This is a genomic window from Sphingobacterium sp. UBA3519 (assembly GCF_002377215.1).
In the GTDB taxonomy this organism is placed as follows: Bacteria; Bacteroidota; Bacteroidia; order Sphingobacteriales; family Sphingobacteriaceae; genus Sphingobacterium; species Sphingobacterium multivorum.
Map to the genome: position 1 here is coordinate 1 of NZ_DFPI01000027.1, position 57,671 is coordinate 57,671.

General features: G+C 39.9%; 47 protein-coding genes (1 of these 47 running past the window's edge). 36 read left to right on the forward strand and 11 right to left on the reverse strand.

Annotation, left to right across the window (positions count from 1 at the left end; all coding sequences use genetic code 11):
- Positions 1-180 precede the first annotated feature (180 nt).
- Both B3297_RS18760 and B3297_RS18765 read left to right on the forward strand, forming a co-directional pair.
- The gene (locus B3297_RS18760; protein WP_244294464.1) at positions 181-1,053 is read left to right on the forward strand and encodes a phosphotransferase; all 873 of its coding nucleotides are present in this window, start codon (positions 181-183) and stop codon (positions 1,051-1,053) included.
- 164 nt (positions 1,054-1,217) lie between these two features.
- Positions 1,218-1,853: a carbonic anhydrase family protein gene (locus B3297_RS18765; RefSeq protein ID WP_070565856.1), complete on the forward strand. Its 636-nt coding sequence runs from the start codon at positions 1,218-1,220 to the stop codon at positions 1,851-1,853.
- 293 nt (positions 1,854-2,146) lie between these two features.
- On the opposite strand, the gene B3297_RS18770 is transcribed toward B3297_RS18765, so the two are convergent.
- The 3 genes from B3297_RS18770 to prfB form a co-directional block, all read right to left on the reverse strand.
- Positions 2,147-3,448 carry a nucleotide sugar dehydrogenase gene (locus B3297_RS18770; protein ID WP_286779246.1) on the reverse strand — a complete coding sequence of 434 codons (1,302 nt, stop codon included), beginning with the start codon at positions 3,446-3,448 and terminating at the stop codon, positions 2,147-2,149.
- Positions 3,449-3,482: 34 nt separating this feature from the next.
- Entirely contained in the window at positions 3,483-4,928 is a 1,446-nt protein-coding gene (locus B3297_RS18775; protein ID WP_201303443.1) for a glycosyltransferase, read from the reverse strand.
- A gap of 454 nt (positions 4,929-5,382) precedes the next feature.
- Positions 5,383-6,466, reverse strand: a protein-coding gene (prfB, locus tag B3297_RS18780; RefSeq protein WP_286779247.1) for a peptide chain release factor 2 whose coding sequence is annotated in 2 segments (ribosomal slippage) — positions 5,383-6,405 and positions 6,407-6,466 — 1,083 coding nt in all. Because the reading frame shifts where the segments join, the coding sequence is not laid out codon by codon here.
- 218 nt (positions 6,467-6,684) lie between these two features.
- Here prfB and pgi point away from each other — a divergent pair.
- A complete protein-coding gene (gene pgi, locus B3297_RS18785; RefSeq protein ID WP_070565858.1) occupies positions 6,685-8,355 on the forward strand; it encodes a glucose-6-phosphate isomerase in 1,671 nt (556 codons plus the stop codon).
- 83 nt (positions 8,356-8,438) lie between these two features.
- On the opposite strand, the gene B3297_RS18790 is transcribed toward pgi, so the two are convergent.
- Both B3297_RS18790 and B3297_RS18795 read right to left on the reverse strand, forming a co-directional pair.
- Complete coding sequence (locus B3297_RS18790; RefSeq protein ID WP_286779248.1) at positions 8,439-10,355, reverse strand: heavy metal translocating P-type ATPase; 1,917 nt, start codon at positions 10,353-10,355, stop codon at positions 8,439-8,441.
- A 212-nt stretch (positions 10,356-10,567) separates the two neighbouring features.
- Positions 10,568-10,909, reverse strand: a complete 342-nt coding sequence (locus B3297_RS18795; RefSeq protein WP_046672635.1) for a phage holin family protein — start codon at positions 10,907-10,909, stop codon at positions 10,568-10,570.
- Between the two features lie 395 nt (positions 10,910-11,304).
- Here B3297_RS18795 and B3297_RS18800 point away from each other — a divergent pair, with 395 nt between their 5' ends.
- The 9 genes from B3297_RS18800 (at position 11,305) to B3297_RS18840 (ending at position 25,778) form a co-directional block, all read left to right on the forward strand.
- Positions 11,305-11,730, forward strand: coding sequence for a DUF2147 domain-containing protein (locus B3297_RS18800; protein WP_070565860.1), 426 nt, complete (start codon positions 11,305-11,307; stop codon positions 11,728-11,730).
- 154 nt (positions 11,731-11,884) lie between these two features.
- Positions 11,885-13,132 (forward strand): ABC transporter permease, encoded by a 1,248-nt coding sequence (locus B3297_RS18805; RefSeq protein ID WP_286779249.1) that lies wholly within the window; start codon positions 11,885-11,887, stop codon positions 13,130-13,132.
- 340 nt (positions 13,133-13,472) lie between these two features.
- The gene (gene kbl, locus B3297_RS18810; protein WP_286779250.1) at positions 13,473-14,663 is read left to right on the forward strand and encodes a glycine C-acetyltransferase; all 1,191 of its coding nucleotides are present in this window, start codon (positions 13,473-13,475) and stop codon (positions 14,661-14,663) included.
- 78 nt (positions 14,664-14,741) lie between these two features.
- On the forward strand, positions 14,742-16,547 hold the full coding sequence (gene typA / locus B3297_RS18815; RefSeq protein WP_046673762.1) for a translational GTPase TypA: 1,806 nt from the start codon (positions 14,742-14,744) through the stop codon (positions 16,545-16,547).
- Positions 16,548-16,860: 313 nt separating this feature from the next.
- A complete protein-coding gene (gene uvrA / locus B3297_RS18820; RefSeq protein WP_286779251.1) occupies positions 16,861-19,662 on the forward strand; it encodes an excinuclease ABC subunit UvrA in 2,802 nt (933 codons plus the stop codon).
- Positions 19,663-19,802: 140 nt separating this feature from the next.
- Positions 19,803-21,446 carry an alkaline phosphatase PafA gene (pafA, locus tag B3297_RS18825; RefSeq protein ID WP_286779252.1) on the forward strand — a complete coding sequence of 548 codons (1,644 nt, stop codon included), beginning with the start codon at positions 19,803-19,805 and terminating at the stop codon, positions 21,444-21,446.
- Between the two features lie 89 nt (positions 21,447-21,535).
- Complete coding sequence (locus tag B3297_RS18830) at positions 21,536-21,976, forward strand: RrF2 family transcriptional regulator (RefSeq protein WP_046673766.1); 441 nt, start codon at positions 21,536-21,538, stop codon at positions 21,974-21,976.
- A gap of 218 nt (positions 21,977-22,194) precedes the next feature.
- Complete coding sequence (locus B3297_RS18835; protein WP_286779253.1) at positions 22,195-24,987, forward strand: outer membrane beta-barrel protein; 2,793 nt, start codon at positions 22,195-22,197, stop codon at positions 24,985-24,987.
- Positions 24,984-25,778 (forward strand): GLPGLI family protein, encoded by a 795-nt coding sequence (locus B3297_RS18840; protein ID WP_286779254.1) that lies wholly within the window; start codon positions 24,984-24,986, stop codon positions 25,776-25,778. Before B3297_RS18835 ends, B3297_RS18840 begins: the two co-directional genes overlap by 4 nt.
- A gap of 94 nt (positions 25,779-25,872) precedes the next feature.
- On the opposite strand, the gene metG is transcribed toward B3297_RS18840, so the two are convergent.
- On the reverse strand, positions 25,873-27,942 hold the full coding sequence (gene metG / locus B3297_RS18845; RefSeq protein WP_286779255.1) for a methionine--tRNA ligase: 2,070 nt from the start codon (positions 27,940-27,942) through the stop codon (positions 25,873-25,875).
- Positions 27,943-28,352: 410 nt separating this feature from the next.
- On the opposite strand from metG, the gene B3297_RS18850 reads away from it, so the two are divergent.
- A complete protein-coding gene (locus B3297_RS18850) occupies positions 28,353-29,255 on the forward strand; it encodes a S66 peptidase family protein (protein WP_286779256.1) in 903 nt (300 codons plus the stop codon).
- A 41-nt stretch (positions 29,256-29,296) separates the two neighbouring features.
- On the opposite strand, the gene B3297_RS18855 is transcribed toward B3297_RS18850, so the two are convergent.
- Positions 29,297-30,127 carry a universal stress protein gene (locus B3297_RS18855; RefSeq protein ID WP_286779257.1) on the reverse strand — a complete coding sequence of 277 codons (831 nt, stop codon included), beginning with the start codon at positions 30,125-30,127 and terminating at the stop codon, positions 29,297-29,299.
- 236 nt (positions 30,128-30,363) lie between these two features.
- Here B3297_RS18855 and B3297_RS18860 point away from each other — a divergent pair, with 236 nt between their 5' ends.
- Complete coding sequence (locus B3297_RS18860; protein WP_046673771.1) at positions 30,364-30,771, forward strand: DoxX family protein; 408 nt, start codon at positions 30,364-30,366, stop codon at positions 30,769-30,771.
- An 89-nt stretch (positions 30,772-30,860) separates the two neighbouring features.
- On the opposite strand, the gene B3297_RS18865 is transcribed toward B3297_RS18860, so the two are convergent.
- From B3297_RS18865 to B3297_RS18875, 3 genes are all read right to left on the reverse strand, one after another.
- Entirely contained in the window at positions 30,861-31,691 is an 831-nt protein-coding gene (locus B3297_RS18865; RefSeq protein ID WP_286779258.1) for a universal stress protein, read from the reverse strand.
- Between the two features lie 256 nt (positions 31,692-31,947).
- Entirely contained in the window at positions 31,948-34,074 is a 2,127-nt protein-coding gene (locus tag B3297_RS18870; protein WP_286779259.1) for a carboxy terminal-processing peptidase, read from the reverse strand.
- A 207-nt stretch (positions 34,075-34,281) separates the two neighbouring features.
- Complete coding sequence (locus B3297_RS18875) at positions 34,282-35,385, reverse strand: tetratricopeptide repeat protein (protein WP_286779260.1); 1,104 nt, start codon at positions 35,383-35,385, stop codon at positions 34,282-34,284.
- Positions 35,386-35,700: 315 nt separating this feature from the next.
- Between B3297_RS18875 and B3297_RS18880 the strand changes: the two genes are divergently transcribed.
- The 22 genes from B3297_RS18880 (at position 35,701) to B3297_RS18985 (ending at position 57,309) form a co-directional block, all read left to right on the forward strand.
- Complete coding sequence (locus tag B3297_RS18880) at positions 35,701-36,981, forward strand: replication-associated recombination protein A (protein ID WP_286779261.1); 1,281 nt, start codon at positions 35,701-35,703, stop codon at positions 36,979-36,981.
- Between the two features lie 189 nt (positions 36,982-37,170).
- Positions 37,171-38,670: a S41 family peptidase gene (locus B3297_RS18885; RefSeq protein WP_286779262.1), complete on the forward strand. Its 1,500-nt coding sequence runs from the start codon at positions 37,171-37,173 to the stop codon at positions 38,668-38,670.
- 385 nt (positions 38,671-39,055) lie between these two features.
- Positions 39,056-40,438, forward strand: coding sequence for a nucleotide sugar dehydrogenase (locus B3297_RS18890; RefSeq protein WP_115045929.1), 1,383 nt, complete (start codon positions 39,056-39,058; stop codon positions 40,436-40,438).
- An 80-nt stretch (positions 40,439-40,518) separates the two neighbouring features.
- The gene (locus B3297_RS18895; RefSeq protein WP_115045928.1) at positions 40,519-41,037 is read left to right on the forward strand and encodes a 3'-5' exonuclease; all 519 of its coding nucleotides are present in this window, start codon (positions 40,519-40,521) and stop codon (positions 41,035-41,037) included.
- A 43-nt stretch (positions 41,038-41,080) separates the two neighbouring features.
- Positions 41,081-41,551 (forward strand): adenylyltransferase/cytidyltransferase family protein, encoded by a 471-nt coding sequence (locus tag B3297_RS18900; RefSeq protein ID WP_286767956.1) that lies wholly within the window; start codon positions 41,081-41,083, stop codon positions 41,549-41,551.
- An 81-nt stretch (positions 41,552-41,632) separates the two neighbouring features.
- Positions 41,633-42,055, forward strand: coding sequence for an adenylyltransferase/cytidyltransferase family protein (locus B3297_RS18905; RefSeq protein WP_115045925.1), 423 nt, complete (start codon positions 41,633-41,635; stop codon positions 42,053-42,055).
- A 1-nt stretch (position 42,056) separates the two neighbouring features.
- The gene (locus tag B3297_RS18910; protein WP_286767957.1) at positions 42,057-43,055 is read left to right on the forward strand and encodes a mannose-1-phosphate guanylyltransferase; all 999 of its coding nucleotides are present in this window, start codon (positions 42,057-42,059) and stop codon (positions 43,053-43,055) included.
- Positions 43,056-43,248: 193 nt separating this feature from the next.
- Positions 43,249-43,767 (forward strand): winged helix-turn-helix domain-containing protein, encoded by a 519-nt coding sequence (locus tag B3297_RS18915; RefSeq protein WP_286779263.1) that lies wholly within the window; start codon positions 43,249-43,251, stop codon positions 43,765-43,767.
- Positions 43,768-43,782: 15 nt separating this feature from the next.
- Positions 43,783-44,832: a dTDP-glucose 4,6-dehydratase gene (gene rfbB / locus B3297_RS18920; protein ID WP_286779264.1), complete on the forward strand. Its 1,050-nt coding sequence runs from the start codon at positions 43,783-43,785 to the stop codon at positions 44,830-44,832.
- Positions 44,833-44,840: 8 nt separating this feature from the next.
- On the forward strand, positions 44,841-45,389 hold the full coding sequence (gene rfbC / locus B3297_RS18925; RefSeq protein ID WP_286779265.1) for a dTDP-4-dehydrorhamnose 3,5-epimerase: 549 nt from the start codon (positions 44,841-44,843) through the stop codon (positions 45,387-45,389).
- Positions 45,386-46,234 (forward strand): dTDP-4-dehydrorhamnose reductase, encoded by an 849-nt coding sequence (gene rfbD, locus B3297_RS18930; RefSeq protein ID WP_286779266.1) that lies wholly within the window; start codon positions 45,386-45,388, stop codon positions 46,232-46,234. Before rfbC ends, rfbD begins: the two co-directional genes overlap by 4 nt.
- A gap of 13 nt (positions 46,235-46,247) precedes the next feature.
- The gene (gene rfbA, locus B3297_RS18935; protein ID WP_286779267.1) at positions 46,248-47,108 is read left to right on the forward strand and encodes a glucose-1-phosphate thymidylyltransferase RfbA; all 861 of its coding nucleotides are present in this window, start codon (positions 46,248-46,250) and stop codon (positions 47,106-47,108) included.
- Positions 47,109-47,121: 13 nt separating this feature from the next.
- Entirely contained in the window at positions 47,122-48,681 is a 1,560-nt protein-coding gene (locus tag B3297_RS18940) for a lipopolysaccharide biosynthesis protein (protein ID WP_286779268.1), read from the forward strand.
- 1 nt (position 48,682) lies between these two features.
- Entirely contained in the window at positions 48,683-49,897 is a 1,215-nt protein-coding gene (locus tag B3297_RS18945) for an EpsG family protein (RefSeq protein WP_286779269.1), read from the forward strand.
- A gap of 3 nt (positions 49,898-49,900) precedes the next feature.
- Complete coding sequence (locus B3297_RS18950) at positions 49,901-50,779, forward strand: glycosyltransferase family 2 protein (RefSeq protein ID WP_286779270.1); 879 nt, start codon at positions 49,901-49,903, stop codon at positions 50,777-50,779.
- Positions 50,767-51,816 carry a glycosyltransferase family 4 protein gene (locus B3297_RS18955; protein ID WP_286779271.1) on the forward strand — a complete coding sequence of 350 codons (1,050 nt, stop codon included), beginning with the start codon at positions 50,767-50,769 and terminating at the stop codon, positions 51,814-51,816. The genes B3297_RS18950 and B3297_RS18955 overlap by 13 nt, the downstream gene beginning before the upstream one ends.
- 2 nt (positions 51,817-51,818) lie before the next feature.
- Positions 51,819-52,889, forward strand: coding sequence for a glycosyltransferase (locus B3297_RS18960; protein ID WP_286779272.1), 1,071 nt, complete (start codon positions 51,819-51,821; stop codon positions 52,887-52,889).
- Between the two features lie 12 nt (positions 52,890-52,901).
- Entirely contained in the window at positions 52,902-53,687 is a 786-nt protein-coding gene (locus tag B3297_RS18965) for a glycosyltransferase family 2 protein (protein WP_286779273.1), read from the forward strand.
- A complete protein-coding gene (locus B3297_RS18970; RefSeq protein WP_286779274.1) occupies positions 53,684-54,238 on the forward strand; it encodes an acyltransferase in 555 nt (184 codons plus the stop codon). Before B3297_RS18965 ends, B3297_RS18970 begins: the two co-directional genes overlap by 4 nt.
- A gap of 2 nt (positions 54,239-54,240) precedes the next feature.
- On the forward strand, positions 54,241-55,374 hold the full coding sequence (locus B3297_RS18975) for an NAD-dependent epimerase/dehydratase family protein (RefSeq protein WP_112375455.1): 1,134 nt from the start codon (positions 54,241-54,243) through the stop codon (positions 55,372-55,374).
- 98 nt (positions 55,375-55,472) lie between these two features.
- A complete protein-coding gene (locus B3297_RS18980) occupies positions 55,473-56,414 on the forward strand; it encodes a hypothetical protein (protein ID WP_286779275.1) in 942 nt (313 codons plus the stop codon).
- 1 nt (position 56,415) lies between these two features.
- Positions 56,416-57,309, forward strand: coding sequence for an NAD-dependent epimerase/dehydratase family protein (locus B3297_RS18985; RefSeq protein ID WP_286779276.1), 894 nt, complete (start codon positions 56,416-56,418; stop codon positions 57,307-57,309).
- A gap of 21 nt (positions 57,310-57,330) precedes the next feature.
- Here the strand turns inward: B3297_RS18985 and B3297_RS18990 are convergent, their stop codons facing one another.
- Positions 57,331-57,671, reverse strand: the end of a protein-coding gene (locus B3297_RS18990; RefSeq protein ID WP_286779277.1) for a DUF4838 domain-containing protein. The gene runs 1,474 nt beyond the window's last position; the window shows 341 of its 1,815 coding nt (coding positions 1,475-1,815); its start codon lies off the right edge, out of view; its stop codon occupies positions 57,331-57,333.

A 57,671-nucleotide genomic window follows, 5' to 3' on the forward strand; every position in this document is an offset into this window, starting at 1 on the left:
AATTTGAGACAGCTTCTTTTTTATCTTTGAGTATCTACAAAACCAATACGAACTTCCAGAAAAAAAATGACAACATTTCCTGTTATAGCTTCTACTCTTTCTGCCAAACAATTAGGCGATTTTGTGATAAATAGATATGGCCTAGACGACAAATACCAATGTTCCTTATTCAGAACAGGAATGAACCATACGTATTTTCTTTCCAACAGCGAAACGAAATACGTTTTGCGCATTTATAGTCATAATTGGCGGTCAAAATCCGAAATTATTGAAGAACTTGAACTTTTGAAATCATTGAAGAAGAATAATTTAAGCGTTTCTTTTCCAATTGAAGATAAAGACGGAGGGTTCATTCAAGAAATAAATGCGCCTGAAGGAATCAGATACGTTGTACTTTTTTCCTTTGCTCAAGGGGAGAAAATTCGATTTATGGACATCGAAACGTGCTTTCGGATAGGTTCTCTAATGGCAAATATCCATAACCATACCGAAAACAAGAACATTAACCGTGTGTCTTACAATAAGAAGTCGCTTATAGAATTACCTTATGCGTATTTACAACAATTCTTCTCAGACAAGTTGCCAGAAATGGAACTCATCAAGGAGTTTGGCAGAAATTTTCAAAATTCAGATTTTGATCATACGAAAACCGGAATTATACATATGGATATCTGGTATGATAATATGGCTGTTACAGACGAGCATGAGATTACCATTTTTGACTTTGACTTTTGTGGAAATGGCTGGCAAATTTTAGACGTTGGATATTTCTGCAAACAGCTGTTTTTCATAGAATCAGATAAAGAGCAGTATGAATTAAAAATCCAAAGTTTCCTGCGTGGATACCAAAGTAATAGACCTTTATCTGAAAAAGAGCTCAGGTTAATACCGAAAGCTGGCGCTGCTATTTTTATTTTTTATCTTGGCGTACAGGCGCAAAGATTTGATTGGTCCAATATATTTTTGACAGAAAACTATCTTAAAATGTTTGTCGGAAGAATTAAAGCTTGGATGGACTATTACGAAAAGAAAGAAGTCACTGTGGTTAAATAAGGCAAGATTAAGGAATATTAATTCGGTTTTACGTTGAAGGCTGGAAAACAACTCTTGCATAAGGGTTGGGTGAAACTATAAACCAATTACAGGTATTTTGTCTTGTTGGTAATTAAAATGTAACGTATTAATTTTACCTTTACTATTCCAAATAATATAATTTTATGAAGGCACATACGTACGAAACACAATCAACAATTACCCCACAAAAGGCATTGGACTTCCTGAAAGAAGGAAACCAGCGCTTTGTTAATAACCTGAAAGCTAACCGCGATCTTCTCGAACAGGTGAACGCCACACGTGAAGGGCAGTGGCCATTCGCCGTGGTGCTAAGCTGCATCGATAGCCGTACTTCAGCTGAGCTTATATTTGATCAGGGACTGGGTGATATCTTCAGTATCCGGATTGCCGGAAATTTTGTCAATCAGGATATTTTGGGATCGATGGAGTTTGGTTGCAATGTGGCCGGTTCTAAACTTGTTGTCGTTTTGGGGCATACCAAATGTGGGGCATTAAAAGGAGGATTGGATGCGGCGCAGATCGAGGGTATGGGAATGGATAACCTAAATCATTTGATTAATCATTTCGACCCGATCATCAATGAAGTGATCGAGCAGGGGGAAGAACGTTCTTCTAAAAATAGTGTACTGCTTGAAAAACTAAATCAACAGAATATTAAACATGCAATCCGTGACATTCGCAAACAGAGTTCAACGCTCCGGAAATTGGAAGAAGAGGGTAAAATTAAAATTGTCGGAGCGAACTATGACGTCGAAACTGGTAGCGTAAGTTGGCTATAAGCCGAAAGAACGTGTACACTGTTTAAGCATAAAAAGCATGACGGTCATTTGCTTGAATCCATGCGAATAGTTCGGTGTCATCTAGCTGTTTCATGATTACCGCAATTTGTGTAACATCCCTAGTTTAATTAGGTTAAATTATAATTGTGGTGTTGAGTTAATATTAAAAACAGAAATATAGTAATGTTTTTTTATCAAACGATTGCACAAAATGCCAGATACTAAAAATCCTGATCTGCTTAAATTTTTGACAAGTAGATCAGGATTTGAAAAAAGACAATTAGAACGGATCTTTATAAGCGGGCATCTACAAATTTTCTGTCGAGTATGCCCTTGATATCAAAAACAACGGATGGGTTCTTTTTTAAATTATTGAGATCTAAATGTAAGAACTCTCGGTGTCCCACAGCCAGAATAACACTGTCATAATCTGCAGATTCGGGAAGATCCGATAATAGTTTTAAATTAAAATGTGATTTCACTTCATCTCTATTGACCCATGGATCATAAATGTCGACTTTTAGACCAAATTCTTGAAGATCCTGAATCATATCTATAACTTTACTATTTCTCATATCAGGACAGTTTTCTTTGAAGGTGATGCCCAATACTAACGCTTTTGCCCCTTCAAATTTGATGTTTTTCTGAATCATCAATTTCACCACTTTTGATGCGATGAAGGAGGCGATCTGATCATTTACTTCTCTTCCAGATAAAATAACATGTGGGTGATAACCTAGTTGAGTTGCTTTTTGAGCGAGGTAGTAGGGGTCTACAGAAATACAATGACCGCCCACTAGTCCTGGTTTAAAACGTAGAAAATTATATTTTGTGCCCGCAGCATCTAACACATCCTGTGTATCTATTCCTACACGGTCGAAGATTAGCGCGAGCTCATTCATAAAGGAGATATTTACATCGCGCTGCGCATTTTCGATCACCTTGGCAGCTTCGGCAACTTTGATTGAGGGCGCCAAATGTGTCCCGGCTTCAATAATATTCTTATAAAGTCCATCTACCACCAATCCTGCCTCAGGTGTACTTCCAGAAGTCACTTTCATGACCTTTTGAAGTGAATTTACTTTATCGCCTGGATTAATACGTTCTGGTGAATAACCAACAAAAAAATCTTGGTTAAATTTTAATCCCGAGCAACTTTCCAAAACAGGTATACACTCTTCTTCAGTACAACCAGGATAGACGGTAGATTCATAAATAACCAAATCGCCCGGATTTAGTAATCCGCCAATCATTTTAGATGCCTCCAGCAATGGTGATAGATCGGGTGAATTATAGCGATCAATAGGAGTTGGTACGGTGACTATATATACGTTTGCATCAGCAATGTCTGCGGTAGAACTACTTGCATTATACCCCTTACTTTGGTTTGATGTGGTAAATAACTCTCTTGCAAGTTCCAGTTCTTTTTTATCAGCTTCCAGTGTACGGTCAACACCGCGCCTAAGTTCATCAATACGTGTTTCATTAATATCAAATCCAATCACGGGGAAATAATCGGAAAACGCTATCGCTAATGGTAATCCCACATACCCTTGACCAATGATGGCAATCTTTTTTACCTTAAAATCTCTCATATATAGCTGTAAATATACGTTCTTTGCGTTAATTTTAACCCCTTGTCAACCAACCTCTGCGTCCAGCTGTCGCTATAGCATACGGTGTAATCCAGAATAAGCTGAAAGCATAAAATATACTGTAACTATAAGCCCAGAAAGCTTCTTTGGCATCCGAGTTTTTGGAAGCAAAGAAATAGGCCTGGACGCTGGAAAATATTAAGATACCGACCAATGTTGAGCTTAAGAACATCAGTGGATAATGAAATACGGTCCATAACATCAGTAACATCATCGGATAAGACAATAACACTTTTTTCCATTGCATAAGCAATAAGATACGTGCTCCCCATTTAGGTCCCTGACGGAAATTCTTAAAGGCAAATTGACTCATCGCAATGTTTTCACGCACGTTGCTTCGTTCCCAACGGATAAACATCTTGTACAGATTTTTGTAACGTACAGGTGTGTCGGTATAAACGTATGCGTTGGATTGAAATAAAACATGATACCCCTGTTTCAGGATCATATTGGTCATCGCGCGATCTTCACCGATATCCGACGGTTGTCCCATAAAAGTCTGGTTAATCCAATCTTCCAAACAGTTCATCACAGCCTCTTTACGATAGCCAGATAATGCTCCTGGTGTACACATTACCGTACCCAACATACTTTGTGCAGAACGTACAAACTCAAAGCTGAATACGAAGCTCACATTTAACATACGCGGTATAATCGCTTTTTTAGTATTCAATACACGCACATTACCCGCAACTGCCCCACATTCCTTGTTTGTTACAAATGGACTCGCCATATTACGTATGGTATCCTTTTTAACAATAGAGTCACTATCAACCGTGATGAAAATCTCTCCCGTACCTAATTTAAATCCACGGTACAAGGCATGTCTCTTACCCATATTCTTGGGCTGCTGATAAATTTCAACACGATCGCCCAATTCCATTTTGGCACGTTGTATCCAAGCAAAGGTATTATCTTTACTACCGTCGTCGATTGCAATAATCTGCAATTTCTTCTCCGGATAATCGCTGCTAGCCAAACTATGTAAGGTATCATAAACTAATTGTCCTTCGTTATAAGCTGGAACGATAATCGTACAAGTTGGTAGCTCATCGTCCGATACAGAAGCAATGGGTTTATATTTACGATGCAGTACAATCAAAAAAATCAAAAAGCTGATAGCAACAACAGCTAGAAATATTCCCAACGCAATTAAAAATGTTCCGCCGATGCTGTCTAAACGTTGGAAACGTAATGCATCAAAATCTGGTTGAAGCATGTATACGCCAAAAACTGACGCAAATAGTATAAAAAAAGTTGCTCCAAAAATACCATATTCTTTTGGACCAAAGTTGCTTTCCTCGTTTTTGCTCACTGTATGATCAGATCGCTTTTCTCCTGCATTTACATCATATACCGCAGGCTTCCATTGTTTGGCCATCTGCTTGGATACGATCGAGTTGTCTTTCATGTAATTCATAACCGTTCTATTTTAGATATACATTCTTTCGTTCAGTGTTTAAAGAGATACCGCTGTCGGCATCTTTTGTAATGAAAATATTACGATTCCATAAACGCAAAAGACATGCCTTTATTTCGTGCCAAAAATAAGCAATCCCATCTAATTGTAACGTTCTTGATACAAATAATAAGTAATTAATCTGTTGATTTGTAGTGTTTTGTGATTTACTTGTAACAGAATTATGCCAAAATATAACGACGATCGATTCAATAGACTTTTAAGGTTTTTTAACATTTGCATGCAGATTGTTAAAAGAAATTGACAGTTTTTGTGACAAACTGTGTAGGAAAGGGGGCAATGTGCAGGTTGAAGAAATTCAGCTTAAGCCAAATAAAAAAAGCAAAGGATAGTACAAAAAAAAGACGCCTCCAAAGGGGGACGTCTTCAATATCATCAAGTTTCGGAATAGTCTTTATCCACCAAATTCCATTAGATAATTTTTTAGAAAATCATTTAGATCACCGTCCAGGACAGCTTGTGTATTGGAGGTTTCGTAATTGGTCCGTAAATCTTTAATTAACTTGTAAGGATGGAGGACATAATTTCGAATTTGGGATCCCCATTCGATTTTCTTTTTGTTTCCTTCAATAGCAGCGGTAGCTTCCTGGCGTTTACGCATTTCAATCTCATATAACTGTGATTTCAATAAGCGCATCGCATTTTCTTTGTTTTGTAATTGCGATCTGGATTCCTGATTTTTAATAATAATGCCAGTAGGTTTGTGGTGTAATCGAACAGCTGTTTCCACTTTATTGACATTCTGACCTCCTGCACCACCCGAGCGGAAAGTATCCCATTCGATTTCTGAATCCTTAACATCAATCTCAATATTATCATCAATCAAAGGATAGACATAAACAGAAGCAAACGAGGTATGGCGTTTTGCATTGGAATCAAATGGAGAAATCCGAACGAGCCTGTGTACACCATTTTCGCCCTTCAGGTAGCCATAAGCAAAATCTCCGGATATCTGTAAAGTTACACTCTTGATACCTGCAACATCACCTTCCTGCGAATCTTGTTCGGTTACCCGGTACCCATTTTTCTCACCCCACATAATATACATCCGCATCAGCATGGCTGCCCAGTCACAGCTTTCAGTGCCGCCGGCACCGGCTGTAATCTGTAAGATCGCATCCAGTTGATCTTCCTCAGCGCTAAGCATGTTTTTGAATTCGAGTTCTTCGACTTTAGCTAGAGCAAGTTTAAATTGGTCGTCCACTTCCTTTTCGTCGGCGTCGCCTGTCTGGAAGAATTCATACATCACATAGGCGTCTTCAACGGCCGCTGCAACTTCGTCGAAGTGGTCTGTCCACACCTTTTGGTTTTTTATGGCCAAGAGTATTTTTTCTGCAGCTTTGGAATCATCCCAAAAGCTTGCTTCAAGCGTAATAGCTTGATCTCTTTCTATTTCTTCTTTGCGTGCATCGATGTCAAAGATGCCTCCTCAGGGAAGTAACACGATCCCTCAAGTCTTGAATTTGTTCTTTTGTCATATCCGCTAAAGTAGAAATTTTAATTAATAAATTCGCGCTTCTAGCTTAATAACTTCGCGTCCTAATAGATGGTCAAATAGAGATAATTTGACCTTTTTTTTTTAGTTTTGGTATTGTCAACAGAATAAACCTTCATTTAAGGATCTACACGATGTGTAACAATGAAATACAGAAGGCTCTTATTGATGTTTAAAACAACTAATTTCAGTAAAAACAGTATGTTCCCAAAAATTAATTTTACAAAGACTGCGGCCTATACGAATCTAGCACAGCATTTTGGTTCTTTATCAGGGCTATCTAACAATAGCGAAAAAAATGATTTACGCACACTTTTCGCCGCAGATCCCGCACGTTTTGAGAAGTTCTCGATCGCTTTTGAAGATATACTTTTGGATTACTCCAAAAATCGGATTACTGCAGAGACAAAAGCGCTCTTGGTACAGCTGGCTAAAGAATGTGGTCTTGAAGAAGCGATAGCGGCTATGTTCTCGGGCGAGCGGATCAACGTGACCGAAAACAGACCGGTGTTACACACCGCTTTGAGAAACCAATCCGGCCAACCCGTATATGTGGATGGAAAGGACGTCATGCCTGATGTTAAACGAGTGTTGGCACACATGAGAACTTTCACCGAAGAGATTCTATCTGGCCAGTGGAAAGGATATACAGGAAAAGAAATTACCGATGTAGTTAATATCGGTATTGGAGGTTCAGATCTCGGCCCTGTGATGGTAACAGAAGCATTAAAAGCTTATAAGACGCGGTTAAATGTCCATTTTGTTTCCAATGTAGACGGTACACACATTGCTGAAACATTGAAAGCTGTGGATCCTGAAACAACGTTGTTTTTGATTGCATCAAAAACTTTCACAACACAGGAAACGATGGCCAATGCCCATACCGCTAAAGATTGGTTTCTGGCCAGTGGTGCCCTTCAGGAAGATGTCGCTAAGCATTTTGCTGCATTGAGCACCAATACAGAAGCAGTACGTGCCTTTGGAATAGATACCCAGAATATGTTTGAGTTTTGGGACTGGGTGGGCGGACGTTATTCCCTGTGGTCTGCAATAGGTCTTTCAATCAGTTTGGCAATAGGCTTCGATAATTTCGAGGAACTGTTGAAAGGTGCCTATGAAGCGGATGTTCATTTTAAGGAAACCTCCTTTGAATCCAATATTCCCGTGATATTGGCTTTGCTTGGTGTATGGTACAATAATTTTTTCCAAGCGGAAAGTCACGCAATTCTTCCTTACGATCAATACCTACACCGTTTTGCCGCTTATTTCCAACAAGGGGATATGGAAAGTAACGGTAAGTATATTGATCGCAATGGTCAACAGGTGGATTATCAGACTGGACCGATTATCTGGGGTGAACCTGGTACGAACGGGCAGCACGCCTTCTATCAGTTGATTCACCAGGGCACCAAGTTGATTCCTTGTGATTTCATTGCACCTGCCAATAGTCTTAATCCGATCGGAAACCACCACCAATTGCTGTTGTCTAACTTTTTTGCGCAGACTGAGGCTTTGATGAATGGCAAAACGGAAGCCGAAGTGGTTGCTGAATTTAAGAAAGCCGGAAAGTCGGACCCGGAAATTGAAGCACTGAAAGCCTATAAAGTTTTTGAAGGTAATCGCCCAACGAATTCCATCCTGTTCAAAAAAATGACGCCACGCACTTTAGGACGACTTATCGCATTGTATGAGCATAAGATTTTTGTCCAGGGTGTGATCTGGAATATTTATAGTTTTGATCAATGGGGTGTCGAGCTCGGTAAACAATTGGCCAATCAAATCCTCCCGGAATTAAGCGACGCCAATCCGGTTACAAGTCATGATTCTTCGACAAATGGATTGATCAATGCGTACAAAGCTTGGCGGGATTAAAATTGCTCTTTGTGATCTAAATTAGATCCGGGATGAAATAGAAGAAACGGGGCTGTTCAACTTTTGGACAGCCCTGCTTTTAGTTAGACTTTTTTCTGCTGGATTCGAATGGCATTTAAAATAGCCAAAAGCGCTACCCCAACATCGGCGATGACGGCTTCCCAGAGTGTTGCAACACCTCCGGCACCAAGAATCAAGACAATGATTTTGATCCCCATCGCGAGAATGACGTTCTGCCAGACAATGCTTCGGGTAATTTTACCGATTTTGATGGCAGACAGGATCTTGTGGGGTTCATCGTTCTGGATCACCACATCAGCCGTTTCGATGGTTGCATCGGCTCCGAGTCCACCCATGGCGATGCCGACCTGCGCCAAGGCTACTACCGGTGCGTCATTTACGCCATCACCGGCAAAGGCAACACGGCGACCTTGATCGATCAGTTGTTGTACATGATTTACCTTATCTTCCGGAAGGAGGTCCCCATAAGCTTTGTCTAGCCCAAGTTCTTTGGCAACTTCATTTACTACCGCTGTTTTATCCCCAGATAGCATGACGGTATATAGACCTTGAGCACGCATGGTTTGGATCACTTCCTTGGCATCGGGCTTAATCCGATCCGCCACAGTGATATAACCCGCATATTGATCTTCGATGGCAAGCAACACAATGGAGTAGGCCACTTGCCTTAGCTCTGCAGGATAGCTGATATTGAATTTGTCCAGTAACTTGCTGTTGCCTGCGAGTGTACGTTTTCCATTAACAGTGGCGAGGAGTCCGTGGCCTGCTATTTCCTGGGTTTTCTCAGCTTGCAATGCGGGCCTGCCGGAATGATAACTGGCGATCGCCTTTGCGATGGGATGTGTTGAATGTGCCTCGACAGCCTTAGCGTAACTCAGTAATTCCGTTGGATCTCCATGGACAGCAAAAACTTCCGTTACTTCAAATACACCCGCTGTAAGTGTACCCGTTTTATCCATGACAATGGTATCGACTGCGGTGATGGCATCGAGGAAGTTCCCGCCCTTAAATAGTATGCCATTTCGGGAGGCTAAACCTATACCACCAAAATACCCCAAGGGAATCGAAACAACCAGGGCACAGGGACAGCTGATCACCAAGAAGACCAAACTCCGGTAGAACCATTCCTTAAAACTATAGTCCTGAACAAAAAATAGGGGTAAAATAAGAACCAAAAGCGCGAGGCCGAAAATAATAGGAACATATATTTTGGCAAATCTGGCAATAAACAATTGTGTTTTGGACTTCCGTGCGGTAGCATCCTGTACCATTTCGAGAATTTTGCTCAATTTGCTATCCTCAAATGTACTGGAAACCTCGATCTCAACAACCGTTTCCAGATTAATCATGCCTGCAAAAACAGCTTCGTCCTTATATTTTGTATCGGGTTTACTCTCTCCAGTCAATGCTGCGGTATTAAATGCAGCTTTCTCCGTTTTCAATTTACCATCCAGCGCCACTTTTTCTCCTGCTTTTACAAGGATAATTTCACCGATTGTGACGGTTTTTGGATTTACCTGCTGCTGTTGCCCGTTGCGCAGCACCGTTACTTTATCGGGACGGATATCCAATAGCGATTTAATTGATTTCTTGGCGTTATCGACGGCAGTATCCTGAAACCACTCTCCGATTTGGTAGAATACCATTACCGCGACACCCTCTTCAAATTCTCCAATGGCGAAAGCACCCAAGGTTGCAACGGTCATTAAAAAAAATTCATTAAAAATATCACCACGGCTTGCCTTGCGAAATGCCATTTGAATAACGGGGATTCCCGCGAGAAGGTAGGCAACGCTATTTAAGGTCAAGCTGATGCCAAAGGGAAGGCTGATCTTAAACGCATATTTCAATAGGAGTAAAGTAAGTAAGATGGTGAGAGCCATGAGGAGCTTACGTTGGGTGATCCACCAAGGCTGTTCCTTTGTTGTAAGACCATGCTCCGGTGTGGCATGGCTATGCTCGTGGTTGTGTTCGCACATATATCAGCGGTTCTTTATGAGAATTAAATTTACCGAATTCTGCCGTAAAAAGCGAGGGAATGGGGATAAACTCATCCATAAAGACGACTATTTTAATGGAATCGGACCGGTAAAAAATATATTTCAACTGATAGGTTATATCAGTGGAGGAATGTGAAAAAGGGCTATCCAATTTTTTGGACAGCCCCTTATACTATTTAATGAATGTACTCTTAATCTTTTGACATACTGCCAATAATCATTTCCAATATGGCAACGACAATGGCAAACAGCGCTGCGGTCCAAAATCCATGTACATCAAATTTGGAACCAAGTAGTGAATCGGTCAACAAGACCATTAATACGGTAATAATAAAGGAAACTAGACCTAAGGTAAGCCAATTCAATGGGAAAGTAAATAACCTTAAAATCGATCCCACAGTGGCGTTGACAAATCCAATGACAAGTCCTGTAACGATAGCCCAACCGAAACCAGCAACTTCAGCACCAGGAACAACCCAGCAAGCAATTGCGACTACCAGACCAGTAAGTAAAAGACTAATAATAAATTTCATAATATGTGCTAATTTATAAAGAATAAATAAAGTAATAATATAATACTTATCGTACAAACCCGATGCCAAACTTTGTTTAGATCATCGCTTTTAAATCTTTGAAGTAGATGGATGGATGGATGGATGGACCGTTAACTGGTATTAGTAAGCGGGGCTGTTTGATAAATAGCAATACTGTAATAAAAAATATATGCAAGCATAGTAAATATTTTGTATATTTATTCAGAAGCTATGCATGCTATAGCCGTATGGTCATCAACGATTATGCGTGTTATGTATGACGATTGCCGATGGTGGAAAAGAATTGAACGACGTACTTACGTCGTTTAAATAAGCGATCGGATCACCAATAGTAGGGAAAATTGAAAGAATTAAGTTCATAAAATAATAGACCCATGAAGAAAATTATGATGTCATTCATAATGCTGCTGACTACAGTGGCATTATTTGCGCAGACCGATCCCATCATCGGAAAGTGGGAAAACCCAAGCGGCGAAGGTCGTGTTGAAATTTACAAGAAAGGCGATAAGTTTTTTGGTAAGCTCTATTGGCTGAAATTTCCAAATAATGAAGCCGGTCAGCCCAAGAAAGATATAAAAAATCCAGATAAAGCATTGCAGGGCAGAAATGTGCAGGGCCTCGAAATCCTGACCAATTTTGATAAGGATGGCAATACCTATGTTGATGGCAAGATCTATGATCCGAAGTCGGGCAAAACGTATAGCTGCAAGATGACCTTAAAAGGAGATAAGCTTGATATCAGGGGTTATGTTGGTGTGAGCCTGCTTGGACGCACCGAGACATGGAAAAGAATTAATTAAGGCAGAAAATGGCCGCAAAATCAACATAATCCGCTTGCATGGATAGGTCAGATTCCATCCAAAAGGCAATTTATTTCTTGGAAGTAAATTGCCTTTTTGGTTTTGTGCTGGAATTACAGTATTTTCATCCCTACAAATTATAAATACCAGCTCTATGGCCGTAAAAATGTCTTATGTTGAAAATGTCAAGCTTGCACTACAGTCCATTGTAGGGAATAAGCTGCGGACATTTTTAACAGCACTGATCATTGCCATAGGAATGATGGCTTTAATAGGAGTATTGACCTCGATCGATGCCATGAAAAACTCGCTAACAGATTCCTTTTCATCCATGGGATCAAATTCCTTCAACATACGCAACAGGGGATTAAATGTCCGGATCGGTAATGAAGGAACTCGCTCAAAAGTCTTTGCTAATATTACCTATGCACAATCTGCAAGATTCAGGCAGGATTTTCACTTTAATGCGCTGACATCGATCAGTGCCAATGTAAGCTGGAATACGACCGCAAAATATCAATCCAAAAAAACAAACCCCAATATCGGCCTGATCGGGACAGATGAAAATTATCTGCAGACATCAGGGTATGTTGTTAGCGAAGGCCGTAATTTTTCTACGCGGGAGGTTGAAACAGGTAGTGGCGTGATCATCATCGGTAGTGAAGTGAGTAAAATGCTATTCAACGAAATTATTGATCCAATAGGGCAGTTTATTACGGTTAACAATATCCGCTATTTGGTGATAGGAGTCTTAAAAAGTAAAGGTTCTTCTGCCGGGATGGGCGGGGATAGGGCCTGCTTTATTCCACTGATCAAGGCCCGGGCAGTGATGCAGGGTACCGAGCCCTCCTATGTGATAACTGTTTCTTCCAATGATCCGATGCGATTGGAAGCCGCAATCGGCGAATCTACCATCGTCTTTCGGAATATCCGCGGATTGACATCGCGGCAGTCCAATGATTTCGAAATCACCAAATCAGATGCGGTTGCCCAGATGCTGATGCAAAATATGGCTATGGTTACTTTGGGAGCGGTCGTGATTGCTTTTATAACCCTTGTGGGAGCTTCAATCGGATTGATGAACATTATGCTAGTCTCGGTTACTGAACGTACCCGGGAGATCGGCATACGCAAGGCGATCGGTGCAACACCGAGTGTTATACGGAAACAATTTTTGATGGAAGCCATCGTGATCTGTATGATCGGAGGTGTGGCCGGAATCTTTATTGGTATCCTGATCGGTAATATCCTGGCGCTACAGCTCGGCACATCCTTTATTATACCTTGGGGAGCGATAATTTTAGGTTTTGCGGTATGTGGACTCGTTGGTATGCTATCGGGCTATTACCCCGCCTCAAAAGCGTCTAAACTGGATCCCGTCGACGCGCTTCGTTACGAGTAAATGACATTGGCCCCCCTATCGCTGTATTTTTACATTCACCCTGCTTGCAGCCCGAAGATGTCTCGCGGTTGTCTCCCTGTTGGTCGCTATCAAAGCAAGAGGAAAAGTAGGGCGATTGAAAAAAGGAATTTTATGCAATCGGTTTAATGTTACCAAATCATTGATTTGGGGTGAATTCTCCGTGAATAGCCCTTTTCTCGAAAGGTAAAGCAACTTATTCCAATGAAAACCATCAATAGCATTGCGAAAAAATTATGCTATTGATCGCTTCATTAGCCATTGAAAAACACATTATCTCAATGAAAAACTGTAATATTGTATAAAAAAATAAAATCGAATTATGTACAATACATTACAACCAGTTTTAGAAAAGGAATTGGAAGCAATCAAAGAAGCGGGATTGTATAAACAAGAGCGTGTAATCGTTACGCCTCAAGGAGCAGACATCAAAGTGAGTACAGGACAGGAAGTTGTCAATTTTTGTGCTAACAATTATTTGGGTCTGTCTTCGCACCCCAAAGTAATCGAAGCAGCTAAGAAAGCGATTGATACACATGGTTATGGAATGTCATCTGTACGTTTCATCTGTGGTACCCAAGATGTGCATAAAGAATTAGAAGCAAAAATTTCAATGTTCCTCGGAACAGAAGATACTATTTTATATGCGGCAGCATTCGACGCGAATGGTGGTGTGTTTGAACCCTTATTTGGTGCTGAAGATGCCATCATTTCCGATGAATTGAATCACGCCTCTATCATTGACGGTGTTCGTTTGTGTAAAGCACAACGTTTCCGTTATAAAAATGCAGATATGGCTGATTTGGAAGCACAATTGCAGGCTGCATCTGGTGCTAGACATAAAATCATTGTTACAGATGGCGCATTTTCGATGGATGGATCTGTAGCTCCATTGGATCAGATCTGTGATCTAGCAGACAAATACCAGGCGCTAGTGATGATCGATGAGTCGCACTGTACTGGATTTATCGGTGCAACGGGACGTGGTACACACGAGCTTTTCGATGTTATCGATCGTGTAGACATTATTACGGGCACTTTGGGCAAAGCCTTAGGCGGTGCTTCTGGTGGTTTCACTTCCGGTAAAAAAGAAATCATCGATTTGTTACGTCAGCGTTCACGTCCATACCTATTTTCGAATACCCTGGCACCAGCAATTGCAGGAGCTTCTGTAGCGGTTTTAGATATGCTGAGTGAGACAACTGCATTGCGCGATAAATTGGAGTCAAATACAACTTATTTCCGTGAAAAAATGACGGCTGCTGGATTTGATATCAAATCAGGTTTCCACCCAATCGTGCCTGTGATGCTTTATGATGCGAAATTGGCACAGGAGTTTGCAGCCAAGATGTTGGACGAGGGAATTTATGTGATTGGTTTCTACTATCCTGTTGTACCTCAGGGAAAAGCCCGTATCCGTGTGCAGATTTCGGCAGGACACGAAGTTGCTCACCTGGATAAAGCAATCGCCGCCTTTACCAAAGTAGGTAAAGAATTAGGTGTAATTAAATAAAATACACATAGTTATAAATTTTATGGTGCAAAATGTTTATCTTTGCACCCTAAAATTTTATAAAAATATTCTTGCTCAATGCAAAACATTAGAAACATTGCGATCATCGCTCACGTCGACCACGGTAAAACTACGCTTGTAGACAAAATTTTATATTTTACCAATCAATTCAGAGAAAATGAAAATGCTGGTGAATTAATCCTAGACAATAATGATTTAGAGCGTGAGCGCGGGATCACTATTGTATCTAAGAACGTATCAGTAACATATAAAGGTGTTAAAATCAACATCATCGATACCCCAGGTCACGCCGATTTCGGTGGTGAAGTAGAGCGTGTATTGAAGATGGCTGATGGAGTAGTGCTATTGGTCGATGCTTTCGAAGGACCAATGCCTCAAACACGTTTCGTTACAGGTAAAGCTTTGGGATTAGGTATCAAACCTATCGTCGTTGTCAATAAAGTCGATAAAGAAAACTGTCGTCCTGAAGAAGTATACGAACATGTTTTTGACCTATTCTTCAACTTAGGTGCTACTGAAGAGCAATTGGACTTCCCAGTATTGTACGGTTCTTCAAAACAAGGATGGATGTCTACAGATTGGAAAAATCGTACTGAAGACTTCACGGACTTGTTGGAAGCCATCATCAAATATATCCCTGCACCAGAAGTATCTGAAGGTACTTTGCAAATGCAGGTAACATCATTGGATTATTCGACGTTCGTAGGACGTATCGCTATCGGTCGTGTTGCTCGTGGTACAATCAAAGAAAACCAACCTGTTTCTTTGGTGAAACGCGATGGTAAAGTTGTGAAATCACGTGTAAAAGAACTACAGGTATTTGAAGGCCTTGGCCGCATCAAAGTGCCTGAAGTAAATGCAGGTGATATCTGTGCCGTAGTAGGTATCGAAGGTTTCGATATCGGTGATACCATTGCAGATTTTGAAAATCCAGAGCAATTGGAAGTTATCAGCATTGATGAACCAACAATGAACATGTTGTTTACCATCAATAACTCTCCTTTCTTCGGTAAAGAAGGTAAATTGGTAACATCACGTAACATCTACGATCGTTTACAAAAAGAGTTGGAGAAAAACTTAGCACTACGTGTAGTTCCTACAGAGTCTCCAGATGCTTGGTTGGTATACGGACGTGGTATCCTTCACTTGTCCGTATTGATCGAAACAATGCGTCGTGAGGGTTATGAGTTGCAAGTAGGCCAGCCACAAGTTATCATCAAAGAAATCGATGGTCAAAAATGTGAACCTATCGAAGAACTTGTTGTTGACGTACCTTCTGATGTGTCAGGAAAAGTAATTGAGTTGGTTACACAACGTAAAGGTGAATTGTTGATTATGGAAGCTAGAGGAGATATGCAACATCTTGAGTTCTCTATCCCTTCTCGCGGTATCATCGGTTTACGTAACAACGTGTTGACAGCAACAGCTGGTGAAGCTGTTATGGCACACCGTTTGAAAGGTTACGAGCCTTGGAAAGGTACAATTCCTGGTCGTTTGGCTGGTGTATTGATCTCTTTGGATACAGGTTCAACAACAGCATACTCCATCGATAAGTTACAAGACCGTGGTCGTTTCTTCGTAGATCCAGGTGTGGATGTATATGAAGGACAAATCCTAGGTGAACACATCCGTGACAATGATTTAACGATCAACGTTACCAAAGGAAAACAGTTGACAAATATGCGTGCTTCTGGTTCTGACGACAACGTACGTATTGCACCAGCAATCAAATTCTCCTTGGAAGAATGTATGGAGTATATTCAAGCTGACGAGTATATTGAGGTGACACCGCAATCAATGCGTCTGCGTAAAATCTATTTGACTGAAAACGAGCGTAAAGTAAACGCGAAGAAATTTCAATAGTCAATAGTTAAAAGCTATATAAAAAAGCCATCGAATCTGATTCGATGGCTTTTTTCGTTATTGATAATTCAAAGCGCGGCCTTAGCAAACATTTGTGGATCTGTTACTTTTAGACCTATTTGTTATCATGTAGGGGCCAATGAACTCACCGAGGGTGGCTAATGGATAGAAAGAATTCGTTATCATTGCTATTGATGCATGCGAGATCATAAACTTTTTTTGAAATTCAGGTGATAGAAAACCGAATTGCTTTTTAATTCGCAGGAATATTATCAGCCAAGAATACGTAACTTTGTGTGAGATAAGGATTATTATGAGTAAACAGGTGGAGCATACTCCAAAAGAATATATTCAGATAAAGGGTGCAAGAGTTAATAACTTAAAGAATATTGACGTTGATATCCCTAAAAATAAATTAGTTGTTATCACTGGAATGTCGGGCTCAGGAAAATCATCCTTAGCTTTTGATACGCTCTATGCCGAAGGACAACGACGTTATGTCGAAAGTCTTTCATCGTACGCACGACAATTTATGGGACGGATGAATAAACCGGAGGTGGATTACATCAAAGGTATTGCTCCAGCGATTGCCATAGAACAACGCGTCATTACGTCCAACCCCCGTTCGACGGTGGGGACATCCACTGAGATCTATGATTATCTGAAATTGTTGTATGCCCGGATCGGCAAGACAATTTCTCCTGTATCAGGCCGCGAGGTGACCAAAGACAGTGTGAGTTCAGTGGTGGATTTTGCGTTGAATTTAGAAGAGGGGACAACGGTGACACTTCTTGCTCCGCTTATACCTTCCCATGGGCGTAAACTTAAGGAAGAACTGTCGCTCCTGTTACAGAAAGGTTTTGTGCGTGTCTTCTATGGTGATAGTATGCAGAAAATCGAAACTATTATCGATGATAAGTCCATCGCCAACAAAGACCTCCAGGATGGTGAAGTACTTATTGTCGTCGACCGGGTTCGCATTGAACAGGACGATGATACTGTCAATCGACTTTCTGACTCGGTCCAAACAGGTTTTTTCGAGGGTAAAGGCGAGCTCTATATGGAGGAAAATGGTCAGCGACATCATTTCTCCCATAAATTTGAACTTGATGGAATAACCTTTGAAGAACCTACACCAAATTTCTTCAGTTTCAATAATCCTTATGGTGCCTGTCGCCGATGTGAAGGTTACGGGAAGATCATTGGTATTGATCCCGATCTTGTTATTCCAGACAAGAGCCGATCGGTTTACGATGGCGCGATTGCACCTTGGCGAGGAGAGAAAATGGGCGAGTGGCTACAGAGACTTGTCAAAAGTTCACTGAAATTTGATTTTCCGATACATCGTGCATACATGGACCTGACTGCGGCGCAGAAAGAGCTACTGTGGACGGGAAATCAATATTTTGAAGGCCTTACCCAGTTCTTCGAAGAACTTGAAGCCCAAACCTATAAAATTCAATACCGTGTGATGTTATCGCGCTACCGAGGGAAAACAGATTGCCCGGATTGCCGCGGTACCCGATTGCGAAAAGATGCTACCTACGTGAAAGTAGGGGGCAAGTCTATCACCGATATCGTATTGATGCCACTTGAAGAAGCCTTGGAGTTTTTTAAAACTTTACCGCTGGTCGGTAATGAGTTGGTCATTGCCAAAAGACTTCTTGCTGAAATTAATAACAGGTTGCAATTTTTGTGCGATGTTGGATTAAGTTATCTGACGCTGAACCGGCTGTCGAATACCCTTTCAGGCGGTGAGTCGCAGCGGATCAACCTGGCTACTTCATTAGGGAGTTCGCTCGTAGGTTCTATCTATGTGTTGGACGAACCCAGTATCGGGCTCCATCCACGTGATACACAGCGCCTGATTTCTGTGCTGAAATCCCTCCGCGATGTTGGCAATACGGTTGTAGTGGTCGAGCATGAGCAGGAAATGATGGAAGCTGCCGATTACCTGATCGATATCGGACCGGAAGCGGGAATCAATGGCGGCGAGATGGTCTTTGCGGGTACATATCAGCAGATTCTGAAAGACCTAAAAAGTCTTACGGGTCAATACCTCAGCGGCAAAAGCCAGATTGAGGTACCCCAAAAACGCCGTCCATGGTCCAATAGTGTGACCATTAAAGGGGCACATGAGAATAACCTCAAAGGGATTGATGTACAATTCCCATTGAATACCTTTACTGTGGTAACGGGTGTTTCGGGATCAGGTAAGACTTCGTTGGTCAAACGTATCCTTTACCCAGCACTGCAGAAGTCGATCGGCAATTACTCCGGCGAGCAGACCGGCGTCTTTGATGCGATTGAGGGGGATATTACCCAGGTTGAACAGGTTGAAATGGTCGATCAAAATCCAATCGGTCGTTCTTCGCGATCCAACCCTGTGACTTACGTGAAAGCCTGGGATGAAATCAGGGCCTTGTATGCCAATCAGGGGCCAGCCAAAGCTGCTGGATTGAAACCTGCTGCATTTTCATTTAATGTTGAAGGTGGACGTTGTGATGTTTGTCAGGGCGAAGGTGAAGTTAAAATTGAAATGCAATTTATGGCCGATATCGTTTTACCATGTGAGGCCTGCGGAGGGAAACGATTTAAACAATTTGTGCTTGATGTACATTACAAGAACAAGTCTGTCGCAGATGTTCTCGAGCTGAGTGTTGATGAAGCGATTGTATTCTTTGAAGACCAGCCTAAAATATTGGCTAAATTGCAGCCTTTACAGGACGTTGGATTAGGCTACGTTAAGCTCGGGCAATCGTCAAGTACATTGTCTGGCGGTGAAGCACAGCGGATTAAACTGGCCTCTTTCCTCATTAAGGGTAATAACAGCAAGAAGACACTTTTTATCTTTGATGAGCCAACAACAGGCTTACACTTTCAGGATATTAAAAAGTTATTGAAATCATTTGATGCACTGATTGCCCTAGGCAACAGTATATTGGTGATCGAGCACAATATGGATATGATCAAATCGGCAGATTGGGTGATCGATATTGGTCCTGAGGGTGGAAATAAAGGCGGAAAGCTAGTCTTTGCTGGCCCTCCCGAAGAACTTATCCATTGTAAAGATTCTTATACAGGTCAATTTTTAAAAGCACATTTAAAAGATTAAACCCTACTTTAGCGAAGTGAAGTAATCGATATCAGGAGACCTGGGCTGCCAATATGTTACGATTTATTGTTCCTTTTTTAAGGCCTGATGGAATACTTTACACTAAATAAAAAACTAATATTTTAATACTTAATACGATTATGATTAAAAGATTTTTTTTAAGTGTCGTCCTTGGAATAGCAGCGCTTTCGTCCATGGCGCAGCAACCGGAAAGACCAAAATTGGTTGTCGGCCTGATGGTGGACCAAATGCGTTGGGATTATTTATATCGTTTTGCGGATCGATATGGAAATGATGGTTTCAAACGACTTTTGAAAGAAGGATTTTCCTGTGAAAATACATTGATTAACTATATTCCGACATACACAGCCATTGGGCACAGTTCGGTATATACAGGCTCAGTTCCCTCCATACATGGTATTGCGGGCAATGACTGGATCGAAGAACAGACGGGAAAGAATATGTACTGTACGCAGGACGATAATGTTGTTGGTGTAGGGACTACCGCCAAGGAAGGGCAGCAGTCTCCACGTAATTTGCTTGCGTCGACCGTAACGGACCAATTGAAGCTCGCTTCTAACTTTAAATCCAAAGTGATCGGTATCGCGATCAAAGACCGCGGCGGTATTCTACCGGCGGGGCATTTTGCCGATGCAGCGTATTGGTTTGAAGCTAAATCAGGCGATTGGATCACCTCTAATTTCTATATGGATAAACTGCCAAAATGGGTCGTAGACTTCAACAAGAAAAAATTGGCCGAAAAATACCTGAAAGGCGACTGGAAACCCATGTATGATATCAGCAGCTATGCGGCCAACAGTATTGCAGATGATAATATCTATGAAGGTAAGTACCCTGGTGAAGAAAAACCGACTTTGCCGCGTGCGACTTCCAAGCTAATGAAAGACGAAGGCTATGAGCTAATCAAAACCACACCAATGGGAAATCAGTTTACGTTGGATCTGGCTATGGAAGCAATCAAAAATGAGCAGATGGGAAATAACCCAACAAAAAATACCGACTTCCTTTGTGTGAGTCTTTCTGCAACAGACTACGTTGGACACCGTTACTCATTGACAGCAGTGGAGATTGAAGATATCTATCTGCAGCTCGATAAACAGCTTGCCGATTTCTTCAACTACCTCGATAAGACGGTGGGCAAGGGTAACTACACGTTCTTCCTGACAGCAGATCATGGCGCTTCTTATAACTCTCGTTTCTTTATGGATATGAAAGGAAATGGTGGTTATTTCTATTCTCGTCAGATTATCACAGGACTTAACAAAACCCTTAAAGAAAAATTTGGACAGGAGAAGCTTGTTAAAAGCATGATGAACTACCAAGTGCACTTAAATAATCAATTGATTGATTCGTTGAACTTGGATCGTGATAAAATAAAAGAGACCATCATTCGTGAGCTTCGCCATACAGAAGGTGTCGCATATGTGGCTGATATGGAAAAAGGCGAAAGTCTGATGATTCCGGCGCCTATTCGCGAAAAAATGATCAATGGTTACAACTTTAAACGTAGTGGGGCAATTCAGATTGTTTGTGAACCACAATGGTATGACGGTACGCCGCGCTCGACCGGTACAACACATGGTACCTGGTCTGCATATGATTCCCATATTCCGCTGGTATTTATGGGCTGGGGAATTAAACCAGGTGTATCTAATACAGAGGTGCATATTGTGGATATTGCACCGACAATCTCTTCGTTATTGCATATTACTGAGCCCAATGGTAGCATCGGCAAACCGATCACAGCGGTATTGGGTCAATAAGGAGACTGTTGGTACCTGCTAAATCTGGCAGGTTTTATTCTATTGAATAAAAAACGTAAATTTGCAATTCAACAGGGGGTAAACAAACTATGCTTTCCAAAAAAACAAAATATGCAATAAAAGCACTGATGGTGCTTGGTCGTAATTACGGTAATGAGCCTATGCAAATCGTGAAGATTGCGCAGGAGGAGAATATTCCAAAAAAATTCTTGGAACAAATTCTGCTTGAAATGCGAAATGCCGGAATTCTCTATAGCAAAAAAGGAGCTGGTGGCGGTTACAGCCTCAATAAGGCTCCTGAAGATGTTTTCTTATCCCAGGTGATGCGCCTGATCGATGGACCCATAGCCTTGCTACCCTGCGTGAGCTTAAACTTCTACCGCTCGTGCGAAGAGTGTACACAGGAGCATGCCTGTGGCATACGCGATACGTTTGTAGAGGTGAGAAATGCCATGTTGCAGATTTTAAACGATACAAGTATTGCCCATTTAATCAATAAGGAAAAAGAATTGAACCTGAATGTAGATTAAAGGAAATAAAATATATTTTTCTATTTATACTGGAGGCGTAACAAATAAGTTACGCCTCTTTTTGTGTGCGGTAAAATAATTGGTATAGAGTGTATTATCGTGTTTTATTTGAATGGGCTGAGTCTATTTTATTAATTGCATAATTATTTAACATTATTTTACGAATTTTCCGTAGCAACATGTATATATTTACGCCGACAATATATAAACGAAAATTTATGAAACTAACCTATTCCCTAGTTTTGTTTCTTTTATTTTCTGTCCTGGGTTCCAAGTCCTATGCACAACATAAACTTGTGGGATCGGTGGCAGATATCAAAGATCTCGCAAAACTACATCAAGCTTCAATCGCGCTGCTCAGTCCCAAAGATTCGATTTTGGTTAAATTTGGCCGGACGAAGGAAAATGGAACATTCCAAATTGCTAATCTAGACACAGGTACCTATAAAATGGTGGTTTCCTATCCACAGTATGCTGACTTGGTAAAGGATATTCGTGTGGCTGCCGAAGACTTAGATATCGGTATTGTAAAGCTATCTAAAGCAGCTCTACTCTTGGAAGAGGTTCAGGTAAATGGTAAAATTCCGGAAGTGATCAAAGGCGACACCATCGAATATGATGCAGGTAGTTTTAAAGTAGAGAAGGATGCTAAAGTGGAAGACCTGCTAAAGGTATTACCGGGTATTACAATGGATGGATCAGGCAAGATCATCGCGCAGGGGAAGGAAGTGAAAAAGGTGTTGCTTGATGGTGAAGAGTTTTTTGGCGATGATCCAACGCTAATCACTAAGAATATTCGGTCAGATATGGTCAGCAAAGTACAGGTCTATGAAAAGAAATCGGATCTTGCCGTACGTACCGGCGTGGATGACGGAGAACGTACACAGACAATTGATATCAAGCTCAAAGAAGATAAGAAAAAGGGAATGTTCGGTCAGGCTGTTGCGGGAGCTGGTACCGATAAATATTATGGCGGAAAAGTCATGCTCAATAAGTTTAAGGGCTCGCAGAAAATTGCTGCTTATGGTATTCTGGCCAATGATGGAATGGTCGGATTGGGTTTTGAAGATAGCCAAAAATATGGTGTGGGCGGAAGTAGCAATGTGCAGATGATGGAGGGCGGAGGCATTATGATTTCCTCTGGTGGTGATGGTTCTGATGGGGGATGGGACGGTAAATACTATGGTGGTGGCGTACCTAAGGCTGTCAACATGGGAGCAAGCTATTCGGATAAGTCCAAAGATGATAAGCATAAGATCAATGTCAACTTCAAGCGGAATCAAATCAATGTCAACAATACAAGTACATACAACGCACAGAATAACCTTCCTGAACGCGCACAGGTAGATAATAATGTGACCACATCTGAAACAGAAACACAGGCAAATATTGCAAATCTGCGGTATGACTATAAGCTTGATTCGCTTGCTGACCTTACTGTCACCATGGGCTTTACCAAATCTAGCCGTGACAATTTATCCAATTCCGAAGCAGATCAACGTAAATTGGATGGCACATTGATTACACGGACTTCGTCCAGGACAGATTTAAATAATGATCAGGATCGATTTAATGTCAATGCGATGCTTACACGTCGTTTTAAAAAGGATCGCCGCTCCATTACTTTCAATGTCAATGCGAATGCAGATCAAAATCGCAACAAAACACAGTATTTTTCGGAAAACTTCTTCCAAAGTTCCGGAGATACAACCTTGATCGATCAATATAAAAATGATAAACTGGCGAATAATACCTACGGTGCTTCAGTAACCTATTCGGAGCCGCTTTCTAAAAGACTGACCGCTGCAATAGGTTATGCATTCAATCAAAATAAATCGGAAACACTCAATCAGTCATTTGATAAAGATCCGGCTACAGGAAAATATACGGTATTGGACCAAAACCTGCTCAACGATTTTGATTTTAACAGTTTAAAAAATGGTGTCAACGCCTCCTTGAATTACAAGTCGAATACATTAACAGTAAATTTGAGCAATCGAGTTGATTTTGAACAGGTCAAGAGAACCTATAACAACCTGAATACAATACTGCAGCGGAACCAGACATCTGTTGCTCCAAATCTTTCCATCAACTACAAAATCTCGAAAAGCAAAAATGTAAGCTTCCGCTACAGCGGCCGCACGAGCCAGCCTTCCTTGACGCAAATAGAGCCGTTGAAACAAAATTCCCAGCCACTCGTCGAGTATTTGGATAATCCAGATCTGAAAGCGGGCTTTGATAACTCCTATTCAGTTAATTTCAATAACTACAAGCAGTTAAAGGATCAGAGTATCTATTTTTATGTGAGTGCAGATCAAGGAAAGAAAAGTATCAACAATAGCGTGCGCTATGATCTAGATAAAGGTACACAGCAAATTTCCTACGTCAATATTGATAAAGACAATTGGCGTATGTATGGTGGTGGAGGATACAGTTTTGTATTGAAGAAAAAATGGGGATTAAAAATGAATCTTGGCATGAATGCGCAGTATAACAGCCAATTTAGCTACTTATCCTCCTTCAATGAAGAGCCAAAGCTCAATAGAAATCAGACATGGAGTGTAGCACCAAGTATTGGTTTTAGCCGATATAAAGCAAACAAAATGGATTTTTACATCTCCATGAGCCCTGGTGCGGAGCAGATGAATTCCTATCTGCAGCCTGAGTTGAACCGGACGACTTTTAAATTCAGGACCTTCTCGGAGATTACCTATTATTTACCAAAAGACTTTAAAATTTCCCTGTCGACAAACCAGAATTATCAGGCCGCTACAAAAACGCTTGAATCCATTAATATCATTAATATGAATGGTTATGTTTCCAAGAAATTATTGAAAGATAAGTCCTTGGAGGTACAGGTATTTGTCAATGATATTTTGAACAAAAATAATGGAGTGTATCGTTATCAGAATGGAACTTCATTTATTCAGACCAGCAACGACGTATTACGTCGGTATGGAATGCTAAAAGTAATCTACAATTTTACAACAATGAAAGGAGATGCCAAATGAGTAAGTATATCAAGTTGATGGTTTGGGTATTATTGCTGTGCTCGGGTACAGCCCATGCACAACATGCTTATTTTCCGAGCAGCGGAACGGTCACCTATGAACGGAAGTTCCATGTGCAGAATTTCTTAAAGCGTAATTATCTCAGCAAGCCCGATTTAGATACCTGGGATAAGCTGATGGTCGACAATGCCGTGAAAAATGGGCCTGCCGAGGTAGTGACCCACCATATTTTGAAATTTTACGATAATGAAACCCTGTTTGAAACCGTGCAGGAGGATTATCCTGCGAATTATCGTAATGTGACTTACTATAATTCTATTCTTCCCGATTCAAAAACCTATATTAATTTCCAGAATCAGGAGTTTTCAAAGTTGCTCCCTTTTGGAGATGAGCAGTTGTTGCTCAAAGATTCTTTGCCTGCGGTTAAATGGAAATATACGGATGAATACCGAAATATTGCGGGATATGATTGTCGGAGAGCAAATGGTGTTATTCAAGATTCGGTCTATGTAGTAGCCTTTTTTGCTGGACAAATACCAATCTCTGGTGGGCCTGAGCTTATCCATGGGCTCCCTGGGCTGGTAATGGGGATATCTATCCCGAGCATGAATGTCAATATGTTTGCCACAAAGGTGGAGATTACCAATACAGCATTTTCCAATGTGCTGACCAAAAAGAAAAAGGTGGTTGCGGAATCCAGAGCGGAGATCATAAAGAAGCTGAAAGATACCGTCTATGACTATATGGATGAGAAGGCCTTTAAAAAACGACTGCAGAGTATACTCTTTTAGGGATTAATCTTATACCGTTCTTGTCCCGTCGAGATGATAAAAAAGCCTGTTCATACGAACAGGCTTTTTGTATAAAAGAAATGCGGGTTTTATATTAACGTACCGTACTTCCTACTTTAATTGTTGTATCCGGTTTGACAAAATCCAATCGGCCGTCAGCATCTTCTGCCATCAGGATCATTCCTTGTGACATAATTCCTTTGATTTCACGAGGTTCAAGGTTGACCAAAATAGATACCTGACGGCCTACGATTTCCTCAGGACTGAAGAACTCTGCGATACCCGAAACGACTGTGCGTGTATCTAAGCCGGTGTCTATCGTCAATTTTAACAATTTCTTGGTTTTGGCAACTTTTTCAGCAGCTGCAATAGTTCCGACACGGATATCCATTTTAACAAAATCATCGAAGCTGATGTTTTCTTTCGCAGGAGCAACTTTTGCATTATCAGTTAGATTTTTTGCTTTTGCTTCAGCAAGTTTGTTTAGTTGGAAGTCGACTTGTTCATCGGTTATTTTGTCAAATAACAATTGCACTTCACCCAGTTGATGTCCAGTTTTGATCAAAGCATCCGAACCTGCGTCGTTCCAGTTCCCTTGTGGAAAATTAAGCATTTCAAATAATTTGATAGCTGTTTTTGGTAAAAACGGCTGTGCAAGAACAGCAAGATTGGCAACGATCTGAGCGGCTACATTTAGGATTGTTTTGACACGCTCCTCATCTGTTTTAATGATCTTCCATGGTTCTTCATCGGCAAGATATTTGTTGCCTAGACGAGCTACATTCATAAATTCTGCCAATGCCTCACGGAAGCGGAATTGCTCCAAAGAAGATTTGATAGAAGTAGGGTATGCTTTTAGTTCATCCAGTACCGCTTGATCTACAGCTGTTAGTGGCGAGCCGTTCAATACCTTGCCATCGAAATATTTGTGGGAAAGTACCAAGACGCGGTTGACAAAGTTTCCAAAAATGGCAACCAGCTCATTGTTGATCCGAGCTTGGAAATCTTTCCAGGTAAACTCCGCATCTGAAGTTTCCGGTAATATGGATGTCAATACATAACGCAGTTCATCCTGTTTATCGGGGAATTCCTGTAGATACTCATGTAACCAAACCGCATGGTTTCTAGACGTGGACAGCTTGTCGCCCTCCAGGTTCAGGAATTCGTTGGCTGGAATATTTTCTGGTAAAATATAGTCGCCGTGTGCATGAAGAATCGCCGGGAAAATAATGCAGTGGAAAACAATATTATCTTTTCCAATAAAATGGATCAGCGTAGAATCGTCTGCTGGGTTTTCATGGGTTTTCCAATAGTCTTCCCAGTTTTTACCATGGTCCAAAGCCCATTGTTTTGTTGCTGAAATATAACCTATAGGCGCATCTAACCAAACATAGAGTTTTTTACCCTCTGCTTCAGCCAAAGGAACATCAACCCCCCAATCCAGATCTCTTGTCATTGAACGCGGTTGTAAACCAGATTTAAGCCACGATTGACATTGGCCAAAAACGTTGGACTTCAGGATATTTTTCTTTCCTTCGATCAGCCATTTTTCAAGCCAAGGCTGGTATTTATCCAAAGGTAGATACCAGTGTTTTGTTTCTTTCAAAACCGGTGTCTTTCCGCTTAACGTGGAAATCGGGTTGATCAGATCTGTTGGGCTAAGTGATGTTCCACATTTCTCACATTGGTCACCATAGGCTCCTTCGGACTTACAATTTGGACAAGTTCCCGTAATATAGCGGTCTGCTAGGAATTGGTGGTATTCCTCATCATAGTATTGCTCGGAAAATTTCTCGACAAATTCACCTTTGTTGTAAAGGTTCAAGAAGAAATCCTGGGATAACTGGTGATGGATAGGCTCCGATGTACGGTGATAGATATCGAAAGAGATACCAAACTCTTCAAAGCTTTCTTTGATTTGTTTGTTGTATTTATCAATGATTTGCTGTGGGGTGATGCCCTCTTTTTTTGCACGGATGGTAATCGCCGCACCATGCTCATCTGAACCACAAACATAGACTACATCTTTTTGATTTAGACGCAGATAACGGACAAAGATATCCCCTGGGATATAAGCTCCGGCAAGGTGTCCAATATGTAGAGGACCATTGGCATAAGGTAATGCCGATGTGATGGTATAACGTTTTTTATCTAGAATACTCAATGCTTGAAAGTATATTTAAGTGTGTACTTGTTTTCTTTGGCAAACTTAGATAAATTGCTGTTTATATGCAATATAAATGCATGTCATATCGAACAATTTATTCTTGAATTCTTGTTTTGGCTGATTTCTACGATTACGGCAACTTGATTAAAATACGCTGCTATTTAACCTCTTGTTATCGTAGAAATATTATTCAACATAGCGGTAGAAAACTTAGATAAATTTACGTTTATTTGTACATATAAGCACCATATATCAAGTATATTTCTAATCGGACTTTGCAATGTAGCGGTCCTTTTTTTCGAAAGTGTTTGATGTTATTGGCCAGAAAGATTCTTCAGTTCGCTTGCATAGCTGTTGGTGTCTTCGAAGCCATGAAGGTTTTGTTTGATCATTAGCGATAAAAAAATATGTCCAAAATTCCTGATTTTCTGAAAGAAGGCGATAAAGTCGCTATTGTTTGTCCTGCGAGTTTTATACGTGGATCTATTGATGTTGGCATAAAAACATTAGAGAGTTGGGGGCTGGAGGTTGTCATTGGTGAGACTGTTGGGGCATCGTTTCATCAGTTTGCCGGAGATGACAATTTACGCACCGCCGATCTGCAGTGGGCGCTGGATGACCCGTCGATTAAAGCTGTTTTTGCGGCGCGCGGAGGTTACGGCTGTGTTCGTATTGTCGACGACATCGATTTTTCAAACTTTGAAAAAAATCCCAAGTGGTTGGTGGGTTTTAGCGATATTACCGTCTTGCATAGCCATATCCAACGCAATTATAAAATTGCAACAATACATGGACAGATGCCCAAGTCTTTTGAAACGGGGACAAAAGCCTCTTTGGAGACTTTAAAAAATGCATTGTTCGGTCATTATATGGATTTTGCCTACGAGCAAACGTTATTCCCCAATCGTGCGGGTAAAGGCGAAGGAAAACTGGTGGGTGGAAATCTGGCGATTTTACTGTCTGTGCTTGCGTCTGATTCTGATGTCAATTACAAGAATAAAATATTATTTATTGAAGATGTCGGTGAGGCTTATTATTCCATCGACAGAATGCTCTGGGCATTGAAGCGTGCTGGAAAACTCAAAAAATTAAATGGTCTTATTGTCGGTGGCTTTTCTGCCATGAAGGACAACGATCCAGCTTTTGGGCAAAGTGTAGCGGAAATCGTCTGGGATAAAGTCAAAGAGTACGATTTCCCTGTCGCATTTGGTTACCCCGCAGGGCATATTGATGACAATCACGCCCTCATGTTTGGGCGAAAAGTAACATTGGAGACGACAGAAAATTCTGTTCAGTTAACCTATTTGTAGGGATAACCGAACAGCATCTGGCTGCATCATTTATCTGCAGATTATCCCGAATGTACAGGGATGACCATCATGGCAGCCTGACTCTTCCAGGCCATTTTTTGTGCTATACTCGTATTGAATATTCGGCTTAATAAGCCCTTGTCGCGGTGAAAAGTGACCATCATGTCGATATGATTATCGTTGATGTATTGGTTGATCCCCGATGCAATGTCTGCATGGAGTATATAACTATAGATGGGATGATAAGGAGCCAATAAGTCCTGCATGATCGTTATTTCGGCATTTACCGCTTTATTTGCAGGATCTTCTTTGGTCACATGGACGACATAGACCTCACTTTTACGTAATACTTCCGACGCATTCACCAGGAGACGGTTTAATTTTAGTTTGACTTCTTTGAGATTGGTGGCGATCAACATCTTTTTGGGTACCCTAAACTCTGCCCGTGCGGGGACCACCAGCAAGGGGGTGTGACAATTTTCGATCAGCTTGAGGGTATTGCTTCCAAGAAGCAGTTTCTTTAGACCACTTTTACCTGCAGTCCCGACGATGACAAGGTCAATGTTCTCCTCAGCACAGGTGCGGTTTACACCATAGCTAAGTTCATATTCTTCAAGAACTGACTTCCAGGCGATGCCCTCGGGGAAAAGCAACATCAGCTCCTGCTGCCAGGTATTCAGATCTTTTTGTTTTTCTTCCAGTATTTCTGAGTTGCTGATGACAACAGGTTCAGTGCCTACAGTAGGAATTACTTCATAGGTATGGTATAGGACAACCTTTTCAATACCCCAGAGTGGAGCTAATTGCGCGGCATATCGAGCTGCAGCGTAGGCGTTGTCCGAAAAGTCTGTTAACAAGAGTAGGTTTTTCATCCTTATTCGTTATTTGTTGATCCATAATCCGCGGCTAGGTATTGTACAAGCCTTAAACTGTATTTCTATGCTTTTCCATCGCATTATAATCGGGTCTATAACCATTAAATTACACATTAAGTATCATAAATCCAATAGTTTTATGAATATAACAGATCCATTGGGGTGCTCAAATTAAATAATTTCTTTAATTTCGGGAGATTGGTAATTTAAGTTTTAATAATTTAACCGTTTTTATGGCAATTTGGAATTCATTGGGTAAATATCGCGATACAGGACTGTTGATCTTACGTGTTGGATTGGGGGTGATGATGATCATGCACGGTCTTCCTAAGTTACAGGGCGGCCCTGAGCTCTGGGCAGGGGTTGGTAAATCAATGGGTAATATCGGTATTCATTTTATGCCAACTTTTTGGGGCTTTATGGCTGCTGCGACCGAAACTGTTGGTGGTCTATTTTTACTGCTGGGACTCTTTTTCAGACCAGCGGCATTATTGCTCGCCTTTACGATGGTCATTGCCGGATTAATGCACCTTTCCAAAGGCGATGGTATCTCCGGCGCATCCCATGCAATTGAACTATGTTTTGTGTTTTTAGGACTTATCCTTATTGGGCCGGGTAAACATTCGGTTGATAAGAAATAATAGAATCCCAAAGGAAAGACTTCCCGGGGGAAGAACTATACGGCAAAAGCCGCAATTTAAGCTAGATTGCGGCTTTATTAATTTTTCTCTTACGACCTATCCATCGGAATAACCAGTAAGTTGGCGGCGCCATTCCAGGCAATCTTTTTAGATATGCTTGTTTTGAATAGGCTCGCTAATAGGCCTTGCTTTTTATGAAATGACAGTATGAGGTCTATGTGTTTCTCTTTGGCATATTCGGCTATACCTTCTGTAATATCATCATGGCTCATATAGTCGTAAATAGGATGGTATTTGTCTAAGCGCTCGTGCAGATGCTTTAGTTCCTGTGCCAGGTCTGCCGCTGAACCTTCTTTTTTAGCGACATTCAACACATACAATTGTGCATTGAAGGTGTCCAGCACCCGATCCAGGTTGAATAAATCCAATTTTCGGTCCACCTCTTTCAGATCGGTTGTCGCCAATACATTTTTGGGCACGGCAGGATTTACCTTGTGAGAAACGATAAGCATCGGCTTATCGCAGATATCCATCAATGTAATGGCATTACTTCCTACGAGGATCTTTGCAAAACCTGTTTGTCCTGTAATACCCAATGCGACAAGGTCAATATTGTGCGATTTGCACATGTCATTGACTCCCATGGGTAAATCAATATCTTCCATCTGATGGGATAATTCCACTTGTGGTGGGAACAACAATCTAATTTGGTCAAACCACTGTGTCAGTTCCTTCTCTTTGGCCTCTTTCACCTCATCATTGACAATGACAATCGGTTCGTTATTGACAAGGGTAACGCTATTGTAAGTATGGTAGACAATAACTTTTTCAGTTTTCCAGGCCTCTGTACAAAGGGCAACTTGTTTTGCTGCCAGAAGAGCGTTGTCTGAAAAGTCGGTTAACAGGAGAATACGTTTCATGATGTTCTTTTTTATCTATTTAATTTCTAGCACCTGCTGCGCGCACTGTTGTCCAAAATGAATATGATCTACATGAACAATGGAGACCTCGCGCAGTGGAGCTATATTACTAAAACAATGAATGTAGCGATAAGTTACAAAGAAAACGTGAATTTAATGTTAAACTCTCCCTATTGTGATGAGTATCATAAAAAAAGGCAACCGTGATTACGGTTGCCTTTCCTTAGCTCAATGATCGCTTCTGTTACTAGTGAAATTATAAAGGTTTTTTTGTTCCAAAGTTGATGATATAATCGGTCATCACTTTGGCGCTTTCATCTTTCACAAAATCCAGGTCAATTTTAGGCTGGGATTTTCCTTCCTCCCAAGCCGGTTTACCCTGCAATTTCAATAAAGCGTTGATGCGGTCTCTATTTTTCTTGAGGTTGTCATCTTTCTCTTTCTTGAATTTGTTCAGCTCCAATGGAATTTTAACATCCTCATCTTTTTGAGCTTCTTCAATATCCTCTTTCAGATACTTATATTCCAATGAGTTTTTAATGCGTGCCTCGTGCATTGTTTCTAATTTCTTGTCAACGCCACTTAGGTCAGCTACTTTTTTGAAGTTGCTCGATTGGATTTGATCCCAAGGAAGTGCTGATTTTTCTGAGCTCTCTCCAAATTTCTCTGCAGAAAACTGAGAAGGGAATACGATATCCGGTGTAACCCCCTTATGTTGTGTACTACTACCGTTTACACGATAGAATTTGCCCAGCGTGATATTGATCTGCCCATATTGAGGAGCACCTTCTGGGGTGTCCGGATCTTTTTCACCTGAGGCTTTTAGGAGTAAGCGGCTAGTCGGGCTAATGACACGTGACATATCGATTGCCGATTGCACTGTTCCTTTACCATAACTTTGAGAGCCTAATATAATTCCTCTGCCATAATCCTGGATAGCTCCGGCAAAGATTTCAGAAGCCGAAGCTGAGAAACGGTTGATCATGATGCCCAATGGACCATCCCAGGACACACCGGCATTTTTATCTTCTTCGACATCGATATTATTTTTTGTATCCCTTACTTGTACAACTGGACCTTTATCAATAAATAAACCTGTCAAATCAATTGCCTCCGGTAATGATCCGCCGCCATTGAAGCGTAGATCGATGACCACAGCATCAACTTTTTCTTGCTTCAAGGTGTCTAGGATTAACCTGACGTCTCTCGTTGTGCTCTTATAGTTTGGATCGCGTCTTCTGTAAGCGTCAAAATCCATGTAGAATTTAGGAATGTTGATGATACCTATCTTATACATTTTTCCGTCTGCACCTTTCACGTTCATGATCTCTTTCTTTGCAGACTCTTCTTCAACGACGATTTTCTCACGTACTAAAGAAACAATGCGCGGATGAGAGTTCATTGGCTGACCTGCAGGTATAATTTTTAGGCGAACAATTGTTCCTTTTGGCCCTTTGATTTTTGCTACAGCAGCATCGAGTCTCCAGCCAATAATGTCTTCAAATTCACCATCTTTTCCTTGGGCAACTGCAATGATCTTGTCATTGACATGAATGCTCTTGTCTTTGAATATCGGTCCGCCCGGGATAATTTCATTAATGCTTACAGCCTCATTATCAATCATCAATCGGGCTCCGATTCCTTCAAATGTATTGGCCATTCCTTCATTGAAGGCCTGGGCAAAAGAAGGGTTAAAGTAAGATGTATGCGGATCAACGGCATCTGTCAGTGCTTGCATGACCACCTGAAAAGCATCGTTTGCGTTTGTTTTCTTAGCCTGCGAAATCAAATTAACGTAGCGTTTCTTTAGTGTTTCCACCTGTTTGGTCTTTGCACTATCAGTAGACTTGCCACTTGCAGTTTCTAAGTTAAGCAGATCGTATTTTACGCGTTTGCGCCATTGGTCGTTGGCCTCATCTGCCGTTTTGAACCAGCCTAATTTTTCACGATTAGGTTGGTAATACTCATCTTTTGTATAATCTTGTTTCTTGTCGATTTCTGAAAGCGCATATTGCATTCTGTCCAGGTATCTCTTCGAATAGACATTGAAAATATGGAATGCAGCAGAAAGATCGCCATTTTTGATATCCTGAGCAAGATTGCTTCTGTACGCTTGAAATTCATCAATATCCGATTGAAGCAAGTAATTTTTTCCCTGATCCAGACTTTTGATTAGATTATCGTATATGATGCCCGATATCGAATCATTCATTTTGACCTTTTTGTAGCTCGCATTTTCCAATAATCCAGAGACTTCCTTCGCGATGATCTGATGTTGTGTACTTGGTTTAAGTCCTCCATCTTCAGGCAGCGCTACCCGTGGTTTTGAACCACAAGAAACAATGGATACAACAAAAAGTGCAAATATGAGTTTCCTAAACATATTTTCGACGGTTTTAATAATCATTCTTTTTAAAAAATATTCAGCTCTTATTGATAAGCGTGCTAAATTTAGTGAAATTCGTAGCACAATATCGCAGAATCTAAAAATTTATTTGATTTATCCTTTAATATTTACAAAAAGCTTAAAATCGCTTTGTGAACTGCTCTTTCAACAGACCAATAGAAGAGGCAGATTGTTTTAACTGTTTCAATTATACAGTTCATTTTTCAACTGTGTATAGGCCTTGTAGGTCTGATCAGCAGATGGATAGTCTTTTAACACAAGATACACCTCACCGAGTTTGTCCAATATCGCGAGTGAGAGCTGTTTGTTATTTTCATCCGAAGCCAGTTCAGCAGCCTGCACAAATTCTTTGATCGCTACCTTATAATTACCATCTTTTTGCTTGGATGAAGCCAGCAGGTATTCAATCTCAGCGAGCTCGCTACTTAGTTTTTTGGCATTGGCCAAATCGCGGGCCTGTAGCAAAAACCACTGTGCCTCGGTAAATTTATTTTGCTTAAAATAAATCTCGGCAAGCATTTCCCATGCAAAAATTTTCCCTTCATAGGCTTTGGCCTTATTGAATAGGGGGATTGCACTGCGGATAATATTATTTTCCGCCGCTTTATAATTTCCCTGACCGGCTCGAGCCATGGCAATTAACAGCCAGGCATTGGCTTGCTCCGCATAGCTTTTGCTCGTCATGGCATAGGTATGATAATTTTGTGCACTTTCTTCTGCACGGACAAAGTCGCCACGATACAACTGGAAATTACTGATGTTCATATTGATGGTGGCTATATCATCCTTGTTATCGGTACGATTTGCCAAAGAAAGTGCTTGATATAAAAACTTTGACGCATTGCTGCTATCGTTATTTTTAATTGAAAATAAGGCGGCTTCATTCGATAAGGCATAGCTTGAGATCCAATTTTGAGCGTTCTTTTGTGCCTCAATCGCGTCATTCCAGACATTCGCTGTAGCTGGCATCGGATTCATTAAATATTGAAAATGGCCCAAGTTATTGGTGCTCCGCAGTTGCAATAACAGTCGCTGTAGCAGGAGCTGTCTTGCAATTTCTTTGCTGAAAGACTTCTTGTCCGCATAGTTCTCTGCTAGTATTTCATTGGCCGTTTTTGGAGGCGGTAAAAAATAGACCTCAGGACCGATACCCTTAAATGAAGCATCGTATTGTTTGATCGCGCCCGTATAATCTTTGGCGGCATCCTGTGCGATTACCTGACATGGTATATTCATGAATGCAGTCAAAGCGGTAAATATAGAAATCCAGTATTTTGTCATTCTCATAAAATATTACGTTATCATTAACGTCTACATAAGTTTAGCTAAAGGGCATATTTGAGCAATCTACTCCTTGATTCGATAAACCTGTACGTTCGGTTATGCTCTGCCAAAAGCAATTTACATATATAATAGAGCAAATATGACGAAAAATTGTGTGAAAAAATGTTAAAGTACTATCGGGCGGCGAATGCTGACCTTTAAAATTATGCTTGTGAAAGCCTGAAGCTTATCGCTTTACTGTACTCTTCGTCGAAAGAGCCTGGATGATTAAAGCTAAAATATTTAGTCGCTATGCCGTTTAATTTTTAACTTTGTGTTATGGCGACACGAATTCCATTAGCAGAACGACTTAGACCGCGGCAATTGAGCGATTATGTGGGACAACAGCATATTGTTGGGCCAGATGCAGTACTCTATCATGCCATCCAGCAAAAGAATATTCCTTCCATGATTCTATGGGGGCCTCCAGGGGTTGGGAAAACAAGTTTAGCTTTGTTAATCGCTCGAGAACTCGATCGGCCTTTCTTTTCATTAAGTGCGATTCAAGCGGGGGTGAAAGATATTCGTGAAGTCATCGAAAAGGCCGAGCGGCTGATGAACTTTAATCAAGATCAACCCATTTTATTTATTGATGAGATTCACCGCTTTTCCAAGTCACAGCAAGATTCCCTTTTGGGGGCCGTTGAGCGTGGTCTGGTGACACTTATTGGTGCTACGACAGAAAACCCGTCTTTCGAGGTTATTTCTGCCTTGCTTTCACGATGCCAGGTGTATGTGTTGGAGCATCTTTCCGAACAAGATCTTATCGGATTGATTCAAAGAGCATTGCACGAAGATGAATACTTACAAAAGCAGGCTATTGTCATTGAAGAATATGAGGCCTTGTTGCGGCTGTCTGGTGGCGATGCACGTAAATTGTTAAATGTACTCGAGCTGGTTGTCAATGCGGCCGTATTGCACAAAGAGCCAATTACGAATGCCTTTGTCCTGAAACAGGTACAGCAAAATATGGCTATTTATGACAAGGCGGGAGAGCAGCATTACGATATTATATCCGCTTTTATCAAATCTATCCGTGGGTCTGATCCGAATGCCGCAGTCTATTGGCTTGCACGGATGATCGAAGGGGGGGAGGATCCGTCCTTTATTGCCCGGCGACTGTTGATTTTGGCTTCTGAGGATATTGGCAATGCCAACCCCAATGCCCTGTTGTTGGCCAACAATTGTTTTCAGGCAGTCAATGTTATTGGATGGCCCGAATCACGTATCATTCTGTCGCAAACGGTGATCTATCTGGCTACTTCGGTTAAAAGCAATGCTTCCTATGAAGCCATCAATAAGGCGCAGGCCTTGGTGAAACAAACCGGAGATCTGTCTGTACCGTTGCATATCCGTAATGCGCCGACCAAATTGATGAAGGACTTAAATTATGGCGCCGAATACAAATATGCACATGCCTATCCGGGGAATTTTGTCGTTCAGGAATTTCTGCCCAAAGAAATTAGTGGTGTCAAATTGTATGAGCCCGGGCAAAATCCGCAGGAGGAAAAACTAAGACAAAGTTTACGGGACAAATGGAAGGAAAAATATAAGTATTAAATCAATATGTCATAAAAAATAGGCTTGGCAGGTATTTTTTGATTTTGTTAAAACTATCGCATGCCTTTGCTTGTTCTTCTAACGTTTTTCAATAGGTAGTAAACACGCTGGCACTCCCCATGGTCGGCGTGTTTTTTTTATTGCGGATCAACTTAAATTATTTATGTTTGTTTTACAAATGTTTCAACTATGAACTTAGCGCCTTTAAAACAAACAGGACGTTTGACTATTCTAGCACTGACTGGACTTTTAGTCCTCTCCTGTAAAAAGGATACCCCTAAACCTGAACCCGAGCCCGAACCAGTCGAGCGTACCGAAGCCCAGTTGATTAAGGATGATATCTACAAGTATTATAAACTATATTCACTTTGGGACAAATCTATTCCTGATTATACCAGTGATCCCTCCAAGTTTACAGATCAATATAACTCTGCTGATGCTGTTTTAGCAGCCCTCAAAGCATTTACTCCAGCACATGCTGCCTATAAAGAGCGTGTATTAGACAGGTTTTCCTATATGGTGGGACTTGATGGCTATAACACTGGAGCAAGGGCTTCCAGCAGATTGATGATGGATACCAATGATGGCTATGGTATTTATAATAGCTTTGGGACGGAGGATGGGAAAACGGCTTATCCAATTATCTATTTTGTCGAAGGAGGTTCACCCGCACAACTAGCAGGTTTAAAACGTTCGGATTATATTACTGCTGTCGGTAACGATTCAAACTATTCACTAGCTGTAACTTGTGTAGGTGAGGATTGTAGCTTTAATGAAGACGAAAGAGATAAAATTCAGAATAAACTCGAGACTGCGCTGAATGCCGGTACGCTTAATTTACAAATTAAACATCAAGACGGAACAACAGTGTCCAAAAATCTTACTTACGCCAATGGCTATATCATTGATCCGATTTATAAAGATACTGTCTATACACATAATGGAACTAATGTAGGATATTTGGCCCTGTCTTCCTTTGAAGAGATCAAAGGTAGTGCAACCAACAAAAAAAATATGGACGATGCCTTTACGAAATTCCAAAATGCTAATATCAAAAGCCTGATTGTCGACCTGCGTTACAATGGTGGGGGTTACGTGGAATCTTCCGCCTATGTTGCCGATAAAATCGCCGGAACTATCGGTGCGGATAAGCGGTTGATGTTGACTTATGATGTGAATGAATACATCAAAAAGGATGCGCAGCTCAGCCAAGAATTTGCAAATACCTATTTCAGTGGGAGCAGTAGCCTCAATCTGAAAAAAGTTTACTTTCTCGTGAGCGAAGGTACCGCCTCTGCAGCAGAAATGCTGATCAATGTACTCAAACCACATCTGACCGTACAAGTGATCGCTTCTAGTTCCCGAACTTTTGGTAAGCCTGTTGGTTTCTTTGAAGAAGTGATTCGAAATAAAGTCTCCTTTTGGCCCGTATCCTTTATGCTGCGCAATTCCAAAGGGGTATCTGAGTATTGGAATGGACTTGTTCCCGATATATCCAATATAAAGGATTATGTGTTTGTCGACGTAGGCGATAAGACAGAGACCATGCTGGCGACTGCACTGAACGATGCTGCACCGGGTATTACGACCAAAGCTTCTATTAAAGCTGTAAGCCGAAAGGGATACCGCTTACTTAATCAGGGTGAGGTCAATACCCGTCCTGAGCGCGGCATGATCAAGAAGCGCTAATTACGCAGCTGCAAGTAATTCCTTATTTGTCGGCGAGACTTTTCGGGGATCTTATTATGGTTTTATTCGCCTTGTGTTCGTACCACCTTCGGGCTCGAACAGATCTTGTACAGATCCCGTACAGTCTTTGAACAGAAAATTCCTGTTCAAAGACTGCACAAGGTTCGTTACCAATTGGGCCATTGTCTGGCCACGGCCGAAGCAAGTCCGAACAAAGTACGAATCTTATTGGTCAGCAGCAACCTCCTTTTGTTATCATCGCTACTGTTGACTGCGAAATCAAGAAGGTTTTGTTTGTGGGAAAGGAACATGTTAAGTAAGTTTGTAGATTCAACTATATCATTGAAATCGTTAAGTCTTTATGGCATTAAAATATTTCATTTAAATGAGAAAAATAACAAAAGTAGCTTGCATTGGAGCGGGATATGTAGGAGGCCCTACCATGTCTGTTATAGCAAATAAAAATCCATCCATAACGGTGACTGTTGTGGATATGAATGCCGAGCGTATAAAAGCGTGGAATGCCTCGGATCTCAGTCAGTTGCCTATCTACGAGCCAGGTTTGGCAGATGTGGTGGGTGAATGCCGGGGAAGGAATTTGTTTTTTTCGACAGAAGTCGATCGTGCAATTGATGAAGCCGATATGATATTTATCTCTGTCAATACACCTACCAAATCCTATGGAAAAGGAAAAGGGCAGGCGGCAGATTTAAAATACATCGAACTTTGCGCGAGACAAATTGCGGCGGTATCCAAAAATGATAAAATTATTGTGGAAAAGTCCACCTTACCGGTGCGGACGGCGTCAGCGCTTAAAAGTATATTAGACAATACCGGAAACGGAGTTAATTTTCAAATTCTTTCCAATCCCGAATTTTTGGCCGAAGGAACAGCAATAGCCGATCTAAATGAGCCTGACCGTGTTCTCATTGGAGGTGACCATGAATCTGCTATAGCTGCACTTGTGAGCCTATATGAATCTTGGGTTCCTCGCGAGCGTATTATCACGACAAATTTGTGGTCCTCAGAGCTTTCCAAGCTGGTGGCTAATGCATTTCTGGCGCAGCGGGTTTCCTCTATAAATGCAATATCTGAGTTATGTGAAGTCACGGGAGCCAGTGTGCATGAGGTGGCGGCCGCAGTCGGGCGGGATAGCCGTATAGGGAACAAATTTCTAAAAGCCTCCGTAGGGTTTGGTGGATCTTGTTTTCAGAAAGATATTTTAAATTTAGTGTATATAGCACGAAGTTACAACTTGCATGCTGTGGCTGATTATTGGGAACAAGTCATCATCTTAAATGACCATCAGAAGTCCCGATTTGCGGATAAAATAGTTCAGTGGATGTACAATACCGTGAATGGTAAAAAGATCGCCTTTCTGGGCTGGGCATTTAAAAAGGAAACAAATGACACCAGGGAATCTGCTGCCATCTATGTGGGCGATCAGTTGCTCAGCGAGGAGGCGGCGATTACAGTCTATGATCCCAAAGTTCCGGCATCACAGATCTATAAGGACCTAGATGCATTGGGGACACGGAATCCAGCTGATAACCGCGCATGGGTAACGGTGGCAACAGACCCCTATGAGGCTATAAAAGGAGCTCATGCTATAGCGATATTGACCGAGTGGGATGAATTTAAAGATTATGATTGGGAGAAGATCAAATCCAGTATGAATAAGCCATCTTTTATTTTTGATGGACGTAAGCTATTGGATAGAAAGCAGCTGGAATCGTTAGGATTTATTTATTATGGCATTGGCGAATAAGAAATAACCTTTCGTCAGCTTGTATAAACCCGCGCAAGAGTGAAACAAATGTATTATATCAAAGTTTTAGTTAATAATAAATGGTAGAGGGGTTAAGTTTTACAGCTATAGATTTTGAAACAGCGACAGCCAATCAGAACTCGGCATGTGCCATTGGGCTCGTTGTTGTTGAGCATGGTCTTATTGTGGATGAGTTTCATTCCCTGATTCGACCGCCCGGAAATCAATATATGTGGCAGACTACGCGCGTACACGGCATCAAACCACGTGATACATTCGACTCGCCGACTTTTGAAGAACTTTATTTTAAAATTAAGCCCCTTATCGCCAATCGCATGATGGTGGCCCATAATGAACTGTTTGATCGCAATGTACTGCGCAAGACGATGCTGCATTATAGTTTGCCCTATGAAAGCCTTGGCCTCTCCAATCAGTGGGAGTGTACATTTAAAATTTATCAAAGCAAAGGTTTTAAGCCTGCACGTCTTAATGCGTGCTGTGAAGTAATGGGGATCGACTTAAATCATCATGAAGCACTTTCCGATGCCCGGGCTTGTGCGGAGCTTTTTTTGATGCATAAGCTTGAACATAAAAAATAAGTCAGTATATTTAGGTGCCAGTTGTTTTAGGCATACACTTTGTTTGCAACTAATACACTTTATTAATCATCATATGATAAAAACACCATTAAAAGAAGCACGGGTCGGCATTACATTTAGTGCTTTTGACCTGTTGCACGCCGGTCACATCAAGATGCTCGAGGATGCCAAGCGGCAGTGCGATTATCTGATCTGCGGTCTGCAGACCGATCCGACCCTGGATCGTCCCGAGAAAAACAAACCTGTACAGACTGTTGTTGAGCGGTATATACAGCTTAAAGGGTGCAAGTATGTCGATCAGATTGTTCCCTATGCGACGGAGCAGGACTTAGAAGATGTATTGCGGTCTTTTAAGATCGATGTGCGCATCGTAGGCGATGAATATCGCGAGCGCGAATTTACCGGACGTCAGTACTGTGAAGAACAAGGCATAGATCTCTATTTTAATAGCCGTGACCATCGGTTCTCAAGTTCAGGTTTACGCCGAATTGTTGCCGAAAAGTCGGAGCAATAATTCGAATTGACAATTACAAATAGACATAGCGGTATTTTCTTACAGAAGACTGCTGATTATTAAACTGATAAATCCTTTCAAATGAAAATAGGCATTACATTTGGCGTATTTGATTTGCTGCATGCCGGTCATATTATGATGCTGGAAGAAGCCAAGCGTCACTGCGATTATTTAATTGTCGGATTGAATACCGATCCTTCAGAAGTTTCTCCCGAAAAAGCAAAGCCCACACAGACTATCGTAGAACGCTATATTCAACTGGAAGGCTGCCGATATGTTGACGAGATTATTCCTTATGAGACAGAGCAAGATTTGATCGATATGATCAAAGCCTTACCTATCAATCTTCGTATTATCGGCGAAGAATATCGCGATGCTGATTTTACAGGCAAGAAATACTGCGTTGAGGAAGGCATAGATATCTATTACAATAAGCGTACACACCGATTTTCAAGTGCCCAGCTGCGCAGAGTCGTCTATGAAAAAGAAACCACAAAGAAATAAGATGAATAAAGTTATACATGTCGTCCTGACGGGCGGCGTAGGGAGCCGTTTATGGCCCCTTTCGCGAAAAAGCTACCCTAAGCAATATCTTTCACTGTTTAAAGAAGGTTCGTTATTCGAGATGACCGTTAAGCGCAATCAGCCCCTTTGCGGACAGGTTATTGTGGTCGGCAACCGGGACAATCACTTGCTGAGCAGAGAGGTGATGGAAACCCAAGGTATCGCTTATCTCGATATTATCGAAGCTACGCCCCGCAATACGGCTGCTGCTATTGCTTTTGCTGCCTTTGCTGCTCAGCCCGATGATATTTTGATCGTAACACCTTCGGATCATGTTATAGTTGGTGATGAGGCATATCAGGATGCAATCAGTGAAGGAATCGAAAAAGCAAATAAAGGCTATATCGTGACCTTCGGTATCAAGCCCACCCGTCCCGAGACAGGCTATGGCTATATCGAATATAAAGATGATCATGTTCTTTCCTTTCGCGAAAAGCCCAATCAGGATACTGCCGAAGATTTTATCGAACGTGGCAATTTCCTGTGGAACTCTGGGATGTTTTGTTTTCGCGCAGATACTTTTCTTTCTGAACTGCAGACCTTTGAGCCCAAAGTTTACGCGACCGCGCTTGCTGCCTGGCAGCATCGCCGCGATGGGGAACTCGATGTTGATCTGTCCAAAGAGGTTCCATCTATATCAGTAGACTATGCCGTTATGGAACGTTCAAAAAAAATTCGTGTTGTTGCTACTGCTTTTGATTGGTCTGATCTCGGCTCTTTCGAGTCCATGTATGATTATCTCAAATCAACCGGGCACCCTGTCGATGAAAATGGTAACATGGTCATAGGTACCGATACCTATACTGCATTTGTAGGTCTGAAAAATGCAATCCTAGTCTATACCAAAGATGCTATTTTGGTTTTGCAAAAGGAAAAATCACAGGACGTTAAAAAGATTTACAATACATTAGAGCGACATCAGTCAAAATTGATCGATTAATACCAAAGGTGCATTGTATTCCTAAGCCTTACGTCTACACTTTCATCTTACTGAAGATATAAAACAACATTTTTCCAACAGTATTGATCGTCGATTTTTTAAGATAAAATAATATAAAGTTAAAACTAATTCACTATACGGATTTGATAATTTAAATCCGTATGAGTACTTTTGTTGCTCAATAAGCTATCCAATGCTAGAAACTCTGATTACTTCAAAGACACGGCTGAAATTGCTGATCAAATTTTTTGTATCAGCAACAAACAGGGCACATCTGCGAGGCTTGGCAGAGGAGTTTCAGGAATCTACCAATGCCATTCGTAAGGAATTGAATCAACTTTCAGAAGCTGGTTACCTCGAACGTAAAACTGAAAAGAATAAGATCGTATATAGTGCCAATACGAAGCATTCGTTATTTAGGCCTATCCAAAATTTGATCCATACGTTTTTGGGTATCGACCAGCTGGTGGAGCAAGTGCTTGACCAAGCGGGTCATATTCAGGAGGTTAGTCTATTGGGCGATTATGCTAAGGGCTTGGACACCGGAACAATCGAGGTCCTTATTTTAGGGGATGATATAAATGAGGCATACTTATTGCTGTTAGCGGACAAGATTGGGGAACATTTGGGTAAAAAAGTATGTATCTATTTTAACGAAGCTTTCAGCGAACAAAAGATTAAACTTTATTTGAATACCGATTTAATAAATTAATAGATTTTAAGCTATATGAATAAAACAATTATCATTACCGGCGGAGCCGGATTTATAGGTTCCCATGTGGTACGTGAGTTTGTTAATAAATACCCCGAATATCATATTATCAATCTGGATGCTTTGACGTATGCGGGTAATTTAGAAAATCTAAAGGACATTGAAAATAAACCCAATTATCAATTTATAAAGGCGGATATTACCGATGCCAGTTTGATTTTTGATATTTTTCGTCAGCACCAGCCGGATGGTGTTATTCATTTGGCTGCCGAATCCCATGTAGACCGATCCATTACAGACCCCACAGCCTTTGTGATGACCAATGTCATTGGTACAGTCAACCTGCTAAACGCTGCGAAAGAGATCTGGAAGGAAAATTATCAAGGGAAGCGTTTTCATCATGTTTCTACCGATGAGGTTTTTGGCGCATTAGGAGCGACAGGATTGTTTACTGAAGAGACTAAGTACGATCCACATTCGCCTTATTCTGCGTCAAAGGCATCTTCCGACCATTTCGTACGTGCCTATCACGATACCTATGGCCTTCCAATTGTGCTGACCAATTGCTCGAATAACTATGGACCAAATCATTTCCCGGAAAAGTTAATTCCCCTGTGTATCCACAATATATTAAATAATAAGCCATTGCCTATTTATGGTGATGGGAAATATACACGGGATTGGCTGTTTGTTATTGATCATGCCAAAGCGATCGATCTGGTTTACCATAATGGTCAAAACGGCGGCTCCTATAACGTTGGCGGATTCAATGAATGGCAAAATATAGATTTGGTGAAGGAATTATGTAAGCAAGTCGATGAAAAATTGGGGCGTCCGGCTGGTACTGCTGCGGAGCTTATTACTTTTGTGAAAGATCGACCAGGCCACGATTTACGCTATGCCATTGATGCCAGCAAGATTAATCAGGAATTGGGTTATCAGCCATCTGTAACCTTTGAGCAGGGGCTTTCCATCACCATCGATTGGTTTTTAAATAATCAGGAATGGCTAGACCGCGTTACTTCAGGCGACTACCAAAATTATTACGCAAATCAATATAATTAATCTATCCGATGAAAGTTACAGAAACAAAATTAAAAGGCTGTTTTATTTTGGAACCGGCCAAATATGGTGATTCAAGAGGGTATTTTATGGAAAGTTTTAATGCGAAAACTTTCAATGAGCTGACGGGTACAAATACCCATTTTGTGCAGGATAATCAGTCCTATTCAACACGAGGTGTTTTGAGAGGTCTGCATGCACAGGCAGGTGAACATGCTCAGGCGAAATTGGTACGCGTGCTGCAAGGAGAAGTGATTGATGTTGCGGTGGATGTAAGGCCAAATTCGGATACTTTTGGGCAATATGTAGCTGTTAACTTATCGGCGGACAATAACTTACAGCTATTTGTTCCACGTGGATTTTTACATGGTTTTGTGGTGTTAAGCGAGACGGCGACGTTCTTTTATAAATGTGACAATTTTTATCATAAAGAGTCGGAATGCGGCGTAAATCCTTTGGACGAAGATTTGGCTGTAGATTGGCAGATTCCTGTTGAAGAGATGGTCCTGTCGGAGAAAGACCAGTCAGCCCCCACTTTTAAAGAGGTTTTTAGTCTATGAGAATCGTTGTTACAGGGGCCAATGGTCAGCTTGGATCAGAACTGCGAGATCTTCTAGCTGGACAGACGAGTAGAGACTGTTTTTTCTTGGATCGTAAGCAACTGCCTTTAGAGCAAACGCTTATTATACAGGATATCTTGGCACAATATCAACCCGATATTATTATTCATGCCGCAGCCTATACAGCTGTCGATAAGGCTGAATCAGAGCCTGAGTTGGCCGATCGGATTAATCATCTCGCTAGTGAGGAGATCGCACAATATTGTCGTATTCATGGCTCAAAATTGATTGCTATTTCGACAGACTATGTTTTTGATGGGAACTCAGCTATCGCACTGGCTGAAGATGCGCCCGTTGATCCAGTTAATGTTTATGGGCTCACCAAGCTAAAGGGAGAGCAAGCTATTCAAAAATGGCTTCCGGAAGGTATTATTATTCGCACATCTTGGGTATATTCGACCTATGGCAATAATTTTGTGAAAACCATGATCCGTTTGATGGGCGAGCGCGAAGAGATTTCGGTTATCAATGATCAGATTGGGTCGCCTACTTATGCAAAAGATTTAGCTGAGGCTATTTGCTCTATTATCAATTCAGGTGTATGGGAAGGTGGTGTCTATCATTTTAGCAATGAAGGAGAGATTTCATGGTACGACTTTGCTGTTGCAATTCGGGATCTAAAAGGATTGAACTGTCAGATCAATCCCATTCCTACGACGCAATATCCTACACCTGCGCGAAGACCTCATTATTCCTTATTGGATAAATCAAAAATTAAAAATACGTTCAGCATTTCTGTTCCTTCTTGGAAAGACAGTTTGAAAATAATGTTGCAAAAATTATAATCGACAGTACATTATGAAAGGAATTATATTAGCCGGAGGATCCGGTACACGTTTACATCCATTGACTTTAGCCGTGTCTAAACAGTTGATTCCCGTGTACGACAAACCCATGATCTATTATCCATTGTCGACATTAATGTTGGCAGGGATCAACGAAATTTTAATTATTTCCACGCCACAGGATTTGCCGAATTTTCAAAAATTGTTGGGTGATGGATCGCAAATAGGCTGTAAGTTTTCGTATAAAGAGCAGCCCAGTCCGGATGGTTTGGCACAAGCCTTTATACTGGGCGAGGAGTTTATTGGAGATGACAAGGTTGCTCTTATTTTGGGAGATAATATCTTTTACGCTTCTGGGATGTCTAAGTTATTGCAAGACTCATCAAATCCCGACGGCGGCGTTGTTTTTGCTTATCAGGTTTCTGATCCTGAACGGTATGGTGTGGTTGAGTTTGATCAGGATAATAAAGTTGTTTCTATAGAAGAAAAACCGAAAGAGCCTAAATCCAATTATGCGGTGCCAGGATTGTACTTCTATGACAATGACGTTGTGGAAATTGCGAAGAATATTAAACCTTCTTTACGCGGCGAGTTGGAAATAACAGATATCAATGCAGAGTATTTAAAAAGAGGAAAGTTAAAAGTTGGTGTTTTTAATCGAGGGACAGCTTGGCTGGATACGGGTACAATCAATTCGTTGATGCAGGCAGGGCAGTTTGTGCATGTCATTGAGGAGCGTCAAGGCATGAAAATTGGGGCGATTGAAGAGGTGGCTTATCGCATGGGATATATTGATCAGCAGCAATTGCAGAAGATTGCGGAACCTTTGCGCAAGAGTGGGTATGGAGAGTATTTATTGAAAATTAAAAAATAATTCTAGGCAGTTTATGAAAGGCGAAGCTTCTAGAACATCTAAGAGTCTGAAAAATGCAAGATATGCGATCTTGTTTTATTTTCTTTATCTTTTCTTGCAGTTTTTTTCCAGAAAGGTTTTTTTAGATAAATTAGGGGCAGAATTACTTGGTCTAAATACGACAATAGCAAATATTTTAAGTTTTTTAAATTTAGCGGAATTGGGGGTTGCAGCAGCGGTTTCTTTTAGCTTATATAAACCGTTGCTGGATCGTAATGAAAATGAAATAAACAATATCATGTCCATACAGGGCTGGCTTTATCGAAAAGTAGCCCGAGTTGTTCTTGTTGTAGCATTGTTTTTGCTCCTAGCTATTCCCTTTATATTCCGTAATACGTCTATTTCGTTGGGAATTATTTATGCAACTTTTCTGATCTCTTTGGCAGGAGTTATTTTCAGTTATCTAGTAAATTATACGCAAATTCTTTTGGTTGCTGACCAGCGGGAATACAAAGTTAATAGTATCACCCAAGGTGCAAGAATTCTCAAGATTATACTACAGATTATAGCGGTTTACTATTTTCAGAATGGTTATATATTATGGCTGACATTGGAATTAATTTTTTCTGTTCTAACAGCCTATTTTTTACATAGGATTGTCTTTAAGACCTATCCTTGGTTAAAGATCCAAGTTGCAGAGGGGAGTTCCTTGAGAGAAAAGTACCCACATATTATCGCTAAGACAAAGCAATTGATCTTCCATCAACTTTCACAGTTCATTTTAAATCAGACCACGCCGATTATTATTTTTAGTATTTTGTCTTTGACTACAGTTGCTATTTATGGTAATTATATGTTAATTGTAAATGGTATTTTGTTGTTTATCAATGCTATGTTTTCGGGAGCACAGGCTGGAATCGGAAATTTGGTAGCTGAAAATAATAAAGGTAAAATTTTAGCTTTTTTTGGAGAATTTGCGGTTTTAAAATATTGGATAGTTTCAGTGATCTGTTTTGTCATGATATTTCAGACACAAGGTTTTATAGCGTTATGGGTGGGGGAAAAATATGTGTTGCCAATGATAGACTTATATTTATTAGTTGCCTATTTGTTCATTTTAGTAGTCCGGGTGACAGATGGATTTATTTATGCCTATGGTCTGTTTCAGGATGTTTGGGCCCAAATACTGGAAATGTTCTTAAATCTTGGATTATCAACATTTTTGGGTTTTAAATTTGGTCTTACGGGGATTTTGGCTGGAATATTGATAAGTCAATTTTTATTAATGATGTGTTGGAAGCCATATTTCCTTTTTAAATTTGGAATAAGAGAAAGTTTTGCAATTTATTTGAAAAAGATCTTTATATATGTTTTTTGCATTGTGCTATCTTTTTGTTTTAGCCGCTTGTTATATTCCTTTCTACCTTATTTTGACAATGTTAACTATTTTCAATGGGTCAAAAATGCACTATTATTATCGATTGCTTATCTCTTAGTCAGTATATTTGTATTTGCCAGTATCAGCAGTGATTTTCGTAAAGTAATAGTTAGAGTCAAAAATATAGTTTTATCAATAATGCAAAAAAACACGTGATATGTTGAAAAAAAATAGTTTGAAAGCTGCAAACGTTTTGTTGCTATTTATTTTTCTAACAAGTTTATTTGGATCTTTTTTTGGAGGGATACTTTTATTTATCTGCGCTAGTCTTTTATTTAAACGAGTCCCCATATCGTATTTCCTATTCGTTGTTTTTGTGTTTTCTGTTGTTGCATTCACGCAGTTTACGACGACAACACAGGGCAATTACGATATCGTGCGATATTATATGTACTATAACTTGTTTGCCAATACTACTTTGAATGAATCTTGGTTGTTTATTCTTGATGCCGGGGATCCTTTCTTTCATATTTTGCAGTTTTGTATTGCACAGATTTTCCCAGATGATCCAAGGATGCTCAGTTTTATTTTATTATTTCTAAATGGGGGACTCATTCTCTATGCTGCTCAAAATTTTAGAATTTATTCGATGAATGCAGAGAATAGAGAAATGGGGCTTGGAAATTTATCCTTGTTGTTCTGGTTTCTAGGTTTCTTTTTATTGATCAGTTTCCCGAATTATACAAATGTATTGCGTCAGTATTTGGCAATGGCGTTGTTTTTTGTTGCGGTTTCTAGAAAGACAATAAAAAAAAGTTCATGGCAGTTTTTCTTGTTTTCAGTGATGAGCCATTGGAGTATTCTTTTTTATATTCTTGTTTTTTTTCTTTTAAAATGGCTCAAAAACAAGGATCGCATGATTCTTGCGCTCTCTCCTTTTTTTGGCATGATTTTAATGGTATTGTTGCCTGTGCTTCCTCTGACATTGAGAATGAAAGAATATCTTCTTGGAGAGGAGATATTAGGAATTGATAAAACCATGTTGTTGATCTGTTTGGTGGTGCAGATTTTTTTAGTTTATATTTTAAGGCAGATAAAGAGTACGAACAAAAATTTGTATATTTTGAGTTTAATGTCGCTCTCTTATGCCTTTCTCTTTTTATTTAATTCGACCATATCTACTCGACATTTTTATTTTTTAGGAATACTTTTGGTCATAATGTTTTTCGTAATCCAGAATAATCAAACGATATTGCTAAAAAATAAGGTAAATAGCTTTCTTTTGATGATGATATTCCTGTTATTCTCCTTTTATAACGTTAAAGCGTTACTTTCCGGAAATTTTGAGTATCGGATTTTTAAAGACAATCAATATATGAATTCGGTGATAGGTATTTTTGATACGGATTTCCCAGCAGAAATGATAAGATAGCTTATGATAACAGTAATTATTCCCTCATATAACAGAGCACATTTATTGAAACGCACCATTCCAACATATTTACAAGAAGGTGTAAGTAAGGTAATATTGGTAGATGATTGTTCTACTGATGATACCGAGGCTGTAGTTAAAGAAATGTTATTGCATATTCCTGAATTAGAATATATTAGACTGAGTGAGAATTCCAAGCAGGCTTTTGCAAAAAACGTTGGGATCAATATGGTTGATACACCATGGATTTATTTTGGGGATGATGATAGTATTTTATATGATAATTGTATACCAATCCTTTATGAGACTTGTTTAAAGAATCGGGCTGATATCTGTGGTGCTAAAGCTTTGTATATGGATCAAGAGGATGAAAATCTGGAATTCCGTGATGTGGTCAAAAAATATGATAATAATCTACCAAGGGGTAAAAAACTATGCGATTTAGAGCGATTGGAGGCAAATTTTATATATTCAGTAGAAAATCCGCAGGAGGTTCCTTTTGTGCAAGCTTCGGCTTTGGTAAACACATCATTAGCAAGAAGTGTCATGTTTGATCCTAGATATTTAGGTAACGGTTATAGAGAGGAAACAGACTTTTTTGTACGTTGCTCTTTTTTGGATGCGAAAATTATGTTCAACTCTGACGCTGTACAAATTAATTTACCTCGAAATGTTTCCTCCGGAGGCTCACATGCTTCAGGTAGATTAGCTTGGTATAAATCGACAATTAAAAACAACCATAGGTTTTTAACGAAGAATTGGAAGCAGATTCAGAATAAATACCAGATCAGAAAACCGAAGCTTATTGTGGAGCTGCAATTTGTCTTTTTTTTGATTGTGGGTGGAATAAACAATATTTCAAAATCATTATGGAAAAGATAAACGGAAAAAAATGTTTTTTGGTATCCTACAATGGGTTGTCGAACTCAGGGGGCGTTGAGAAAGTTTGTTTTTATCTTAATAAGATAATGACAGACAAGGGTTACGACGTTATTGTTGTTGACAAAAATTTGGTTGAAAAAACCAAATATGCAAAAATATTTATGGGTGTTTTTGGAAAGCTTCACGTCATAGCATTTACTTTTTTTGCATCATTATTTATAAGGAATAATAGAAATAAAGGGGATGTGAAAATTGCTCATGGCTTTAATGCTCCTTTTTTCAAAAACGACTATCTCTTTATTCATGGTACATTGAAAGGATACTGTTTAAAAACTAAGACTAGAATAAGCTGGTCTCATCGCATTCTTTTTCAATTGGAGCGTATCGCTGTAAAAAATGCAGACAAGATACTTGCGGTATCCCAGAATGCTATCGACGAAGTGAAGCAATACTATACAAAGGCAGAAAGGCAATATTTTGTTGTTCATAATGGAGTAGATGACACCACTTTTTTACCTCTAAACGAAAAAAAAGGGAATACTTATATCAATGTGTTATATTGTGGAAGACTTGACGAAGGAAAGGGGCTTCAAAAACTTTTGGAATTGGCGAGGTTGGTGGAGAAAACTGAAAACTTTAAGTTTTCAATAGCTTGTAATAATTCAAATAATGCAGACTTGTTCGACGGCTTACAGAAAACCTTGATTTGTGTCGGTTTAAATCATGAAAATATTAATACCTTTTATAATTCTGGAGATATATTCTTTTTCCCTTCCCATTATGAAGGGTTTGAGATGGTAACATTAGAAGCACTGTCAGCAGGAATCCCGGTATTAGGCAATAATGTTGGAGCTGTTGGTGAACTTAAGAATAATAATGATCCTGGAGTGGACATAATTGATTTTGAAAATATCTTGCAACAAATAAAAACTATGATTGAGACTTACAAAGATAGAAGTACTTTTCTTCACGATTATTATAAAAATAGCTATGGTTTGGATTGTTATATAAATAAATTGAACAAAATAATAGTATAAATATGCCAAAGTTGCTTTATGTGGGTGAAGATATTGCAAGAATTGATTGTGGATCAGATTCAGTAAACAAGCGGAATATCGATATCTTGAAGAATATTTTTGGAGACCAATTTATTCTTACGCCATTAAAAAGGGGGAATTCAGTCAGTGATAAATTGAAGTTCTATATAGGCGGACTTGATTCAACGATTGAACGGCAGGTATTAAAACTATTGGCCAGTGATACTTCAATCCAGTTTGTTTTTATTAGCCAGTCGTTGGTGGGGCGGCTTGCGAAGGCAATCAAGCGGAAGGTCAAAAGGGATATTGTTATTATTTGTTTTTATCATAATATAGAAAAACATTATGCTAAAGAATTTTTAAAAACTTCAGGTTTGAGGCATTATCCCTTCTATATATGGGCTTCTTTTAATGAAAGTAGAGCTGTAAGATATTCCGATATTAACATTGTTTTAAATGAAAGAGATGGCCATGTTTTAGAATCTATTTATCAAAAAAGATACGATTTAATATTACCAGCTGGATACCGTGATCAATTTGAGCAATCTAGGGCATTGACCCATGCATTGGAACAGCCCATTTATCTTTTTGTGGGAACGGCATTTTTTGGTAATTTGGAAGGGATAGAGTGGTTTATAGAAAATATATTACCCAATGTTGAAGGCAAATTAATTATAATTGGAAAGGGGATGGACGCTTATAAAGAGAAATATCATCATGAGCGGCTAGAAATATATGGTTTTATGGAAGACTTGTCTACATATTACTATAATGCTTCGTTGGTGATAGCACCGATATTTTCAGGTGGAGGAATGAAAACTAAAACGGCAGAGGCTTTGATGTATGGCAAGACTATTGTTGGTACAAAGGAGGCTTTTGAGGGATATGTGAGGGACGATCGTGCAATGATCGAATGTAATAAGGATAACTTTCTGAAAACGTTGCAACGGCTAGAGAAGAGTAGGATTTTTCCATTAAATGATTATTCTAGGGGTATCTTCGTTAATTATTACAGTAATGAAGCAATTGAATCTGCTTTAAAAGATAAGTTTAAAAATATAGATATAAAGTAATATTTTCAATCGATGTCAATAGATGTTTCAGTAGTCATTCCGATGTATAACTCGGAGGATACAATAGTGCGGGCTTTACAATCTGTTGTACAGCAAACATATCAAGGAAATGTAGAAATAATTGTAGTTAATGATGGGTCTCAAGACAATTCCGAGAATGAAGTAATAGCTTTTAAGCAAGCATATCCTCAGGTGGATTTAAAGTTGATCTCCCAGCCAAATGGAGGAGTATCTAAAGCTAGGAATACTGGATTAAGAAATGCAAGTGGAATGGTAATAGCTCTACTCGATTCAGATGATGAATGGCTTGCTAATAAATTAGAATGGCAACTCCCGTATTTGCGTTCGGATATTGATTTTGTGACTTGTTTAAGGAATAATGATAGGATAGGGTTCCCGTATATACTAATTGATGATAAATTTGCATCTGTTACATTAAGGAAGTTAATGATCAAGGTTGTTGGACAAACATCAACAGCTGTATTTAAAAGAAGCATTTTGGAGCGTATTGGGCTATTTGATGAGAATCAGAAATATTCAGAGGATGCTAATTATTGGATGAAAGCTTCAAGAGTCGCCAATATGGTAATTCTTAATAAAAAATTAGTAATAACAGGAGGTGGAAAACCTTCAGTTGGTTTCAGTGGATTATCAAGTAATATTGCCGGGATGGAACAAGGTGTCCAAAAAAATATTAAGGAAATGTATACCTTGCGATATATAAATATTTTTGAATATTTTTTCTTTAGAATGTTTTCGAGATTAAAATATGTTGTAAGAAAATTAAAATATAAATGATCTGTAAATTATTTTGGACGGTAAGAGCTATCTTATATAAATTTTTCTTTAAAAAAATTGAATTTCCGTCATATATAGGAAAGCCGGTTTTTCTGCATGGGGTTAATAAAATAGCCATTGGTAGAAGAGTGAGGATTTTTCCAAATGTACGACTTGAGGTACATGGTGATGATTCTTCTTTGACTATTGAGGATAATGTAGCAATAGGGCAAAATGTACACATTACGTCCGGAGGCAATCTTATTATTGGGGAATCTACAACAATACTGGCAAATGTATTTATTACTAATATAGATCATAATTATACCGAAATTGATCGACATATATTAGAGCAGGAAATGTTGATTAAAAATACCCAAATTGGAGAAAATTGTTTTATTGGAATTGGAGCCGCAATCCAAGCTGGTACTATTTTGGGAAGACAATGTGTAGTTGGAGCGAATTCCGTAGTAAGAGGTGTATTTCCTGACTATTGTGTGATTGTTGGTGTTCCTGCGCGTATTGTTAAGAGGTTTAACTTTGATACTCAGCAATGGGAAAAAATAATATAAAAATGAAAAACATATTAATTACTGGTGGAGCAGGTTTTATTGGCTCCAATTTAGCATTGAAGCTGATTGAGAAAGGCTATAATATCACAGTTTTGGATAATCTTTCCCCGCAAATTCATGGTAATAATCCGACTGAAACCTCACCTCTTTATTTGAGTATCAAAGATAAGGTGAAATTTATTCATGGCTCTGTTACTAATCAAGACGACTGGAAGCTGGCTTTGGAGGGACAAGATGCTATTGTCCATTATGCTGCTGAAACTGGTACCGGGCAGTCAATGTATGAAGTGAAAAAATATATTGACGTTAATATTGGTGGAACTGCAATAATGCTTGATTTATTGGTGAATTCAGATCACAATATTAAAAAAGTTGTTGTCGCATCCTCACGGTCTATATATGGGGAGGGAAAGTATATAAGCCCAGAGTTTGGAGATGTATATCCGACACAACGTACCACCGAAGACATGGACAAAGGCGACTTTGAAGTGAAGTACCCTGGCTCTTCAGCATTGGCGTTAGTGGGAACGGACGAAAATTCAAAAATACACCCATCTTCGGTATATGGTATTTCCAAGCAAAATCAGGAGCAGATGGTTCTCACCGTTTGCCCAACTATTGGTATTGCGGCAGTGGCATTTCGCTATCAAAATGTTTATGGCCCCGGCCAATCTCTAAAAAATCCATATACTGGTATTCTTTCTATTTTTTCTACTCAAATAAAAAACGGAAATGGAATTAATATATTTGAGGATGGCAAGGAAACACGTGATTTTGTGTTTATTGATGATGTTGTCGATGCCACAATATTGGGTTTGGAAAAAGAAGCTGCGAATAATCAAGTGTTCAATGTGGGTACAGGAGTGCCTACTGATGTACTTACCGTTGCGAATGAATTAAAACAGAACTATGGTGTTGAAGTGCCAGTAACAGTTTCAGGAAATTACAGGTTGGGAGACATTCGACATAATTTTGCCGATCTTATTAAGATTAAAAGCATGCTGGAATTTGAACCAAAAGTGTCTTTTAAACAAGGCCTCAAACAGTTTACATCATGGGTGAATACGCAACAGGTCCAGGAAGACCAGTATCAGCGTTCGATCGATGAAATGAAAGTCAAGGGATTGTATAAGTAAAAGCTATGGCAGAGTGTGTTCTTGTCAATAAAAGAGTATTGCTGGTCTCGGTAAAGTTTTTTAATTACGAATGTCTGATTAAGAAACAACTTGAGGAAATGGGGGGCATTGTTGATTTATTTGATGAACGCCCATCAAATTCCTTTTTTAGCAAAGCCATTATTCGTATAAAAAAGGAGGTTTATGCCCAAAAGATCAATTCCTATTTTAAAGGAGTAATCGAAAAAATAAAGTCTAATCGATATCATTATTTTTTGCTGATTAAAGGTGAAGCGACGCCGCAGTTTTTTATTGATTTTTTGAGAAAAAATAATCCTGATATAAAACTTATATTTTATACATACGATTCTTTCAAAAATAATTCGAATGGACTTGCAATATTGCCAAACTTTGATTATAAATATACTTTTGACAGTGAAGACTCCAAAAAGTATAATATTGGTTTCAGACCGTTATTTTACGCAGAAGACTACAGTGCGCTCTACACACAAAAAGATGCGATTTTGTATGATCTGGCCTTTATTGGTACAGCGCATTCTGATCGTTATTTAATTGCTGAGACAGCACGATCCTGGTGTCAGAATAATTTTCTTAAAATGTTTACTTTCTATTATTCGCCTAGTAAAACCTTATTTAAGCTTAAAAAGTTGATAGATAAGAACTTTAGGAATTTTGACTTTAATAAGATTTCGTTTCAAAGTCTCTCGCATACTCAAATTATTGACATTTATAGATCTTCGAAAGTGATATTGGATATTAATCATCCAGGTCAAAATGGGTTGACTATGAGGACTTTCGAAACCCTTGGTAGCGGCAGAAAGCTTATTACAACCAATCCCGATATAAAAAAATATCCATTTTTCGATCCGCAAAATATTTATATCATTGATCGAGATCATGTTGATTTTCAACTAGATTTTTTTAGAAGTGAGTTTAAAGCTATTGACCCGGAGTTATTAAAGAGCATGTCATTGCAGGGGTGGGTGGAAGAAGTCTTTGGTATAAGAAATGTAAACTATTGGAATGATATATTAACGTAGTATGAAAGATATTGCCATACTTGGCAGCTCTGGTTTTATTGGCCAGAACCTGTTGGAAAATATTGAGGGATCCTTTGGCGTTTCATTAAGAAATGATGATTTGCAAGAAAGATTGGGAAGTGCAGAGGTTATCGTTAATCTGGTTGGGAAAGCTCATGATCATAAAGGTGACGCTACAGAGGAAGATTATTTTTATGTAAATTTTGAGTTGACAAAGCAAATTTTTACAGCATTTAATAATTCAAAAGCAAGTTTATTGATTCATGTGAGCTCTATTGCTGCAGTAGAAGAATACGAGTCCGCTCATCCCCTGGTTGAGACTGACTCTTGTAAGCCATCGTCTTGGTATGGGAAATCTAAATTAGTTGCCGAACAATGGCTCTTTGAACAAGAGCGAAATGAGGGAAAGAAAATTATTATTGTTCGTCCGCCGATGGTTCATGGTATCGGAGATAAAGGAAGTTTGGGACTGCTATATAATCTGATAGCTAAAGGGATTCCCTATCCCTTGTCTTCATTTCGTAATAGTAGGTCATTTATAGGCATTGATAATTTTATTTTTTTTATAAATGAAATTGTTGATAAGGGTGATTCAATTGAATCTGGGATCTATCATATCGCTGACGATGAGTATGTCTCCACTTCGGATATTATCGCTATCATTAAAGAAATAACCGGTAAGAGAATCCTAAATTTATCGATACCCCGCCCTCTGGTTAGGTTTGTTGCGAGTCTGGGTGATAGGATACCAATTCCGCTAAATACAAAAAGGCTAAAGAAATTGACGGGAACTTTATTATTATCCAATATAAAGGCTAAGTCAGCTTTAGGAATCAAAAAATTACCAACAACTGCGAAGGAAGCATTATATAAAACAATCAGATCATTTCGGTAGCTGATCTGATTGTTCAAGAGATCAGATCAGCCCTTCTTTTACATCTCTAGTATAGTCGTTAACAGTTCTTCCCCATTCACTGACGACGTCAATTTCAAGCTCCTTACATAATGCCTGGAATTCGTTAAGGATGTCCAGTATGTTTTTTTTGTTTCTCTTGAAGTAGCCTACAAACTGCTCAGAATAAACTGAGTTTTTCTTGTTAGCGTACTTTGTTGCCGTTTCAATTTCAACAAATTTTAAACATAATAGTTCCCGCTTGATCCGAAAATAATATTTCGTTCCTCTTGTTTTTGATAATGCAGCGTGGATTAATTTATAATAAGCTTCGAGGTGTTTTATACTAAAAACTTTCGAATTCT

What these genes read in the sequence shown, in the direction of transcription:
- B3297_RS18835 (WP_286779253.1), top strand. Translation starts at nt 22,195, where the DNA reads ATGAAACTAACCTATTCCCTAGTTTTGTTTCTTTTATTTTCTGTCCTG.
- B3297_RS18895 (WP_115045928.1), top strand. Translation starts at nt 40,519, where the DNA reads ATGGTAGAGGGGTTAAGTTTTACAGCTATAGATTTTGAAACAGCGACA.
- B3297_RS18965 (WP_286779273.1), top strand. Translation starts at nt 52,902, where the DNA reads ATGTCAATAGATGTTTCAGTAGTCATTCCGATGTATAACTCGGAGGAT.
- B3297_RS18875 (WP_286779260.1), bottom strand. Translation starts at nt 35,385, where the DNA reads ATGAGAATGACAAAATACTGGATTTCTATATTTACCGCTTTGACTGCA.
- B3297_RS18890 (WP_115045929.1), top strand. Translation starts at nt 39,056, where the DNA reads ATGAGAAAAATAACAAAAGTAGCTTGCATTGGAGCGGGATATGTAGGA.
- pgi (WP_070565858.1), top strand. Translation starts at nt 6,685, where the DNA reads ATGTTCCCAAAAATTAATTTTACAAAGACTGCGGCCTATACGAATCTA.
- B3297_RS18980 (WP_286779275.1), top strand. Translation starts at nt 55,473, where the DNA reads ATGGGGGGCATTGTTGATTTATTTGATGAACGCCCATCAAATTCCTTT.
- B3297_RS18880 (WP_286779261.1), top strand. Translation starts at nt 35,701, where the DNA reads ATGGCGACACGAATTCCATTAGCAGAACGACTTAGACCGCGGCAATTG.
- B3297_RS18805 (WP_286779249.1), top strand. Translation starts at nt 11,885, where the DNA reads ATGGCCGTAAAAATGTCTTATGTTGAAAATGTCAAGCTTGCACTACAG.
- B3297_RS18860 (WP_046673771.1), top strand. Translation starts at nt 30,364, where the DNA reads ATGGCAATTTGGAATTCATTGGGTAAATATCGCGATACAGGACTGTTG.
- B3297_RS18790 (WP_286779248.1), bottom strand. Translation starts at nt 10,355, where the DNA reads ATGTGCGAACACAACCACGAGCATAGCCATGCCACACCGGAGCATGGT.
- B3297_RS18795 (WP_046672635.1), bottom strand. Translation starts at nt 10,909, where the DNA reads ATGAAATTTATTATTAGTCTTTTACTTACTGGTCTGGTAGTCGCAATT.
- B3297_RS18970 (WP_286779274.1), top strand. Translation starts at nt 53,684, where the DNA reads ATGATCTGTAAATTATTTTGGACGGTAAGAGCTATCTTATATAAATTT.
- B3297_RS18910 (WP_286767957.1), top strand. Translation starts at nt 42,057, where the DNA reads ATGAATAAAGTTATACATGTCGTCCTGACGGGCGGCGTAGGGAGCCGT.
- rfbB (WP_286779264.1), top strand. Translation starts at nt 43,783, where the DNA reads ATGAATAAAACAATTATCATTACCGGCGGAGCCGGATTTATAGGTTCC.
- B3297_RS18905 (WP_115045925.1), top strand. Translation starts at nt 41,633, where the DNA reads ATGAAAATAGGCATTACATTTGGCGTATTTGATTTGCTGCATGCCGGT.
- B3297_RS18775 (WP_201303443.1), bottom strand. Translation starts at nt 4,928, where the DNA reads ATGAATTACATGAAAGACAACTCGATCGTATCCAAGCAGATGGCCAAA.
- B3297_RS18975 (WP_112375455.1), top strand. Translation starts at nt 54,241, where the DNA reads ATGAAAAACATATTAATTACTGGTGGAGCAGGTTTTATTGGCTCCAAT.
- B3297_RS18830 (WP_046673766.1), top strand. Translation starts at nt 21,536, where the DNA reads ATGCTTTCCAAAAAAACAAAATATGCAATAAAAGCACTGATGGTGCTT.
- B3297_RS18840 (WP_286779254.1), top strand. Translation starts at nt 24,984, where the DNA reads ATGAGTAAGTATATCAAGTTGATGGTTTGGGTATTATTGCTGTGCTCG.
- rfbA (WP_286779267.1), top strand. Translation starts at nt 46,248, where the DNA reads ATGAAAGGAATTATATTAGCCGGAGGATCCGGTACACGTTTACATCCA.
- B3297_RS18985 (WP_286779276.1), top strand. Translation starts at nt 56,416, where the DNA reads ATGAAAGATATTGCCATACTTGGCAGCTCTGGTTTTATTGGCCAGAAC.
- rfbC (WP_286779265.1), top strand. Translation starts at nt 44,841, where the DNA reads ATGAAAGTTACAGAAACAAAATTAAAAGGCTGTTTTATTTTGGAACCG.
- B3297_RS18960 (WP_286779272.1), top strand. Translation starts at nt 51,819, where the DNA reads ATGCCAAAGTTGCTTTATGTGGGTGAAGATATTGCAAGAATTGATTGT.
- B3297_RS18915 (WP_286779263.1), top strand. Translation starts at nt 43,249, where the DNA reads ATGCTAGAAACTCTGATTACTTCAAAGACACGGCTGAAATTGCTGATC.
- B3297_RS18800 (WP_070565860.1), top strand. Translation starts at nt 11,305, where the DNA reads ATGAAGAAAATTATGATGTCATTCATAATGCTGCTGACTACAGTGGCA.
- B3297_RS18765 (WP_070565856.1), top strand. Translation starts at nt 1,218, where the DNA reads ATGAAGGCACATACGTACGAAACACAATCAACAATTACCCCACAAAAG.
- B3297_RS18950 (WP_286779270.1), top strand. Translation starts at nt 49,901, where the DNA reads ATGATAACAGTAATTATTCCCTCATATAACAGAGCACATTTATTGAAA.
- B3297_RS18945 (WP_286779269.1), top strand. Translation starts at nt 48,683, where the DNA reads ATGTTGAAAAAAAATAGTTTGAAAGCTGCAAACGTTTTGTTGCTATTT.
- B3297_RS18940 (WP_286779268.1), top strand. Translation starts at nt 47,122, where the DNA reads ATGAAAGGCGAAGCTTCTAGAACATCTAAGAGTCTGAAAAATGCAAGA.
- rfbD (WP_286779266.1), top strand. Translation starts at nt 45,386, where the DNA reads ATGAGAATCGTTGTTACAGGGGCCAATGGTCAGCTTGGATCAGAACTG.
- B3297_RS18955 (WP_286779271.1), top strand. Translation starts at nt 50,767, where the DNA reads ATGGAAAAGATAAACGGAAAAAAATGTTTTTTGGTATCCTACAATGGG.
- B3297_RS18855 (WP_286779257.1), bottom strand. Translation starts at nt 30,127, where the DNA reads ATGAAAAACCTACTCTTGTTAACAGACTTTTCGGACAACGCCTACGCT.
- pafA (WP_286779252.1), top strand. Translation starts at nt 19,803, where the DNA reads ATGATTAAAAGATTTTTTTTAAGTGTCGTCCTTGGAATAGCAGCGCTT.
- uvrA (WP_286779251.1), top strand. Translation starts at nt 16,861, where the DNA reads ATGAGTAAACAGGTGGAGCATACTCCAAAAGAATATATTCAGATAAAG.
- B3297_RS18850 (WP_286779256.1), top strand. Translation starts at nt 28,353, where the DNA reads ATGTCCAAAATTCCTGATTTTCTGAAAGAAGGCGATAAAGTCGCTATT.
- B3297_RS18770 (WP_286779246.1), bottom strand. Translation starts at nt 3,448, where the DNA reads ATGAGAGATTTTAAGGTAAAAAAGATTGCCATCATTGGTCAAGGGTAT.
- B3297_RS18870 (WP_286779259.1), bottom strand. Translation starts at nt 34,074, where the DNA reads ATGTTTAGGAAACTCATATTTGCACTTTTTGTTGTATCCATTGTTTCT.
- B3297_RS18885 (WP_286779262.1), top strand. Translation starts at nt 37,171, where the DNA reads ATGAACTTAGCGCCTTTAAAACAAACAGGACGTTTGACTATTCTAGCA.
- kbl (WP_286779250.1), top strand. Translation starts at nt 13,473, where the DNA reads ATGTACAATACATTACAACCAGTTTTAGAAAAGGAATTGGAAGCAATC.
- typA (WP_046673762.1), top strand. Translation starts at nt 14,742, where the DNA reads ATGCAAAACATTAGAAACATTGCGATCATCGCTCACGTCGACCACGGT.
- B3297_RS18760 (WP_244294464.1), top strand. Translation starts at nt 181, where the DNA reads ATGAACCATACGTATTTTCTTTCCAACAGCGAAACGAAATACGTTTTG.
- B3297_RS18865 (WP_286779258.1), bottom strand. Translation starts at nt 31,691, where the DNA reads ATGAAACGTATTCTCCTGTTAACCGACTTTTCAGACAACGCTCTTCTG.